This window comes from Taklimakanibacter deserti, from assembly GCA_003574785.1.
This window is the reverse complement of the sequence record QORU01000014.1, coordinates 113736-169783: the sequence shown is the minus strand read 5'-3', so window position 1 is coordinate 169783 and position 56048 is coordinate 113736. Positions and strand designations below refer to the sequence as shown.

Sequence of the window (56048 nt, the reverse complement as noted above, 5' to 3'; positions counted from 1 at the left end):
CTGAGCGGACTCCTGCTCTATCCGTTCGAGACATGGGTCACGCTCAGCTCCCGGCATCTCCTCCTCATTTTTTGCGGCGGTATCCTTCTCAGCATCGGCTATGTCTGCATGGTGTTGACGATCCGCATGGGCGACATCTCCCAAACCGCCATCTACCGCTATTCGGTGGTGCTCTTCGGTCTCCTCTCCGGCACGCTGGTTTTCGGCGAGTTCCCCGACCGGTGGGCGCTCCTCGGCATCGCGCTCATCGTCGTCTCCGGCATCTATGCGCTCTTGCGCGAGATGCGTGCCGCGCGCGAGAATCAGCTGTAGCGCCAGAAGGCGATACCGGTGAGCGTGACGCTCCAGACGAGAATGCCCCATCTGACCCAGTTCTGCGGCACACTGCGGACGAATTTGATCATGACATAGCCGCCGATGAAGGCGCCCAGCATCATGATGAGCGACGGCAGCCAGCGGATGACGCCGGCATGGGCGAAGAGGGCTATGCCGATGAGCGTGATCAAGGTGATGGTGGCATTGCGGATGGCATTGGCCTCATGCAGGTCGTCATGGCCGAACATGGCATAGAGGGCGAGAAGCACGACGCCCATGCCGAGACCGAAATAGCCGCCATAGACATAGACGATGAATTCGAGAAGGAAGGACAGCCAGATCCAGCTTCTGCCGTCAAAACCATGCTTGTGCTCGAGCCAGCGCTTGATCGTGGGCGCCAGCGCGAAGGCGACGGTCGAAAAGGTGAGCAGCCAGGGGATCGCCGAGCGGAAGGAGGCCTCGCCCAACCCCAGAAGGGCAAGGGAGCCGCAGGTTCCGCCAATGGCGGCGAGAGCCAGTCGTGGTCTCAACCTCAGATTGGGACGGCGTAACTCGTAACGGTAGCCGAAGAGGCTCGCGACATTGGCCGGCAGGAGGGCCACGAAATTCGAGGCATTGGCCTCGATTTCCGACATGCCGGCGGCAACCAGGAGCGGAAAGGTCATGAAACCGGCGCCACCGGCCACGACGTTGATGCAGCCGGCCAGAACGCCGCCGGCGAACAAAAGCGCTATCTCGTCCCAGCCCATGCTACCCGGGTCGCCCCTGAATTCCCTCAACTTTCTGCCAAAATGAAAGTTTGTGGAGAAGGAAACAAGCCATGCTCCGGGGGCGTAATAGGAATGTGGCGCAGGAAATAGTTTCCGCTAGAGTAGAGGCGGGAACCAATGGGGCGAATCCGTCCAAAACAGAGAGGCAACTCATGCGCAGCCAGCTGATGGCCGTAGCGACTGCAAGTCCACCTTTCGAATTGCGCACCGAGGATGTCATCGGTGAGGCGACCAGGATCTTCTCCGGCCGGCATCAGGATTTCGAGCGCCTCATGCCGGTTTTCGCCAATACCGGCATCAGGAAGCGGCAATCGGTAAGGCCTTATAGCTGGTTCCGCCAGGAACAGGGCTGGCCCGAGCGCACGGCCGCCTATATCGAGGGCGCCACCGATCTCTTCCGCAAGGCCGCCAAGGCGGCGCTCGAGCAGACCGATATCGATCCGGGCGAGATCGACACGATCGTGACCGTGAGCTCGACCGGCATCGCTACCCCCTCGATCGAGGCGCGGGTCATGCATGAATTGGGTTTCCCCCGGACCGTGAGCCGCATCCCGGTCTTCGGCCTTGGCTGTGCCGGCGGCGCCACCGGGCTTTCGCTCGCCGCGCGCCTCGCCCAGGCGCCGGCCTCGAATGTGCTCCTGGTGGTTATCGAATTGTGCACCCTGGCCTTCCGCCCGGACGAGATGACCAAGTCGAACATCATCGCGACCGCCCTTTTCGGCGATGGTGCCGCGGCTTGCGTCCTCTCCGGCAAGGCGAAGGACGGTCTCGGCGCCATCGAGTTCTCGGGCGAGCACAGCTGGCCCGACACGCTCGACATCATGGGCTGGCGCATGGACCCGCAAGGTTTCGGCGCCATCTTCTCGCAGCGCATCCCCGATTTCGTGACCCAGGAACTGCGTGGTGCTGCCGACACCTTCCTTGGCCGCAACGGCCTCGACGTCGAGGACATCGACCAGTTCGTCTTCCATCCGGGCGGCGCCAAGGTGATCGCGGCCCTCGAACAGGCTTTCCATCTCGACCAGGGAACGCTCGAGCTCGAGCGCCAGGTGCTCGCCGATCACGGCAACATGTCGGCGCCGACCTTGCTCTTCGTCCTCAATGAAGCGCTGAAGAAGCCCTTCACCGGCCGGCGCTTCCTGAGCGCCTTGGGCCCCGGCTTCACCTCGAGCTTCGCCACGATGGTCTGCTAATGCCTGATCATCGAGCGAGCAAGCCATCTCCGATCTTCCCCCCTCTCCCGTTGCGAAGCAATGGGAGAGGGTGCCCGAAGGGCGGGTGAGGGCTCTTTGTCTGTACAAGGAATACCCGTTGAAATCTGAGTGCATTGCGCGAAAGAGCCCTCATCCGGCCTTCGGCCACCTTCTCCCACGCTGCGCGCGGGAGAAGGGAAGTGAAGTGAGGCGCCTTACCTTTAGAGTTTCCTCCTGATGTGGCTCAATTTCACTATCCTCTCGCTCGTCACGCTGCAGCGCCTGGTCGAGCTCTATATCGCGCGGCGCAATACCCATCGCCTCCTCGCGCGCGGCGGCTATGAGGCGGGCAGCGGCCATTACTGGCTGATCGTCGTCCTCCACGCCGCCTGGATCATCGGCCTGTGGATCTATGCGCGCGACAATGAGGTGAACTGGACCTGGCTCTTCGTCTATCTGGCGATCGAAGCCCTGCGCGGCTGGGTGGTGGCGGCGCTCGGCGATCGCTGGACGACGCGCATCATCGTCATGCCGGGCGAGCCCCTCGTCGCCCGGGGCCCCTATCGCTATCTGCGCCATCCCAATTACATCGTCGTGGCGCTCGAGATCTTCGTGCTGCCCATGGTCTTCGGCATGTTGTGGTATGCGATCGGCTTCTCGATCGCCAATGCCGCCATCCTCTATTGGCGCATCCGCATCGAGGAAGAGACCTTCAAGGAAGCAACGCCGCCAGCGGAAAAGACCGAGCAGAGCTGACGTTTTAACCCTCTCCCCGCGGCGCTCTCGCCTTCGCGAAGCCGAGATTTCGCTTCGATGGAGCAAGGTGCTTCGCTTCGATGGAGCAAGGTGCTTCGCTTCGGCGGAGCAAGGTCGCTTGCGGGGAGAGGGTGGTAAGTCAAAACGGCCGCCTTGCCCGCATCGCCTGGGTGAGCGTGCCTTCGTCGAGATAGTCGAGCTCGCCGCCGACCGGCACGCCATGGGCGAGCCTCGATGTGGCGACGTTCAGATCCTTCAATCGGTCGATGATATAATGCGCCGTCGTCTGGCCCTCGACGGTCGCATTGACGGCGAGCACCACTTCCTTGACGCCTTCATGCCCTGCCCGCTCGACGAGCCGGGCAATGGAGAGATCCTCAGGGCGCACCCCCTCGACGGCCGAGAGCGTTCCGCCCAGCACATGATAGAGCCCGCTCCAGGCGCCCGCCCGCTCCAGCGCCCACAGGTCGCCCACTTCCTCGACGACGCAGATCACGGTTCGGTCGCGGCGCGGATCGCGGCACAGAGTGCAAGGATCGCTGGTGTCGACATTGCCGCATTCGGAGCAGACGGTGACCTTGTCCAGCGCTTCCTCGAGCGCCGAGGTCAAGGGCACCAGGAGCTTCTCGCGGTTCTTGATGAGATGGAGGGCGGCGCGGCGGGCCGAGCGCGGCCCGAGCCCCGGCAGCTTGGCCAGGACCTGGATGAGCCGCTCGATCTCGGGGCCGGTGGTGCGCCGCATATGGATCCCTGGGTCAGAACGGCAGCTGGAATCCGGGCGGCAAGGGCAACCCGCCGGTGATCGATTTCATCTCCTCGGCCAAAAGCTGCTCGAGCCTGCCCTTGGCGTCGGCATGGGCGGCGACGATCAGGTCCTCGAGGATCTCCTTCTCCTCCGCCTTGAGCAGGCTCTGGTCGATCTCGGTCCCGGTCAGCGTGCCCTTGCCGTTGAGCGTCACCTTCACCAGACCGCCGCCCGATTGCCCGGTGACCGTCATCTGGCCGAGCTTCGCCTGCATGTCCTGCATGCGGGCCTGCATCTCCTGCACCTGCTTCATCATGGCGCCAAGATTCTTCATCTCTCGTCTCAATCCTTCTCAGCTGCTGGGTCATCGGCCAGGGGTGCGGCCGCATCAAAATCGCGCACATCGACGATCTCGGCGCCGGGGAAGCGCTTGAGGATCGCCTGCACATCGGGATGCTCGCGGGTCTCGCGGAAGATCGTGTCGCGCTGGTCCTTGTTCTGCTGGGCGAGCGGCTTCTCGCCGCCGTCCTTCGTCACCAGCACCATCCAGCGCATCTGCGTCCAGGCTTCGAGCTTGCGCGCGAGCTCGCCCGGGAGACCAGGCGGTGCGGAAGCCTCGAGCGCCACCTCGATCTGGCCGGGGCTCACCCTTATGGGCCGCATCAGCGTCTCGACCTGGTTCTTGAGCTTGATGTCGCGCTTCTCGCCGATATAGGCCACGACGTCGCGCAAATGAGCGAAGGGACGGGTCTCTCGGGGGCGCTCCGCCGGCTGGCGCTCTTGCGGCTCTGACGCCACTGCGAGCTGGCCATCCTCGACAGTGGGTGGCGGGATGTCCCGCTCGGGCCGCGGCGACGGGCGCTCGTCGCGCGAGGGCGGCGCCGTCTCGCGTGCGAGCCGCACCAGGTCCTCACCCGTTGGCAGGCTTGCCGCGTAACTCAGGCGAATGAGCACCATCTCGGCCGCCATCAGTTGATCGGAATGGAGCTCGATCTCCTTCAGGCCTTTCAGCAGCATCTGCCAGGCGCGGGTCAGATGCGGCATGGAAATCTTCTCGGCATGCTCGCGCCCGCGCACCCGCTCGGCCTCGCTGCGCGAGGCATCGGCCGCGGCACTGGGCGCCACCTTGAGGCGCGTCACCCAATGGACGAAATCGGCGAGGTCGCTCAGCATCGTGTGCGGGTCGCCGCCCGCCTCATGCTGCGCTTCGATCTCCTTGATCGCGGCCGCGGCGTCGCCCCGCATCACCGCATCGAACAAATCGATGACCCGCGCCCGGTCGATGAGGCCCAGCATGGCGCCGACCTCGGCCGCCTTCACTTCTTCGCTGCCATAGGCGATCGCCTGGTCGAGGAGCGACAGGCCGTCGCGGGCCGAGCCCTCGGCGGCACGGGCGATCATGCGCAAGGCCTCGTCCTCGATCGCCACCTTCTCGGCTTTGGCGACCTTGGCGAAGAGCTGCATCAGCACTTGCGTCTCCATGCGCCGCAAGTCGAAGCGCTGGCAGCGCGACAGGATGGTGACCGGCACTTTGCGGATTTCGGTGGTGGCGAAGATGAATTTCACATGCGGCGGCGGCTCTTCCAGCGTCTTCAAGAGCGCGTTGAAGGCGTTCTTCGACAGCATGTGCACTTCGTCGATGATATAGACCTTGTAGCGCGCCTGGACCGGGGCATAGCGCACGCCCTCGATGATCTCGCGCACGTCATCGACGCCGGTATTGGAAGCGGCGTCCATCTCGATCACGTCGATATGGCGGGATTCGAGGATGGCTTCGCAGTCGGGCGTCACTTCCGGCATGTCGATCGAGGGACCGCCCGGGTAATTGAGGGCGCGGGCGATGAGGCGGGCGGTCGTCGTCTTGCCCACCCCCCTGACCCCGGTCAGCATATAGGCCTGGGCGATGCGGCCGGTGGCGAAGGCGTTGGACAAGGTGCGCACGACCGCTTCCTGGCCGATCAGGTCGGCAAAGGTCTGGGGGCGGTATTTGCGGGCGAGAACGCGATAACCGTGGGCGCTCGCGCCGCTTGTCTCTTCGGTCACTGGCGAGCCTGCCGGTTATGGTTAGGCGGGAGGCTGGACGGGCAACCCGTACCAAACTCGTTAGGGCTGCTTCCTTCCGGACCTGACCCGGTTGGCGAGCGACACGTCCGCCGCCAACCTCCCGCCGCCTATATCGGGCCTTGACCGGCAAAAGGCAAGTCGGTTGGACCCAGAGGCTCAGATAGCCGTTGACTCCCCATCGCACCGCCTCGCTGCCCCAGGGTAAGCGCGGTGTCCATGTGCTCATAAAGGAGGAAAAAACATGAAACTCTCATTCTTAGGCTCATTCTTAGGAATGTGTCTCGCCGGAGCGGCGACAGCCCTGCTTTACACCGGCGCAAGCGCTCAGTTTTCGGGCGCATCCGCGCAGGAAGGCTGCATCGTCACATTGGTGCAATTCCATGAGAAACGGTGTCCGGAAGGCGTCACCCTTGAAACCACCGCTGCTCCCGAAGCCAGCGCGCCTGAAGCCAGCGCGCCGGAGGCCGTCGAACCGGCGGTCACGCCGACCGCCGCCGCACCCGAAGACTGCATCAAGACCGATATACTCCTTCATGAGAAGCGCTGCCCGCCCGGGGTCTGATCGCTCGATAGGCTGAACCGACCTGCAGCCCTTTCCGGCAACGGAGAGGGTTCCTTCGCTCTTGCCTTGACCGCGCCTTTGGGCTGTCATGATGACGCCACGGCAAGGATGGCCAATAGCCGCTCCTCTGATGGCGGATCGGTCCATGACGGCAAGACCCAAGATCCCGGCCCTCCTCTGCGCAGCCCTGCTGTGGTTCGGCCTCGCCTTTTCGCTCGCGCTGGCCGAGGAGGCGCCGCGGCTGAACGGCGTCGCCCTGGTAATCGGGCAATCGGGGTATCGCCATCTGCCACCGCTCGCCAATACCGGTAATGATGCGCGCGCTTTGACCCAACTTCTGACCGGTCTCGGTTTCGAGGCGAGGACTGTGGCCGACCGGGATGCGGTGAAACTGAAGCGCGATCTCGAGCGCTTCGCCGAGGATGCCGAAGGTGCCGACGTCGCGCTCATCTATTATTCCGGCCATGGCATCGAGGCTGGCGGCGAGAACTACCTGCTCCCCGTCGATGCCGATCTTGCAGCACTCGAGGATGCCGGCGAGCGCCTGGCCCCCTTGTCGGCGACGATCGAGAAGATCAGGCAGAGCGTGCCGGTCACCATCCTCCTCATCGATGCCTGCCGCACCAATCCGTTCCCGCCGGGCACGCTGGTCAAGACGGAAGCTGCCTCGCCGGGCGTGCCCATCGGCGCGACCGGCCTCGGCGCGCCCAAGGGCGCCGTGCCGGTTGAAGCGACAGCCGCGACGGATACGCTTGGCATCGTCATCGGCTATGCCGCCGAGCCCGGCCATGCGGCGCTCGACGGCGCGGAAGGGGCCAACAGCCCCTATGCCGCGGCCCTCATCCGCCACCTCTCGGCGATGAAGGGGGCCGAATTCGGCACCGTCATGCGCATGGTGACGGAAGAGGTCTATCTCAAGACGCAAGGCCGGCAGCGGCCCTGGGTGAATGAGAGCCTGAGGCGACTCCTCTATTTCGGCGCAACGCCTGAGGAACCCAAAGGCGAAGAAGCGCTGATCACCGGCGAGCGCCGCCAGCTGCTGCTCACCATCGCCGCCTTGCCCGATGCCGGCCGGCTGCAGGTCGAGACCATCGCCAAGGACGGCGGTGTGCCGCTCGATGCGCTCTATGGCGTGCTCAGGGCTCTCGGCGAGAAGCAGATGCCGCAAGATCCGGAAGCTTTGGAGAAGCTCCTGCGCGATCAGGCCCATAAGCTCAAGACGATGATGGCGGAGCGCAAGGCACTCGAAGCCGATGACCCCGAGATCACCCGTCTCGCCGCCGCGGCGGACCGCGCCATTGCCGAAGGCGCCATCGCGACGGCAAGGCAGTTCCTCGACCAGGCGGTGACTCGCGTCGCCGCCACGCAAGGCGCCGTCGACCGGGCGGAAGCGAAGCTCAAGGCAAAGCGCCTCGCCGATGCCGCCGTCTATGCGCGGCGCGCCAGTGCAGGTGGCCTTGCTTTCGATTATTTCGCAGCCTCCCAGGACTATGAAGCCGCATTCGACTTGGCCCAGAAATGGGATGTCGACAAGGCCTGGGAGTACAAGATGAACGCCGCCTCGATGCTGCAACATCAGGGCTATGAAACAGGCGACAAACAAACCCTGCAAAAGTCGATCGAGGTCTATCGACAAGCCTTCGCGCTCACAAGCCGCGCTGGCGATCCGCAGGGCCAGTGGGCGGCAACACAATATGATCTCGGCAACGCGCTGCTGGAGCTCGCCATCCTCGAGGACAGCGCGACAAGATATGAAGAGGCTGCTCAGGCCTTTCGCGCGACGCTTTCCGTGTACGATCACAAAACGAAGCCGCAAGACTGGGCGGCCGTGCAACACGGCCTCGGCACCGTGCTGCATACGCTGGGCAGGAAAGAGCAAGGGACCGCCAAGTTGCACCAGGCGGTTGCCGCCTATCGCGCGGCGTTGACGGAGCGCACCCGTGAAGGTTTCCCCGAAGGCTGGGGACAGACCATGCAAAATCTGGGTGGAGCGCTCTATGCGATCGGGACGCGCGAGAACAGCGAAGTCTTCCTGAACGAGGCGGCAGCCGCCTTGCGGGCGGCACTCGAGGTGCGCCGATCCGACCTCGCCCCGATTGATTGGGCTGTCACCCAATATAATCTCGGGCTGGTGCTCAAGTCCCTGGGCAAGCTCAAGAGCGATCCCGCTCTGTTCGATGACGCGGCCTCCGTGTTCCGTTCGGCGCTCGATGCAACCCCGCAGACACGATTCCCCGTATATTGGACCAAGATCGACAAGGCGCTGCGCGAGGCGTCGCGACTTTCCGACGACGCGAGGCGGAAGCAGGCAGCCTCTCGCAATGCGCTCAGCGGGGATTTGCGCGCGCGTGACCCCGATGCCTGGGCGAGTGCAAAATATAAAGTCGGGACCGGCCTTCTTGCGCTTGGCGGGAATGACCTGACAGCGGAAAGGCTCGAAGAAGCCATCGCCGCCTTCCACGTCGTGCTGGAGATCCGTTCGCGCGAAACCGATCCAGAGGGCTGGGCCGAGGCGCAATACAATCTGGGCCGCGCGCTTTACAAGCTCGGCCGGCGTGAGAGCGGAACGGCCCGTCTGGAAGAAGCCGTCAAGGCTTTCCGAGAGTCCCTCAGCGTGCAGCGGCAGGAATCGACCACGCTGGCCTGGGCCAAGACCCAGGACGAGCTTGGTCGGGTGTTGCAGATCATCGGCTACCGGAAGAACAGCACCGCCGATCTCGAGGAAGCCATAAGGAGCACGCAGAGCGCCATCGAAGGCTTCCAGATCGCCGGTACGCCGGTGGACCTCCAGGGGGCCGAGCGTCAGCTCGGGCTTACCCGCTCCTTGCTCGATCTCGCCCGTAAACCCTGAAATCAGGGCATCCAAGCCCCCGCATTGACCCCTTCCCGGCCATCGCCTATCTCAAGCACCATGGCCAAACGCGAGATCATCGTCCTGCCCGATCCCTTGCTCCGGACCGTGTCGAAACCGGTGAAAACGGTCGATTCGGCGACCCGCAAGCTCATGGATGACATGCTGGAGACCATGTATGACGCCCCTGGAATCGGCCTCGCGGCCGTCCAGATCGGCGAGCCCAAGCGCCTGGTCGTGATCGACATCTCCAAGGAGGGCGAGGAAAAGCAGCCCTTGTTCCTCGTCAACCCCGAGATCACCTGGTCGAGCCCGGAGGAGTCGGACTACGAAGAAGGCTGCCTGTCGATCCCGGAATTCTTCGACATGGTGACGCGTCCCAAGGAGATCAAAGTGCGCTATCTCGACCGCCAGGGCGAGCCTAAGGAGCAGCATTGCGCGGGCGTCCTCGCCACCTGCGTCCAGCACGAGATCGACCATCTCAACGGCGTCCTGTTCATCGACTATATCTCCAAGCTGAAGCGCGACCGGGTGGTCAAGAAATTCGTCAAGGCGCAGAAGCTTCAGCGCAGCGAGACCTGACGCTTGCGCCTCATCTTCATGGGCACGCCCGATTTCGCCGTGCCCACGCTGGCCGCCCTCATCGAGGCGGGCCATGAGATCGCGGCCGTCTATTCGCAGCCGCCAAGGCCCGCGGGCCGCGGCATGGCCGAGCGGCTGACACCCGTCCATCATTATGCCCTGACCCACAATCTCGAAGTCCACACGCCGCTGAGCCTGAAATCAGCAGAAGAGCAGAAGGCTTTCGCGGGTCTCGCGGCCGATGCCGCCATCGTCGTCGCCTATGGGCTCATTCTGCCGAAGCCCATTCTCGATGCGCCGCGCAAAGGCTGCTTCAATGTCCATGCCTCGCTGCTGCCGCGCTGGCGCGGAGCTGCCCCCATCCAGCGCGCCATCATGGCCGGCGATGCGGAGACCGGCATTACCATCATGCGCATGGCGGAAGGCCTCGATACGGGACCGATCTGCCTTCAGGGCCGCGGGCCCATCCTGCCGTCGACGACAGCGGGCCAGTTGCATGACAGCCTCATGCATATGGGAGCTGCACTCATGGTCGAGGCGCTGAAGAAGCTCAAGCGCGGCGGTCTCGACTGCTCAGCCCAGCCCGATCAAGGCGTCACCTATGCCCAGAAGATCGACAAGGCCGAAAGCGAGATCGACTTCGCGCGGCCCGCCATCGCGGTGCGCAACCATATTCATGCTCTGTCGCCCTTCCCCGGCGCCTGGTTCCTGCTCGCCCAGGAGGGCCGTACCTTCCGCATCAAGGTGCATCGGTGCGAAGTGGTGGAAGGCCAAGGCGAGCCCGGCGAGGTGATCGACGGCGAGCTCACCATCGCGTGCGGCGATCAGGCGGTGCGGTTCCTCAGCCTGCAACGGGAAGGCAAGAGCGCCATGGGCGTCAAGGAATTCCTGCGCGGCTTCTCGGTGCCCAAGGGTGTCGTGGTCGGATAGCAGAATCCTGTTGCAATCGCGGGCCAAGCCGTGGGATTTGGGAAATACCAGTGTGAGAATTGCGTCTGTGGGCTAGCGCCGCCCGGAACGGTGAATTCCCTGCTCGGAAGTCTAACCCCTTGATATCACTAAAGCCGGGCAATTTTTTCGAAAATTCCCTGATAATCCCTGATAATCCCTGATATTCGGCCGTCCGAAATCGCCCCGCTTGAGCCGTCGCGTCCTGCTGTTTCTACTCCACCGCATTGGCGGCGACACTGCCCACGGGCACATCGACCTTGACCTGGCCGGCTTTCTCGAAAGTCAAGGTGAGCGAAATATGCTGGCCCTTCTTGAGCGGTGCCTTCAGTCCCATCAGCATCACATGCAGCTTGGTCGGGCTGAGCGTCACCGTCTCCTTGGGCGCGATCGCAAGCGCTTCGAGGTGACGCATGCTCACCACGCCGTTCTCCTCGACATTCTCATGCAGCATCGCCGACTGCGCGGCGTCGGTCGCGACACTGGTGAGCGTATCGGCGGCAGCACCCTCGTTGCGGATGGTGAAATAGACCGCGCCCGCTTTCGCCGCCGGTGTGGCGGAGGCACGCGCAAAGGCGCCCGACACCATGACTTCGCCGGCATGCGCCGCCACCACGACGGCGACGACGGCCGCCACGGTAAGGCCGGTGGCGATGGCAAGCTCGAGGATGATGCGACGCATGTGCATGTGGTGCGCGTCGATATGGGCATGATTATGAAGGGAAACCAGCGGCTAAGGGTCGCGGCGATCTCGGCGCTTTGATTCGGAATGGCTCGCAACGCGGCGCGTAGTCACTCCCGCCCCAGAGCTCGGTCTTCCGCCGTCGCCGGTATCCACCATTCGCGTCCGCGCGGCGTTTCGACATAGTCGGGCCATGGGAAATCGAGCGGCGGCGCATAGTCGCACCACGGCTTCACGTCATCGCCCGCCGCGGCGAGACGGTCGGCAAACTCCGCCTTGGCTCGCGCCAGCGCCGGTCCGTCGGTCATGAGATCGAGCATCGTCCCGGCAATCGTGCGGGCGGCGGTCGCAACCGTCGGATCGATGGTCGCAGGGATGCCGCCCAGCGCGTTCATCACCCAGTCGGGATAGGCGAAGCCCTGGGGCGCCTTCAGCGTGGCGCGGCCGACATAGAAGCGCACCGAGGGCGCATGCCAGGTCATGTCGGTATAGTCGTCGGACGTATAATGCGTCTGCCAGGAGGGAATGGTGGCGCGCACCTTTCGCTCGGCCTCTTGCGGCGAGATGAGCTCTTCGATCTCGGGAATGAAGGGACGCGCCATCGGCTCGAGCTCGAGCTCCTTCTGGATCGCCTGCGCCACCTCGATGGCCTCGGCGCCGAAGCGCGGCGGGCCAGCACGCTCGAAATTGCGGTAGGTGATCTCGGCCAGCGCATGATTGGCGAGGCCGGGGCGCGATTTCGACACCCAATGCCGGCGCCAGCGGCAATGCGCGGCGAGCGCCGCGCTCTCGGCATTGCGGTCGAGCACGGCGTAGATGCTGTCGAGCATCGCGCGGTCGGGCGTGCGTGCTGCGAACATGATCTGCGCCATCTGGGCGGCAAGATTGTCGGCCGTCGCCTGGCCGCTGGCGAGAATGGTTTCGTTCAGCGTCCAGGTGCCGGTATGCGGCAGCATGTGGTCGCGCATCATCTTGGAGAGCGTGTACATGGCGACGACCGCGTCATTGGCGCCAGGGGCCCGCGCCGAGGTGTGGGCGGCGGGGATCGGTCCCTTGGCCGCATGCTTGAGCCAGGTCTCAGGAGCATCGCACAGGAACTCGTAGATCGCCGCATAATAGGGCCCGCAATGCGTATCCCACCGGCAGGTATTGCAATAGGGCAGCATGTAGAAAGGATGGAAGGAGATGATGGCATCGAGCCCGTCATAATAGCCCTTGGCCGCGTGAATAGGCTTCGAGCCCCTCACCTTCTCGGCGGGCTCGCCCATGAAACGGATGGTGCCCTCGATGCCGTGCGTCTCCATGGCCGCTTTCGCCGCCAAGGCGCCGACGAGCGCGCCCATGCCCAGGGCCGAATGCGGATCGGTATGGCCGCCGGCGAAGCGCGACAATCCCTTGCGCGGCGCGCGATAGGGTAAGGCTGCCTGGCAGTTGCCGGGCACCGCGTCATATTCGGCATAGGCCATGATCCGAGGGCCCTTGCCGTTCGACCAGGTCGCCGAGAAAGCCGTCGGCATGCCGCCCGAGCCCGCCTCGACGGTAAAGCCTTCCGCCCGCAAGCGCGCCACATACCATTCGGCCGAGCGATATTCGCGCCAAGCGGTTTCGGCGAGCGCCCAGATATGGGCGTTCCATTGCGACCAGTCGCCATGACGCTTGTCGACAAAATCAAAGGCGGTGTCATGTGCAGGTGAGAGCATATCGTGTTCCGTTCAACGCAAGGCTTCGGCGAGTTTCCTGATCGATCCGTCGATCACGGCTTCATCGAAGCCGGCATAGCCGAGAACCAATCCCTGCCGGAAGGGCTCGCCGGCGAAATAGTCGGAAAGTGCCGGCGCCAGCAATCCGACGCTGCCTGCGCGTTTCGATGCGTCGCGGTCGCTCATGCCGTTCTTCAGGCTGCAGATCAGATGCATGCCGGCCGGTTCCGGCGTCGTCGCCAGCACATCATCGGCATGGCGCGCGATCGCCTCGCGCAGCGCCAGCTGGCGTCTGGTGTAGAGCCGGCGCATGCGCCTTATGTGGACGGCATAGTGGCCGTGGCGCATGAACTCGGCGAGCACCGGCTGCAGGAAGAGCGAGACGCGGGCACCCCTCTCGCGCATCACAGCGGAGAGGCCCGGCAGGAGATCATGCGGGACCACGAGATAGCCGATGCGCAGGCCCGGCAGCATGGTCTTGGAGAAGGAGCCGAGCGAGATCACCACGCCCGCGTCGTCGACGCCCATCAGCGCCGGCAGCGGCTTGCCGTGATAGCGATACTCGCTGTCGTAATCGTCCTCGATGATCCAGCTGCGGCGCGCGCGCGCCCAGTCGAGCAGCGCCAGGCGGCGGGCGAGCGGCATGGTCATGCCGAGGGGATAGTGGCGGGCGGGCGTCACCACCGCGGCGCGTGCGTCCTTGGGTCCCTTGGCGATGTCGAGGCCGCCCTCATCGACCGGGATCGAGACGGTCTTGAGACCGAGCTCGGAGAAGGTGCGGCGGATCAGGACATAGCCCGGCTCCTCGATCAGGACCTTGTCGCCGCGCTTCAGGATGCTCTGGGCCAGAAGCTCGAGCCCCTCGCCGGCCCCGCTGGTGATCACCACTTGCTCCGGCGCGCAGCGCATGCCGCGAAAGGCGCGCAAGTGGTCCGCGATCGCCAGGCGCAACGGCGCCCAGCCCAAGGGATCGGGTGAGGCCAGGAGCTCGCGGATCGGGTTGCGCCAGGTCTTGAGCATGAGCTTGGCCCATTGCTCGTGCGGGAAGAGCGCCAGCTCCGGCGCTGCCGGCTGGAAAGGCCTGACCTCGTCGGGGCGCGGCAGCCCCGTCTCGGCCAAGGGCGCGACCTGCTCCGCCGCCCGCAGGACGTGGTCCGGCAAATCGGGCGCCACGAAGACGCCGGAGCCATGCCGGCCTTCGGCATAGCCCTCGGCAATGAGCTCATCCACGGCGGCGACGACGGTCGCGCGCGACACGCCGAGCTCCTCGGCATAGAGGCGGCTCGACGGCAGGCGGGCACCTGGGGCGATGGCCTGGGCCAGGATGAGGCGTTTCAGCTCGCTGGCGAGCTGGCGGTGCAGCGGCTCGCGGTCGACCCGGTCGAGACTGATGCCGGCGAGCGCCGCCTCGCCGAAAGTGGACTGTCCCTCTCTGTGTGATGTGGCTCTTTTCATCAGTCCACTTCTGCCACAAGCATCGGGCGCTGAACAGAGGCCTCAAGATCGGATAGGATCCGCGCATGCTCACCGACGACATGAAATCGCTCATCACGACCTACCCTCTGGGCTTCGTCGCCAGCGTCAACCAGGACGGGACGCCCAATCTCTCGCCCAAAGGCACCTTCGTCGTGCTCAACGACCGGCAGCTCGCCTTCGGCCATATCCGCTCGCCCAAAACCATGGGCAATATCGCCGAGCGTCCGACGGTCGAGATCAATTTCCTCGACGTGCTGGCGCGCAAGGCGGTCAGGGTACGCGGCCGCGCTCACATGTTCGCCAGGAGTGCCCCCGAATTCGCGCCCCTCTTCGCCGTCTTCAGCAGCTGGAAGGGCTACACCGACATCATGAAGGCCGTGGTGCGTGTCGATATCGAAACGGCGAGCCTCATTTTGTCGCCGGCCTACGACATCGGCCATACGGAAGCCCAATTGCGTGAGCAGTACAGAGCGAAATTCACCTCGCTCTGAGAGTCTCGCATGCGGAAATGGCTGCGCGGCGCGCTTGTCGCCGTTGCCGGGCTTGCCGGCTTTGTCTTCATGGCCAATACGAATCTCCTGACGGGCCTGCGAAGCGGCAAGCCGACGCTTCTCGCCCATCGCGGCATGGCGCAGCGTTTCGATTCGGCCGGGCTTCAGAACGACACCTGCACGGCGACGCGGATATTCCCGCCGCGGCACGAATTCCTCGAGAATACCATCGCCTCGATGAAGGCCGCCTTCGATGCTGGCGCCGACATCGTCGAATTCGACGTCCATCCGACGACCGACGGCCAGTTCGCGGTCTTCCACGATTGGACGCTCGATTGCCGCACCAACGGCAAAGGCGTCACGCGCGAGCACAGCATGACGGAACTCAAGGCGCTCGATATCGGCTATGGCTATACCGCCGATGGCGGCAAGACCTATCCGTTCCGCGGCAAGGGCTTGGGCCTTATGCCGACGCTCACCGAGGTTCTCGGCACGTTTCCCACGCAGCGCTTCATCATCAATGTGAAGAGCAACGATCCTGACGAAGGCAGAAAGCTCGCCGAGACACTCACAACTTTGACGCCGGAAAGACGCAAGGCGCTCATCGTCTATGGCGGGCATAGGCCGCTGACCGAAGTGAAGCAACGCCTGCCCGACATCACGATCCTGTCGCGCCAGACTCTGCAAGACTGCGTCTTTCGCTATTGGTCCTATGGCTGGACGGGGTTGCTACCCGCCGCCTGCCGCGACACGGCGCTTCTCGTACCGGTCAACATCGCGCCATGGTTGTGGGGCTGGCCCGACCGCTTCCTCGACCGCATGGAAGAAGCCGGCACGCAGGTCTTCCTTCTCGGCCCCTATCATGGCGGCGAATTCTCCACCGGCATTGATTCGACCGAAGAGCTCAAGCGCCTGCCATCGAATTATTCCGGCGGCATCTGGACGAATGAGATCGCAGCCATTGCCGAAGAGCTGCACGCGCAGGGCCGGCACTGACTCGCTATTTCGTGATCAGCAGGGCGAAAGGCTCTTCCAGCGCCCGGGTCACGAAGCCCCGGTATTTGCCATAGGCCTGGTGGCCCTTCTCGATCCGCCCGAAGGCCGGATCGCCACCGATGGTCTTGACCGGCACATAGACGATGGGAGTCGAGACCGGCATCAGGCTCATGCCGCGGCCGGACTGCAAGGTCGTGAGGATGCCGAACATCTCGCCGGCGATCGTCGGGCGCGAAATGATGATGAAGCGATACTGCCCGGACTTGTTGGTGATGAGATAGATGTAGCCCGACTGATGCGGGATCGACACGCTGCCGTTCTGGGTGAAGGCGGCATCGACGCGCTCGCTCTCGCGGAAGACGAGATGTGATCTCTCGTCATGCCAGGCGATCGAGGTGCGGTAGGCATAGATCGAATCGGGATTGGAGAAGGACGGCCTCACCGTCACATAGTCGTCCTCGATCCAGGACACCGCGCGCCTGGCATAGGAGCCGAGTTCTTCCGGCGCGATGCCGGCGTGGCGTGCGGCGGCGGCCTGCTTGGCGGATGACGGCTTCCTGAGGGTGAGACCGAGCGCCGCCTCGAGGCGCACGATGCTCGCCAAGGTGAAGGGGCGCTGGCCGGACAACGCCTTTTCCAAGGTCGAGAGGCTGATCTTCGCCTGGTCGGCGAGATACTGGCGGGTGATGCGCCGCCGCGCCAACGCCTCGCGCACGATGTCCGCCACGGCGTCGTTGTCTTCAACCGAGAGGGTCTGGTCGGTCATGGAGGGATCAACTCTGAAACAGCATGGCTATGAGAAGGTGAGGATCCAGGCCGTACAAAACCGTACATTTCCACATCGCCCTGTCTAAAACAAGGCAAGGACCGCTCCATAGCGGCAACCGGCGGCCAAAGAATGGCGGATTGCCCGCTCGCGACGCATGGGCAGGCAATCCCACATGATGAAGCCACGGCCTCCCGATTGCGGACAGGCCGTTATGGAGCGGAATCCCATGTACCGAATATTGCTCACACTGCTGGGCGTCATCGCCATGACGCTCAGTGCCTCCGCCGGCTTTGTATCCCCATCGCAAATGGGCACCGGCGCCCTGCTGCTCAAAACCAACGAGCCCGGGAAGTATGTCGAAGCGCCCCGGGTCGCCACCGACTTCGACATCACCATAACCGGGCCCATCGCCCGCACCCGCTTGACCCAGCACTTCAGGAATCCGACCAATGGCTGGATCGAGGGGACCTATGTATTCCCCCTACCCGAGAATGCCGCCGTCGACACGCTGAAGATGGTGATCGGCGAGCGCATCATCATGGGCGACATCAAGGAGCGCCGGGAAGCCAAGCAGATCTATGAGGAGGCGAAGGCCAAGGGCCAGAAGGTCGCCCTCCTCGACCAGGAGCGTCCCAATATCTTCACCAACCAAGTGGCCAATATCGGCCCCAACGAGACCATCGTCATCCAGATCGAATATCAGGAAGCAATCCGCCAGTCGGGCGGGTTGTTCGCGCTGCGCGTCCCGACCGTGGTGGCGCCGCGCTATGTGCCGGACCCCAGGATCGTCGTCTCCGAGAACGCGCAATTCTATACCGTCAAGGACAGCGTGCTCGATCGCGACAGGATTATGCCCCCGGTGCTCGACCCGCGTAAATCCGCGCCGGTCAATCCGCTGACGCTCACCGTCCATCTCAATCCCGGCTTCGCGCTGGGCGACGTGCAGAGCTCCTTCCATGATGTCACGGCCGAGGCGCTGGCGAATGGCGCGAAACGCATCGCCCTGTCGAACCCCGAATTCGCGGACCGCGATTTCGAGCTCACCTGGAAACCCTTGCCGGGTGCCGAGCCGCAGATCGGCCTCTTTGCCGAGAGCATCAATGGCAGCGACTATGCCCTGGCCTATGTGACGCCGCAGGTGCAGCCCGCGACCGAGAAGCGCCAGCCGCGCGATGTCGTCTTCGTCATCGACAATTCAGGATCGATGGGCGGGCCCTCCATGTCGCAGGCCAAGGCGAGCCTCATCTATGCACTCGACCGCCTCGATCCCATGGACCGCTTCAATGTCGTGCGCTTCGACGACACGATGGACATCCTGTTCCCGGACACGGTCGAGGCGAGCCGCGACAATGTGCAGACCGCCAAGAGCTTCGTTGGACGGCTCGAGGCCTCGGGCGGCACCGAGATGATCCCACCTCTGCGCGCCGCCTTGCGCGACGCGCGGCCGGACGATCGGACGACGCTGCGCCAGGTCGTCTTCATCACCGACGGCGCCATCGCCAACGAACAGGAGATGTTCGACGTGCTGTCGATGATGCGCGGGCGGTCACGCGTCTTCATGGTCGGCATCGGCTCGGCGCCGAATTCCTTCCTCATGACGCGCGCCGCCGAGCTCGGCCGCGGCGCCTATGCCATGATCGGCGAAGGCGGCCAGGTCGAGGACCGCATGCGCGAGCTCTTCGCCAAGCTCGAAAATCCGGCGGTGACCAATCTCAAAGCCGAGTTCGACCAGGCTCAGGCGGAAGTGACGCCATCGCCGCTGCCCGATGTCTATCAGGGCGAGCCGGTGATGGTCCTGATGAAAATGCCGGACCGCAAAGGCATGCTCAAGCTCAGGGCCGAGGTTGCGGGGCGTGACTGGACGCTGGCACTGCCGCTCGACAAAGCGGAGAAAGGCGAAGGAATCGCCAAGCTGTGGGCCAGGCGCAAGATCGATGACGCCGAAGTGGCGCAGACCATGGGCACGATCACGCCTGAGGAAGCCGACAAGCGCATCCTCGCTCTGGCACTCGAGCATCATCTGGTCAGCCGCGTCTCGAGCCTCGTCGCGGTCGACAAGACCCCGGCGCGCCAACCCGGCGAGAAGCTGACCCGCGCCGAGATCCCGCTCAATCTCCCGGCCGGCTGGGACTATGACAAGGTCTTCGGCACGGAGCAGAGCGCGCCCCCGGTGCTCGAACGCGACGCCAAGCTCGATGTCACGCTGATCGCCATGACCAAGAACCCGGTCAGCGCGCAGAAGGATGCGATCAAGACCGTCGATCTGCCGCCGACGGCGACGCCGTCCGAGCTCCTGATGCTCCTCGGTGCGCTGTTCACGCTCCTCGCGCTCATCTTCGCGTTGTTCGCCCGGCGTGCGAGGCTCGCATGACAGCGGAGCTCGACACGCTTCCCGCCTTCTGGATGCGGCGCTCGCGCCGCGCCCGGATGGGATTCCGGAAGTTCCAGGTGCAGACACAGGCCTCTTCTCCCCCGGAGGAGAGGCCGAAGCCGGCGAGTGTGTGGCTCCTGATGGCTTTCCTCAGCGCCGCCTTGGGCCTTGCCTTCCTCGGCGAAGGCCTGTGGATCAAGGCGAAGGCGGAGCTCGCGCAAATCCTGCTCGAACGCGCCTTCACCCAAAGCGTCGTCACAGGCAAGCCGGTCAAGCCCTGGCGCTGGGCCGACACCTGGCCCGTCGCACGCATCCGTGTGCCGCGCCTTGCCGCGTCATCGATCGTGCTTGCCGGCGGCAGCGGGCAAGCGCTTGCTTTCGGTCCCGGCCATCTCGATCAGACGGCTGAGCCGGGCGAGCGCGGCACGTCCGTCTTCGCCGCGCATCGTGACACGCATTTCCGCTTCCTCGGCGATCTCAAGCCCGGCGATGAAATCAAGGTCACCCGCAGTGACGGCCTCACCTTCACCTATGAGATGACGGCTGCGGAAATCGTGCGCTGGGACCGTTCGAATATCGACGCTCAGGCCGGCGGATACAATCTGGCGCTCGCCACCTGCTGGCCGCTCGATGGCACATTCAGAGGGCCATTACGCTACGTCGTCCATGCGCGGTTGAAGCCATCCGGCCTATAGACTATCTGTTGCCGCTTGATGTGCCGATCGAGCGTTGCAAAAATGAACGAGAAATTTCCGAGCCCGGCCGGTTTTCTTGAATATGCCGCCGCATGATCCTGCCGGTCACACCAGGGGAGAGGCGCGTCCTCGTTATCCTGCGCGCCGGCGACCAGTCGCTGCATCCGCGATGGTTCCTGAACGGACGCGCCGAAAGCCGCAATTGGGATCTGCATATCAGCTATTTCGGCGGGCTCACCCGGCCTTATCGCATCCGCAGCTCCGATATCACTTTGTCCTTCGAGAAGGGCACCAAGTCGATCGGTACCATGGCCTGTCTCGAGAAGCTCAGCCAAAGGATCGATGACTATGACTGGATATGGCTGCCGGATGACGATCTCGCGGCCGACCTGCCGACACTCAACCGCTTTTTCGAGATCGTCGCGAAATTTGGGCTTGACCTCGCGCAGCCGGCGCTTGGTGCTGGATCTTATGCCTCCCACAGGATCACACTTCAGCGGCCGCATATGAAGCTCAGATACACGACCTTCGTCGAGATCATGGCGGCCTGCTTCTCGCGGGAAGCGTTGCGGGTCTGCGCTCCCTATTTCGGCGCCACCGTCACATCATGGGGACCCGACATACTGTTTCCGAAGCTGTTGGGCTATCCGCAACGCTCGATCGCCATCGTCGATGCAACGCCGGTCATTCACACGCGCCCTTCCGGGCGTGGCCCCAATATCCGCCTGGCGCGGGAATTGGGTTTCGACCCCAATGAAGAAGCGGAGGACTTCAAGCGCCGGCACCAAGTGGAGCACCGTCTGGAGACCTGGGGAGGCCTCGATCTCGACGGAAACCATGTCGACGACGTCGCGGATATCGATCGCCATATCGTGACAGCGCAGTCGTTTGCGTCAGCCTCTTCTCATGGATAGACTGCTTCACCGAGCCAACATGGATGAGTGCCTATGAAACTCCTCGTCTTTCAGCATCTCGCCTGCGAGCATCCCGCCGTCTTCCGCAGCTTCCTCACGGAGGATGGCATCTCATGGGACAAGGTCGAGCTCGATGAGGGTGAAGCCATCCCTCCGCTCGAGTCCTACGACATGCTGTGGGTCATGGGCGGGCCCATGGATGTGTGGGAGGTCGAGGAACACCCTTGGCTCATCCCCGAGAAGCGCGCCATCCGCCGCTGGGTGCGCGACCTGAAGCGGCCGTTCCTCGGCGTATGCCTTGGGCATCAGCTCCTCGCCGATGCGCTCAATGGCACCTGCGGGCCGCAGCGCCCGCCCGAGGTCGGCATTCTCGATATCGAGCTCACCAAGGAAGGGCAGAACGATCCGGTCTTCGCTGGCCTTCCCCACCGGATGAAAGCCCTGCAGTGGCATGGCGTGAAAGTGGCGCAGGCGCCCGATGATGCGGTGGTGTTGGCGCGCTCGGATGTCTGCGCCATACAGGCGATGCGCATCGGCCGGCATGCCTATTCGATGCAGTATCACGTCGAGCTCGAGGCCAATACCATACCCGATTGGGGCAAGGTGCCGGCCTATGAGGCCGCCCTCGCCAAGGTGCGGGGCCCCAACGCGCTGCAGGCCCTGGCGAAGGAAGCCGAGCCCTTGATGCCCGGCTTCATCGCCAATGCAAGGCGGCTCTATCGCAACTTCATGGCGGTCACGGCGCCGGCCGCGGCGAAGTGAGATCGAGCAGCCGCAGCAGGTCGTAAGCGAGGCCGCCCCGTCGGATTCTGCGTCTGGAAAGAGATTTGTGCAGGGCTCGATTGCTGCGTCTATAGATGGCTATCGATGTCCATCCTCTGGTGCAAGACGCGGACTACATCGATGCCGGTATCTGAGAGTTTATAAAAGACGAGATGCGATCCAACAGAATATTTGAAGTACCCCTCGCGAATGCTGACTGTTCGGCCCCGCTTCGTGCCAGCTGCCAATCCCTCGAAGGCCGACACTATGGCAGCATGATAGCTATCGGCTTGTTCCAACGACCATCGCTGGAAGGTGTAGAGCCAAATATTTTCAAGATCCGCTTCGGCTAGCGGTGAGAGTTTGTAAACACGGCCCTTAACGGCCATGCTTCGCCCGCATCTTTTTCAGAAAGGCTCCGCTGTCAAAAGCACGCGGAGGCCCAGACTCCTCCCCAGCGATGAGGGCGTCCTGCAACGCTTTAACCTTGGCTTCATGCTCTTCGAGCAGACGAAGACCTGCACGCACCACGTCACTGGCCGAACCATAGCGGCCCGTCTGTACTTGGGCGTCGATGAATTCGGCGAAATGGTCACCAAGAGAAATCGATGTGTTTTTTGACATCGGGGCCTCCAATCGCTGATACCAATATATGCTACTTTTAGGTATTTTTCAAATTCCTGCCGGACCGCGCCTAGCGTCCGGACTCAAGTCTGGATGCCGTACGGGGGCGAAGTGATCAGGCCCAGCCGATGAGCCCGAGCAGCCACAGCAGGCCATAAGCGAGGCCGCCCGCCGCCGGGAAGGTCAGCAGCCACGCCCAGACGATGCGCTCGATCACCGTCCATTTGAGCGCCCGCGACGACTTGGCGAAGCCGACACCCATGATGGCGGTCGATATGCTGTGGGTGGTCGATACCGGCATGCCGAAATGCGCGGCAATCGTCAGGATCGTCGCCGAGCTCGTCTCGGCGGCAAAGCCGTGGATCGGATGCAGCCGCACCATCTTGTGGCCGAGCGTCTTGATGATGCGCCAGCCGCCGGCAGCGGTGCCGGCCGCCATCACCAGAGCGCAGGCGACGATGATCCAGGCATCTATGTCTTCACCGCCGCCATCCGGGCGCAGGAACTCGGCCCAGGCCGGCAGGCCATCGAGGGCACCCGAGCTCTCAGCACCGAACAGCGCCAGGGCAATGATGCCCATGGTCTTCTGTGCGTCATTGCGGCCGTGGGCGAGGCCCATATAGGTCGCGGACGCGAGCTGCGCCTTGCCGAAAATGGCGTTGACCCAGAGCGGGCGCGCCAGGCGGCCCAAGGCTCCGCCGGCTCGAGCCATGCCGGAGATGATCGCCCACAAAAAGACCATCATGAAGACGCCGAGCGTGAAGCCCGCCACCGGCGAGGACACCATGGGAAGCAAGACTTTCCACAACAGGCCCTCGTTCTTGGTCCAGTCGCCGACCGTTTCGGACCAGATCAGGGCGCCCCAGTTATTGTCGGCCGCGGCAAGGGCGGCACCGCACAGTCCGCCGATCAAAGCGTGCGAGGAAGACGACGGCAGGCCACGCCACCAGGTGATCAGGTTCCACACCGTCCCGCCGAGCAGTGCACACAGGATCACCTGGAGTGTGACATCGACGACGCCCGTATCCACCAGGCCCGACGCTATGGTCTTGGCCACCGCCGTGCCCCAGAAGGCGCCGATCAGGTTGGTGCTTGCCGCGAGCGCGATCGCTTGGCCCGGCGACAGCACCCTGGTGGCCACCACGGTGGCGATGGAATTGGCCGTGTCGTGAAAGCCGTTGATGAACTCGAAGGTAAGCGCCACGAGCACGACGATCAGGACAAGGAGCAGCATGGGCTAGCTGTTCTTCAGGGCGACCTGGTAGACCACGGCGCCGGCGTCGCGGCACCGGTCGATCGCCTTTTCCAGGATCTCGAAGAATTCCTTGAGCAGGAACATGCGGACGGCGTCCAGATCGCCGGCATAGAACTCGCGGTACAATTCGAGCAGCAGGCGGTCGGCCTCGGTCTCGATGGCATGGAGCTGATCCTCGAGCGATTTGATCGTCTCGAGCCGGAGCCGCGGCAGCTCGCGCACCATGTCGAGGACGATGCCCGTCGCCTTCACCAGCATGGCGGCGCGCGGGGCGAAATCGACGCCTTCGAGCTTGGGGGCGGCGAAAGCGTAACGGTCGGCGAAGCGCTCGGCCTGCTTGGATATCTTGTAGAGCGCCACCCGCAATTCCTCGATGTCCTCGCGCTCGATCGGGGTGATGAAGCTGTCGACCAGCGCCTGGCTGATCTTGCCCGTCGCCTCTCTCTGGCGCTGCCGCGCGAGCTTGATCGCCTCGAGCCCGGTCGCTTCCGCCTTCGGGCTCAAGATCTCGTGCAGCGCCTCGGCACTCTCATGCGCCGCAACCGCGGCGTCCTCCAGCAAAGCGTAGAACTGCTTGCCCGAGCCGAAGATCGTCTGAAGAGAAAACATGACCAGCCCTTGTCAGGGAGCCTCCATCACCACCCGTGAGGGATGGAGAATCCCTGACCAGGAGCCGTAGCATTCACCGCCCGACCGCGTCCAGCACCCGGACCCAGCTGCGGATGCCTTTGTGGAAGCTCGAGAGGTTGTATTTCTCGTTCGGGCTGTGCAGCGCATCGTCATTGAGGCCGAAGCCGATCAGCACGCTGTCCATGCCGAGAACGTCCTTGAAATAGCGCACGATCGGGATCGAGCCGCCGGAACCGACGAGCGCCGTCTCGCGGCCGAACTCGTCCTTCAGAGCCTTGGCGCTCTTGCGGATCAAGGGCGAGGTCTCGGCAATCTCGCTCGCCGGGCTTCCCGAGCCATAGGATGCGAACTCGATTCGGCAGTCCTTCGGCACTTCCGCCTTGGCGAAAGCGCGGAAGGCCTTCAGGATCTTTTCCGGCTTCTGCTTGCCGACCAACCGGAAGGTGAGCTTGGCATGGGCCTGGGACGGGATCACGGTCTTGGTGCCGGCACCCGTATAGCCGCCCCATATGCCGTTCACCTCGGCGGTCGGACGGGCCCAGATCTGTTCCAGCACGCCCTTGCCCTTCTCACCCGCGGGGACCGAGAGACCGACCTCCTTCAGGAACTTCCTGTCGGAGAATTTGAGCTTCTGCCACTGCTGCTTGATCTCCTTGGGGACTTCGCCGACGCCTTCATAGAAGCCCGGAATGGTGACCTTGCCGTTCTTGTCGTGGAGCTTCGACAGGAGCTTGGAGAGGATGCGGATCGGATTGGCGGCGGGCCCGCCATAGGCGCCGGAATGGAGGTCGATGCGCGGCCCCGAGATGGTGATCTCGTCCTTGACCATGCCCCTGAGCCGCGTGGTGATCGCCGGCGTCTTCGCGTCCCACATGCTGGTGTCGCAGACGAAGGCGGCATCGCAAGTGAGCTCCGCCTTGTTCTCCTTGAGGAAGGGGACGAGGCTCGGCGAACCCGATTCCTCCTCGCCCTCGATCAGGATCGTGGCCTTGATCGGCAGCGTACCGGTCGCCTCGATCCAGGCCCGCATCGCCTCGACGAAGGTCATGAGCTGCCCCTTGTCGTCGGCGGTGCCGCGGCCATAGAGGCGCACGACGCCATCCTTGCCGGTGCGCTTCTCAGGTTCGAAGGGCGGTGTCGTCCATTTGTCGAGTGGATCGGGCGGCTGCACGTCATAGTGCCCATAGAACAGGAAATGCGGGACCTTGCCCTGGGCCGCCTTGGGCTCGAAATGCGCCACAACCATCGGGTGGCCGGGCGTGTCGCGCAAAGAGGCGGAAAAGCCCAGCCTTGTGAGATCGGCGACAATGCGCTCGGCGGTGCGCCGGCAATCGGCCTTGTAGGCGGGGTCGGTCGAGATCGAGGGAATGCGGACGAGATCGAACAGCCGGTCGAGGCTCTGCTCCAGTCCCTTGTCGGCCACATCGAGAACACGGCTTACATCGGTCATGACGTCATGGACTCCTGCTGATGGGCAAGCCCGCCGATGAGGCGGGCCCAGCTTCTGATGCCTTTGTGAAAGCTCTTGAGATTGTATTTCTCGTTGGGGCTGTGGACGCTGTCATCCTCGAGGCCGAAGCCGACCAGGAGACTGTCGACCTTGAGCAGCGACTTGAAGGTGCCGACGACCGGGATCGAGGCGCCATCCGCCATGAGCACCGGATCCCGGCCCCATTCCTGCTTGAGGGCGCCCTCGGCGAGCCGCACCCAGGGGCTCGATTCAGTAACGGTGACCGCCATCGCATCGCCCCCGTGCGACTTGAAACGGGCCTTGCAGTCGGCCGGCAGCCGCTCCTTGACGAATTGGCGCAGGCCCTTCCGAATCTGCGCCGGCGTCTGGCGCCCGACCAGGCGGAAAGTGAGCTTGGCCATCGCCTCGGCGGGCACCACCGTCTTGGAGCCGGTCCCGGTATAGCCGGCATAGATGCCGTTGATCTCGGCGGTGGGCCGGCTCCAGAGCTGCTCATATACGGCATAGGCCTTCTCGCCCGCCGGGATCGCCAGCCCCACATCCCCTAGATATTTCTTCGCCGGGAAGTTGAGTGATTTCCATTGCCGGCGGGTCGACAACGGCACCGGGTCGACGCCATCATAGAAACCCTTGAGCCTGACCCGGCCATTGCGGTCATGCAACTCGCCCAGGATCTTCGTCAGCACACGGATGGGGTTGCGGGCGGGCCCGCCATAATAGCCCGAATGCAGGTCCTTGGAGGGGCCGGAAATGGCGACCTCCTCGGCGATGCAGCCGCGCAACCTGGTGGTGATGGCCGGGGTCTTCGCGTTCCACATGCCGGTGTCGCAAATGAGCACCACATCGGGTTTGAGCTTGTCCCGGTTCCTCGCGACATAGCGGTCGAGATGGCTCGCATCACCTTCCTCATCGCCTTCGATCAGGACGGTGAGGCGGAAAGGCAGGCTGCCTCTGGCCCTGAGCCACGCCCGGCTGGCCTCCAGGAAGGTCATGAGTTGGCCCTTGTCGTCACAGGCACCGCGGGCAAAGATGCGTTCCTCACCATCCGCACCCTTGCGCAGTTGGGGCTCGAAAGGCGGGCTTTCCCACAAGTCCAGCGGGTCGGGTGGCTGAACATCGTAATGGCCGTAGAACAGGATGTGGGGCGCATGGGACGGCAGGCCCTTAGGCGCATATTCAGCCACGACCACCGGCTGGCCGGTGGTCTCGTCCATGCGCGCGGTGAAGCCCATTTCCGTAAGCAGCCGCTTCAGCCATGCCGCCGCGTCACGGCAGGCGCCATGGAAGGCGGGATCCGTGCCGACGCTCGGAAATCGCAGCAATTCGAACAGGCGCGCGACGCTTTCGTCCAGGGCGCCATCGATGCCCTGCAAAACATCGTCAAGACTTTTCATTTACAAAACCTGAAAGAGTTCCCCGGTGTGGTCGATGCAGTCTCTCATGTGCCATAATCATTCGGCAAGGGCCCCAGGATGACGCAAGCGGCAGCCACTTTTTCGCTCCCGCGCGACAGCCTGCAGGCGCATGAGATCAGCCAGCGGCTGACGCGTTTCCAGCGCCGCGGCTACCAGCGCTACCTCATTGTCAGGCAGAATGTCGACCTTAATTTCTTCTGGACCAGGCGCTGGTTCTTCATCGCCATGCTGGTCGGCTTCCTCTTGATCGTCGCGCCGACGCCCGACGGCCTCACCGATGAAGGCCAGATCGTGCTCGCCATGTCGGTGGTTGCGACCATCCTGTTCGTCACCGAGGCGGTGCCGCTGCCCACAGTGCCGCTGCTCATCATCATAGGCCAGGTCGTGCTCCTCAAGGTCGACCCCACGAAAGTGGCACAGAGCCTGATGACCGATTCGGTGCTGTTCATCATGGGTTCGCTGATGCTCGCGGTCGCCATCGTGAAACAGCGCCTCGACCGGCGCATCGCCTGGTCGATCGTGCAGATGACCGGCACCAACGTCTATTGGATCAGCTTCGGGATTACCGCCGTGTGCGGCACGCTCGCCGCCTTCATCGGCGAGCATACCGTCGCCGCGATGATGCTGCCGGTCGGCGTGACACTCATCACGCTGACCTCGCAAGACCCCAAGAAGGTACACAATCTCGCGGCCGTCATTCTGTTCTCGATCTCCTATGGCTGCTCGATCGCCGGCGTCGCCACCCCCTCCGGCGGGGCGCGCAACGCCATCATCATCTCCTATTGGAAGGACCTGTTCTACGATCCCCTGGACGCGGAGAGCCGCCGCTATCTCATGGATTACCTCACCTGGGCGGTCTATGCCTTCCCGATGTTCCTGATCCGCCTGCCGATCGTGGCGGCGATCCTGGTCTTTACCTTCAAGCCCGAAACCACCGACATGTCGCGCGCGGTGTCGAAACTCAGGACCCAGGTCATCATGGACGGGCCGCTCAAGCCGTCGGGCTGGCTCACCATCTTCATCTTCGTCCTGACCATCCTGGGCTGGATCTTCCTGTCGCAGCATCTGGGCCTCGGCGTCATTGCCCTGATCGGCGTCGCCGCCTTCCTGGTCTTCGGCCTGGTACGCTGGGAGGACATCAATTCGGGCGTCAACTGGGGTGTGGTGCTCCTCTATGCGGCGGCGATATCGCTCGGCGTCGAGATGACCGAAACCGGGGCGGCGGCCTGGGTCGCGTCGAGCTTCCTGTCGCTCCTCGACAATATCGGCGCCGGCTCAGGCCTCGGCTTCAATGCCGCCATCTCGCTCCTCACCATTGCCGTCTCCAATACGATGACGGCCGGCGCCGCGGTCGCGGTCCTGGCGCCGATCCTGCTCAACACCGCCTATGCCGCGCACCAGGATCCGCTCATCGCCGGCTTCGTCACCGCGATCTCGTCCGCCTTCGGCTACCTGACGCCGGCGGCGCAGCCCGCCTTCACCATCATCTATGCGTCGGGCTATCTGAAGGGCCGCGACTTCTTCAAGGTCGGCATGCGCATGATGATCGTGTCGGTGATCATCCTCTTGGCCCTCGCCAGCCTTTATTGGCCCTTCATCGCGAGCTAGACTCCGAATCGCAGAAGAGGAGTGACCCCGCGAGTGCTGGAGAACCTGTTCAAGCGCACCAAGCTCAGCGACCGGCAGGAACGCGCGGTGCAAAAGACGCTGCACAATCTGCGCCAGCAGCGCCGCAACCGTTTCCGCATCCTCGCCTGCATCGACGGCTCGGAGGAATCCTTCATCACCGTCCAGTTCGCCGCCCGCCTCGCGATCAATGACGAATGCGACATCATCGTGCTCTATGTGCGCCCGATCGACCAGGCGCTGTGGTCGGGAGGCCTGCAACTGCGGATCGCCCGCCAGAACATGATGGATTCGGGCTTCGAGCTGCCCGGCGTGCGCGACCTGAAGCGTTCCCTCGCCATCCTCAAGGAAGAGGGCATCGACGTCGAAAGCTGGTCCAATGAGGCGAGCCACCAGGATGCCTGGGGCGACCCCGCCGGCGACACCAAGGTGGAATATCGCAGCGACAAGGGCAGGAGCGTCGTGCTCAAGCTCAAGACCGCGCCCGATGCCGCCAACGGCATCCTCGATCAATATGAGCTCGGCCCCTACAATCTGATGATCCTGGGACAGCCGTCGCGCTGGCGCAGCGAATTCAAGGCCTGGTTCGGCACCGGCGTCGTCCAGGAAGTGGTGACGCATGCGCCCTGCTCGGTGCTGGTGGCGCGGCCCAGCCTCGACAAGGAAGGTTTCTTCATCTGCACCGACGGCTCATCGCGCTCGATGCAGGCGGTGCGCCGGGCCGCCGTCCTCGCCCATATGAGCGGCGCCTCGATCACGCTGTTCTCGGTGGCGCCGGACGAAGCGGCGAGGCCCGCGGCGGAAGAAGCCGTCGCCAATGCCAAGGCGCTGCTCAAGGCGATGAAGATCACCGTCTCCGACACCCGCACCGCCATCGGCGATACGGCCGAGGAGATCATCGAGACCGGCTCGAGCTACCGCTTCATCGTGGTGACGGATGAGGGCCGCTCGCGGCTGCAGCGCATCTTCAAGGGTTCGACCGCGAGCCAGGTCGTGCACAACGCCAGGACCAGCGTCCTCGACGTGCGCTAAGCTTGCCCGGGCGACATGGCGTCGAGATATTCCTCGAGATGCTCGAGATTCTCGAACCGCATCCAGCCGTCATCGGTCTCCGCTTCGACGGTGCCATCGGAAAGGACCCGCGCCGGGCGCCCTCTGATCAGGCGCTCCTCGACGACGAAGAGCTGAGTGTCCTCGCCCTCTTCGGCGGTCTCGATGACGTCGCCCGCTTCGGCCACGACCTCGGTCGTCTCGGCTACTTCCACCGTCTCGGCGGCTGGCTCGGCCACGGTCTCGACGGCCGGCGGAGGTGACAGCGGCGGAGGTGACAGCGGCGGCGGTTCCGGTTGGCGCGGGCTCAACACCTCTTCGAGCCGCTCCTTGGCCTTGTCGATCGCCGAGATCGTCTCCTTGCTCTCGGCTACCACGCGGCTCGTCTCGGCCTTCGATTCCCTGAGCAGGGCATCGAGTTTGCTGGTGGGCGACGGCGGCGGCTCGACGGGCGGTGTGGGAACCGGGAAAGGCGGCGGCGCGATGGTGGCGGTCGAGAAATCCGACACGACGGCGGGCGATGTCACCGGCGCCATCTGGCCGCTGTCCTGGCCGGCCACCAGCCAGTCGCGCAATCCACGCGTGGCGGCAGTGGTCTTGTCCAAGGCGCCAATGACGCCGCCGAGGCCAATAAGGCCCAAGCCGCCGACCAGCGCCACCGCGGCAACTTCGGGGGTCAGCCCCAGAACCTGCATCTGGCCTGGTGAAACATAGATGAGGGCACCGATCACCGCGCCCGCTGCGGCGACGATGATGCCCAGAATGATCATCAGTTTCGACATGACAGACCCCTTCCCCGACTGCACGATTCGCCGATTAAAGCGAACATATGGTAAATCTTGCGTTACCGGCCTGTAAGATCAAGCATTTACGGCCGTTTCCCCCTAATCTTCGATCACGATCCGAGGCGACTTCCGGACACCTCCAGCTTCGACCGCGGACCACACCTCAGCGGCGATCTTCCTGAAAATCGCCGCATGCGCCCCCTCCGGCAGAGACGCTACAATGGGCTCGCCAGCATCGGAGCGGGCGCGGACCTCCATGTCAAGCGGCACCTCGCCCAGGAACGGGACGCCCAGGCGCCGGGCTTCCTCGCGCGCCCCGCCATGGCCGAATATCTCATGACGCTCGCCGCATTTGCCACAGATGAAATAGCTCATATTCTCGATGATGCCGAGAACCGGCACGCTCACCTTGCGAAACATGTTGAGTCCCTTGCGGGCATCGAGCAACGCCAGATCCTGCGGCGTCGAGACGATCACGGCGCCCGAGAGCGGCGTCTGCTGCGCCAGCGTCAGCTGCGCATCGCCGGTGCCCGGCGGCATGTCGACGATCATGATGTCGATCTCGCCCCAGGTCACATCGCGCAGCATCTGCATGAGAGCCGACATCACCATCGGGCCCCGCCAGATCATCGGCGTGTCCTCGGGAACGAGGAAGCCCATCGACATGACCTTGAGCCCATACGCTTCCATGGGCTGCATGAGCTTGCCTTCGGCATCGGCGGCTCTGGGCTTGCCCGTGATGCCGAGCAGCCGCGGCATGGAAGGCCCATAGACATCGGCATCGAGCACCGCCACGCGCAACCCGTTGGCCTTGAGTGCCAGCGCGAGATTGACCGCCATGGTCGACTTGCCGACACCGCCCTTGCCGGACGCCACCGCAACGATATGGCGCAGGCCCGGGATGCCGCTCTTGAGATTGGCCGTCTTGGGCGGCGCCTGCTTGCGCTCGGCGGTCAGCGCCACCATCACCTTCTCGACACCCGGCATGCTCGCGACGATACGCTCGGCCTCGCGGCGCACGGGCTCCACCGCAGCCGTGTTTCCCTGATCGGCGGTGATCGCGAACATCACCCGGTTGTTGGCGATCACGATGTCGCTGATGAGCCCTGCCGAGACGATGTCCCGTGCAGAGCCCGGGAGCTTGAGCTTGCCGAGGGCGGCCAATATCTGTTCACGTGTGATCTTTTCCATGGGTCTCGCTTACTGCATGAACGGCAAAGGTCAAATGCTAAGTCGGCCCGTCCTATGCGCCGGGAAGAGGTCTCGCATCTCCTTGCGCAGCACCGGAAGCAGCTCGTCCGCAAACCACGGATTCTTCTTGAGCCAGGCATTGTTGCGCCAGGACGGATGCGGCAGCGCCAGAACCTTGGGATGCAATGCCAAACTCTTGCGCCAGTTCCTCACCGTCTCGGTCAAATCCGCTCCGGCGAGCTCGCCCAGATGCCAGTGCTGGGCCGGCCGGCCGAGACAGATGACGAAGCGCACGGCGTTCAAATGCGACAGGAGCTTCGCCCGCCAGGCCGGCGCGCATTCAGGGCGCGGCGGCAGATCGGCGCCCTTCGCGTTCTGGCCGGGAAAGCAGAACCCCATGGGCACGATGGCAACGTGGCGTTCATCATAAAACAGGGTTTCATCGATGCCGAGCCACTGCCTGAGCCTGACGCCGGAGGGATCGGTGAAGGGCCGGCCCGAGGCGTGGACGCGCGTTCCCGGCGCCTGCCCGACGATGAGGAGCTTCGCTGTTGAACTCACTTGGAAAACCGGCCGCGGCTCATGCGGCAAGGGTCGTCCTTTCGGGGCCTCCAGGCAGATGCGGCAGGCCTTTATTCTGGCGCTCAGGCGTTTCAGAGTTTCCGGCATGGTTAATACATAAGAGCATTTTTAGTGTTTTCGCGAACAGGGCTTTAAACCGCTTTTCCTATCCTCGCCATGGGACGACTAATGGGTGAATTGAGCGAACCGTCATGCTCACAACGGATGCCACGACAGTTCCTGCCGCCGGTGCAATTTCGCCCGCGGCTGCGGCCAATGGGGTAGTCATCGGCGACAGCGAGACCATTCCCTGGGAACGCGACCTCTTGACCATGTTCGTCAAGAACCAGTTGAAAGTCGTCTACGCTCTGCCCCTCTTCGCCGCCCTCTTCGCGCTCATGACGCTCCAATGGGCACCGTGGCAGCAATCGCTTGCATGGTTCGTCGCGGCCGTCGGCTGCCAAGCCATCCAGGTCTATCTCTGCCGGCAATATCTCCAGCTCTGCCATCAGCAGCACAAGAGCAAGCCGAAAAAGTCACAGTTCCACGATTGGCTCGGCATGATGACGGCATCCGAGTTCTTCATCGCCGCCTGCTGGTCTTCGCCATTGTTCCTTCTATGGGACAACGCCAGCGACCTGCAGCATATCTATATCGTGGCGAGTCTCATGGCCATCGTCGCGGTGCGCATCATGATCTCCGCCAACTTCATGCCGATCATCGTCGCCGGCACCGGCCTCATCACTTTGGCCCTGGCGCTGCGCTGCACCGCCGAACAGAGCTATCTCTATTCGGGCCTGGGCGCCCTCGCCATCGGCTGCCAGATCTTCTTCGCGCTCGTCGCCCGCAAGCTGCAGGAAACGGCGCGCGACATGTTCATCTTCAAGGCGCAGAAGGACGAGCTCTTCTCCCAGCTCGTCGTCGAGCGCGACAAGGCCGAGAGTGCCAGGGCCGAAGCCGAGCGCGAAAGGCTTCGCGCCGAAGAAGCGAGCAAGGCCAAGTCGCAATTTCTCGCCACCATGAGCCATGAGCTCAGGACTCCGCTCAACGCCATCCTGGGCTTCTCCGAGATCATCAGCCGCGAGATGTTCGGCCGCCACGAGATCTCGGCCTACAAGACCTATGCCAACGACATCCACAATTCGGGTAGCTATCTGCTCAGCCTCGTCAACGACATCCTCGATCTCACCCGCATCGAGGCGGGACGGCGCGACATGCGCGAAGAGCCTCTCGCCATCGCCGACTCGCTCGAGGATGTGCGGAACTTCGTCGCCTTCAAGCTCAGGGAAAAGTCGCAAGATCTCGTCTTCGATATTCCGGCGAACCTGCCCAAGGTCCTGGTCGATCACCGCTCGGTGCGGCAAATCTGGATCAATCTCCTGTCGAATGCCGCGAAATTCTCCCCCGTGGGCGGCGAGATCCTGGTCATGGCAAGCCAGCGCGAAGGCGGCGAGATCGCCGTCAGCTTCATCGACAATGGTCCCGGCATGCCGGAAGAGGAGATCGAGCTCGCCATGCAGGCCTTCGCCCGCGGATCGCTCGCGGTGAAGAAGGCGGTCGACGGCGCCGGCCTCGGCCTGCCGATCGTCAAAGGCCTCATCAACATGCATGGCGGTTCGTTCGAATTGCGCAGCAAGCCCGGTCACGGCACCGAGGCGACGGTGGTCTTCCCCTTCGCGCGCGTGCTCAGCGGGCCCAGGGCCGAGGTCATCGCCGAGGCCGCGACCTCGCCCAGCCAGCGCAAGCTCATCGCCATCACGAGCTGACGCGCTTCATTTCTTGCGCATGATCTTATCGGAAAACCGGGAGATGGCCGGGTCAAGCCCAGCCACAAGCTTTTCCGGATCATGCTTTGTCACTCACGCCGGCGCTCTCGAAGGTCGCCATGCCGTTATGGAGATCGGCCGCGGCCTTGACGATGGCGGCGGCGAGGGCTGCTCCCGAAGCCTCGCCCAGCCGCATGCCGAGATCGAGCAAGGGCTCCTGTCCGAGCTTCTCGAGAAGAAGGCGGTGCGCCGGCTCGGCAGAGCGGTGCGCGGCAAGGCAGTGATCGAGGGCGCGGGGGGCCAAAGCGTGCAGGGTCGCCGCCGCGGCACTCGCCACATAGCCGTCGATCAGCACTGGCACCTTGGCATGACGGGCGGCCAGGATCGCCCCTGCCATGGCGGCGAGCTCGCGGCCGCCGAGACGGCGCAGCACTTCGAGCGGGTCCTTGAGATGCGCTTTGTGGAAGGCGACGGCGCGGCCCACCGCATCGGCCTTGCGCCTGAGGCCCTCGGCGTCGACACCCGTCCCGGGCCCCACCCAGTCGGCCGGATCGCCGCCATAGAGCCCATGGCAAATGGCGGCGGCGATGGTCGTATTGCCGATGCCCATCTCGCCGATGCAGAGAAGATCGGCGCCGCCGGCGACCGCCTCCATGCCGTAGGCCATGGTCGCGGCGCATTCGGCCTCTTCCATGGCGGCGGCCTCGGTGATGTCTTTGGTCGGCGTTTCGAGCGCCAGCTCGAAGACCTTGAGGCCGAGGTCGAAGCTCTTGCAGATCTGGTTCACCGCGGCGCCGCCGGCCTGGAAATTGGCCACCATCTGGCGGGTGACGGCCTGGGGATAGGCGGCAACCCCTTGGTTCACCACCCCATGATTGCCGGCGAAGACGGCGACGACCGGACGCTCGACCCGGGGGGCATGGCGGCCCTGCCAACGCGCCAGCCATTCGGCGATATGCTCGAGCCGCCCTAGTGACCCTGGCGGCTTGGTCAACCGGCTGTCGCGAGCCCGGACGGCTGCCGCCGCTTCCTCATCGGGGGGCGGCAGGTCCGCGATGAGGCGGCGGATATCGTCAAAGGGCAGGCCGGTCGTCGCAGTCATCTTTTTTCCTGTATGGGGTTGTCGGGAAGGTTGCCCAGTCCATAGCCGCCGCATAATGACTACGCCATGGCCTCCCTGAATTCCGGAAACGACATGGCGAAGAGCTGGACCGCCGATCTCGCGGCGAGCTTCGGCTTCCTGACCCGGCTGCCGATACCGGGAGGAGTGCCTTCAGCCCCCTTGGCTGAGGCGATGCGGGCCTTCCCCGTTGCCGGGGCCGTCATCGGGGCGGCTTCGGGGCTCGTGCTGGCGGGCCTCGCTTCGACCGGCCTGCCGGGCCTTGCCGCCGCCGGCCTCACCCTTGCCGCCTTGGCGGTCCTGACCGGCGGCCTGCATGAGGACGGCCTCGCCGATACGGCCGACGGCTTCGGCGGCGGCCAAGACCGCGACGGCAAGCTCGCCATCATGCGCGACAGCCATATCGGCGCCTATGGGGTCATGGCCCTGGTTCTCGGGCTCCTCGTCAAGGCGGCCTGCCTCGGCGCGCTGGCTGAGGGACCGGCAACGGCGGTCGTAGCCCTCCTCGCCGCCACTGGCGCCCTCTCGCGCGCCTTGATCGTCTGGCTGATGGCCTCGACGCCCCCTGCCCGCAGCGACGGTCTGGCGCACGGGGCGGGCCAGCCCTCGGATTTCACGTCCAGGAAAGCTCTCCTGTTGGGCGGCATCATCGCCGCCCTCCTCATCCTCGCCACTTGGGGACTCGGTCCGGCGCTGGTGATCCTGGGGGCCGGCGCGCTGGTGGCCGGGCTCACCCGCTTCCTGGCGATGCGCCAGATCGGCGGCCATACCGGGGACATATGCGGCGCGCTGCAATTCCTGGTCGAGACGGCGATGATCGCCGCTGCCGCAAGCTTTTCTTAACCAAGAAACCGACGAGCCTTTCGCCTTTACCGCTCCTTGATCACAGGCTGTGAAAGACTTCTCCGTCCATTGGGTCGGGATGTTTCAGGATGATGATCTGGATTGCGAGCTTCGTACTGGTGGCCGCCCTGCTGATCGCCACGCGCCTGATCAGCCGGGTCAGCATCGCCCTGCCCGTGCTTGCCATGATCGTCATGGCAGCAGCTGTCAGCCTGCACCAGGAAGCCCGCCCGATCGCGGGCCTCAAGCCTTCCCTCGATGCGCCCTCCCTCTACAGCGCCACCGAGCTCAAGGCGGACAGCAACGGGCATTATTTCGCCAAGGCCGATATCAATGGCACGACCATTGCCGTCATGGTCGATACCGGAGCATCAGGCGTGGCGCTTTCCTATGAGGATGCCGAAAAAGTGGGCCTGAGGCCGCACGGCCTCGATTATGACACGCCGATCAACACGGCCAATGGTATCGTCAAGGCGGCCCGGGTGAAGCTGCGCCGCGTCGATGTCGACAATGTCCGGGTGCGTGATGTCGAGGGTGTGGTGCTGCCCGAAGGAGCGCTCAGGGGATCGCTTCTCGGCATGAGCTTCCTGAGCCGCCTGTCGAGTTTCCGGATCGAAAACGGCGTCCTTTATCTGAAGGATTAGGGCTGAAAAGCATTGCGGCGCATGGCGTTTTCCAGCACAACGATGCCGTTTCCATGCCTGCTGCACCCCCAGACAAGCCTATCCTGCCGAACATGAATGCGCTCACGTCGCAAGAAATCGAAACACCCTGCATCAAGGTCTGCGTGATCGATCCGGACACCGGATTTTGCGTGGGCTGCGGCCGGACGCGGGGCGAAATCGGCAGCTGGCTCGGCCTGACGCCGGCCGAAAGGCGCGAGATCATATCGGCTTTGCCGGAACGGGTCTCGACCCTCACACTGCGCAAGCGCCGCAAAGGCGGCCGGCGCGGCCGGCTCGGCCTTTGACAATACCAATCCGGGTCAAAATCATATGCCCGGCAGCCTTAAATAGTATCAAGTTGCACTGTTCAAAAATTTCCTTATCTTAACGCGGTCGCAGCCTAGGGAGGCTGTCGAGGAGTGGAGGACGAATATGCCGGTTGGCACGGTTAAATGGTTCAACACCACCAAGGGCTTCGGCTTTATCCAGCCGGAGAGTGGGGGGGCTGACGTATTTGTACATATTTCGGCAGTGCAGCGCTCGGGTTTGACCGGGCTCAATGAGGGCCAGAAGATTTCCTTCGAGCTGCAACAGGATCCCAAGCGGGGCAAAAGCTCCGCCGTCAATCTCAAGCCGCTTTAAGTACCGATCGAACTGATGGGCAAAGTCTCGCACTTTGCCCGATCATTCTAGGCATGCCCAAGAGGCGCCTAATCACAATGCGAGACAGCAATCCAACCCGAAAGCCTGGCTTCTGCGGCAATGATGGCCTGCGTCTCATAGCAATCGGCTTTCCTGCCGCCGGGTGCCGCCAGCACCGCCTCGGGCGGGCGTGATCCCTGGACCGGAACGAAGATCGCCTCGGCCTCGCCCGGCCGGGCTGAACGGCTTTGCGCCGGCAGGAAGGATGAAACGGTGGCCTCGACTGCCGAACAATCATAGCGCCCGCGCGATCCCATCAGACGGATGATCTCGCCCGCATCGCCCGAAAACACATCGATGATGCGCAGATCGACATCCTCGTCGCGGCCGCGGTCGAAGCAGGCGCGGAAGCGCGGCGCATAAGCGAGGACGCGCTCCGACCAATGGGGCTTGCGGCCCAACAATTCCGCCAGGGTCGCGAGTTCTTTCCAGGTCAATTGAATCTGGCAAGCCAGGAGTCCGCCCGCCTCGCCCTGCTCGATCATCGGGCTCTGGCTCAGCGCCTTGCATTCGGCAGTGCGCCAGGTTCTGAACGCCTCCTCGGCGGAAGACGCCTCGCTGGCGGCATCGGGAGCGGTGGGCGTCTGGATGTTGACGGCGGCGAGCGATGTCTCGAAGGCGCGCGCCGCAATCGCATAGACGGTGTCGGCCGCCGCGAACAGGCCCTCATAGCAGGCGCTCGCGGGTTCACCGCGCGCGGTGCAGGCTTTCACGGCACTCACCGGCAGATGCGGGCCGGCGAACAGCCGCTTCAGGAGGTCGAGCACGGCGATGCGCTGCTCGAGGCGCCGACGGTAGCAGAAAGCGGCATTGGCGGCGGCGGCGCAATCATCGATCGCCGCCTCCCATTCGGTATTCGCCGCTTCGAGCTCGCTGCGGAAAGCCTGATGCATCGGCGCTTCGGCGATGAGATCGGCGCGCGCGTCGAGATCGTCCTTCAAGGCGCGCAATTGCGCATCGGTGCAGATCATGCTGGTCGGCGGATCGCAGCCTATCTCCGCCGCCGAAGGCTGCGAAGCGAGCCCGCCCAGCAGGAGTGCCGCGGCGAAGAGCTGTTTCATCTAGAACTGGATCGCGAGGTTGGCTTCGCCGGCATAGGTATCGGTCTCATCGAGAAGGAGGCCCGATGTCTCGCCCGTGAGCGCCAGCTGAACGTTGCTGGCGAGATTGAGATTGAGCCCGAGCTGCAGGCGCACGTCCTCCTGCTCGCCGTATGAATTGTCGTCCACGGCGCCATCGGTGTCGGTGTCATTGATGAACGTGTAGTCGAAGTAGGCGCCGACCCATGGCTCGACCGACATCGTATCCGTCAGCGCAATAGTGTGGCCGAGCACCGCTCCGGGCGAGAGAACGCCGGTTTCGAACCGTTGCTCCGGGGTCAGGCCGTCGGAATATTCATCCTGCCATTCCTTGGACCAGGCGAGGGTGAGCGAGGGGGAAAGACGCGTGGTGCCGAAATACCAGTAGCCGGTGAAGGCGCCGGAAAGCTGAACCCGGTCCGAATCGGTGTCGCCGTCGCTGGCGCCGCCGAGCTCGGTCTCGATCGCCGCATAGGTGGCCATGCCGCTGAAGATGATGTTGGGCGTGACCGTGATGCCGATATAGGCACCGCCGCCATAGCCTTCCGTCTTCTGCTCGATCGGAGAAACGCCTTGGGTTTCGAGGCGTGAATCCTCATAGGTGCCCAGGACGCCCAGGACGACATTGCTCATCAGCCGGTAGTCGATGCCGGCCATGACATTGGTGAGCGGGCCCTTGCTGTGGTCGACCTCGCTCTTGCCCTTGATCCAGCTGTATTTGCCGTCGACCCAGGCGTTCCACCGCCTCTGCTCCGTCACCATCGTGGCGGGAATGTCGGCCACGGGCTCGACGACGATGGCGCCGTTTCCCGCCAGGCGTGCGGCAATCTCCTCAGGGCTGTCCAAAGCGAGACCGGCGGGTTCGACCTCCTCGTCACTGCCCCCGGCCAGCCTTCCCGCAACCACTCTGCGCACCGCATCGGAAACAGCGATCAGCGCATGATAGTCGATGATGGGCTTTAGGCAGCCGCCCACTTCGGTCCGCGAGGGCTCGTTCACTCCGGATATGCTCTCACAATCCTCAGGCGCCGCCTGCGCCCATGCCGAGCCAGCGAGTGCGGGCGCCGCAAAGAGCGAAAGCCCGAGAAAAGCACCGCGGGAAAAGCGCCGTTTCATGCCGCTGGCCCAGTCAATCAGCCGTCTTGGATCCATTAACACCAAATCCGGGCCGTGTGGCAAGTAAGCGCGACCCTTAAGATCATTCCGCCGCTTGCAACCGGTTCACCTGCTCCGCCACGGCGGCGAGCGCTACGTCCAGGAGATCGGCGCCGGCGCCCGGGCGATGGGAATTCTCGGAAATGATCCGGCGCCAGGCGCGGCCGCCCGGCTCGCCGTGGAACAGCCCCAGCATGTGCCGGGTGATGCGCGCAAGCCCGGGCGCCTTTTCGAGCTCGGACGCGATATAGGGTTTCATGCGCGCAACAACATCGGCGCGGCTCAGGACGGCGGGGGCGTCGCCGAAAATGAGACGATCGACGTCGCAGAGGATCCAGGGCGTGTGATAGGCGGCGCGGCCCAGCATCACGCCGTCGACATGAGCGAGATGCGTGCTCGCTTCGGCGAGCGAGCCGATGCCGCCATTGACGACGACGGTGAGCTCGGGATGGGCCTCTTTGATGCGATAGACGCGCTCATAATTGAGCGGCGGGATCTCGCGGTTCTCCTTGGGCGAGAGGCCCTCGAGCCAGGCCTTGCGGGCATGGATGATGAAGGTCGAGCATCCTGTCTCAGCCACCTTGCGGATGAAGCGGTCGAGATCCTCATCCTCGTCCTGGTCGTCGATGCCGATGCGGCATTTGACCGTGACCGGGACGGCGACGGCACTGCGCATCGCCGCGACCCCTTCGGCGACGAGATCGGGCTCGGCCATGAGGCAGGCGCCGAAGCGGCCTTCCTGCACGCGGTCCGACGGGCAGCCGACATTGAGATTGATCTCCGCGTAGCCGAAATCCTCGCCCCAGCGGGCGGCCTCGGCAAGGAGCTTCGGATCGCTGCCGCCGATCTGCAAGGCGACGGGCTGCTCTCGGGGGTCGAAGCCGATCAGGCGCTCGCGGTCGCCATGACGGATCGCCTGCACCGTCACCATCTCCGTATAAAGCAGAGCGCGCTTCGTCATCTGGCGATGGAAGAACCGGCAATGCCGGTCGCTCCAGTCCATCATGGGGGCCACGGAAAACCGGTGCCCGGGAAGCGGCGTCTTCGCTTCCATCTCAATTCTTCCTAACATGCAAAGCGTTTTAACCCGCCTGCTCCATCCTCTCAATTGGAAAAGGCGGAATTGGCGGGAAGGCTGATCTATGGTCACAACAATTGTTGCTCCAATCCGCAACTGGATTGGCACTTATGGCAGAATGAGCATTTCGCCGTTACCCGACACTATTCTACTTTGATCCAAGGCCATCCGCGCAAAATTACAATCAGAAACAAGCCCGATCTTCTGCGACTACATACGTAGCGCAAACAACGACTGCGGCTTCTTTGATTCCCCGGACTGTTATCGAAATCCACAATACGAAAGCCAGTCAACATAGGATCTTTTGCGCTTCTGCGGATTCCGTCGCAAGTCGCCATTTATCGCCGAAAGCTTTGCACGATTTAGAACCGCGGATGGCGATGGTTGCTGCCTCATGACGCCTGTAACCATCAGGTTGCCCGCGTCGACGATGCAAAGGAAAGCGATGTCTAGATTTCCCAAAGTTTAGGCCATTACGAATGCTTATTGCACCGTTCACAAACATTCATTTGCCGCATGGTGGGAAAAGAAATAGATTCGGAAATGTCAATCTAATACAGAATGAGACGTACGAACGATGAGTGCTGCTAACGCTGAACATCTCGCTCGAGAGTTTTTCAGAAGGGTCTGGACTCCTCCCCACGATCTTACGGCGATCGACGAACTGATGGCGCCCGACTATCGAATTACCACCGCCGGCAAAGTCGTCGAAGGCCGGGACGCGTTCAAGGCATGGGTTGCCGATATGCAGAGGCTTGTGAGCGACGCAACGAATGAGCACCTTGAGCTCATCACCAACGCTACGGGAACCCGCGTAGTTTCGCGCTGGATCACGCGGGGATACAACAACGGCATGTTCGGCTTGTCGGCTAATCACCGACCTATCGCGTTCACCGGTATCGCAATCTGGCGGGTTGAAAAGGAGCGCCTGGCTGAATGCTGGGTCGAGCGCAGCGCACTCGAACTCTTCAATCACCTCCGCGAGCAGGACGGCGATTGATCGGGGAAGTGGTACTCGGCGTTGACGGCTTGAGTAGACCTTGCGAGCCACAGTCTTGAACATCGTCCAAGGCGGAAAGCTTGGGCACGGCGAAATTAAGAAACGCCCTGACTTTTGGTGTCATCAAACGTGCCGTCGGAAACACGAATTGCACAGGGAGCGGAGGTGGTTCATACGCTTCGAGCAACCGCACAAGCCGGCCCGCCGCGACATGCTCTGTCACCTGGTAGGACAAAGTCGCCAAGAGTCCTTTTCCCTCGACGGCCGCGGCAATCGCCGCCTCTGCCTGGTCAACATGAAAACGACCAACAAGCGGCTGTGTGATGATCACATCGCGATCTTGAAGTTGGACCTCGGGTCGAGTCCGCCCGCGCGAAAAGATGACAAAATGGTGATCGGCGAGATCGTCGGGAGCTATGGGTCGCCCCCTCCGTTCGAGGTAAGAAGGACTTCCAACCAGAACCATGCGCACGCTTCCGACTTTTCGCCGTATGTATGAGGAAACATCGAGATCGCCAATACGCAGAGCCAGATCGAACCCATCCTCCACGAGATCGACGATACGGTCGGCAAGAGAAAGCTCGGCAGTTACTTCAGGAAAGTCATCAAGGAATTTCATCAGTAATGGCGCAACGTGGCGCCTGCCAAAGACAAGTGGCGCTGAAATCCGCAAGCAACCGCGCGGAACCAGAGCCTCGCCGGACGCCTCTGCTTCAGCGTGACGAAGATCGCATAGCAACCTCCTGACATTCTCGGCCAGGCGTGAGCCCGCATCTGTCAATCCGAGACTACGCGTCGTCCGCTCGACCAGCCTAACGCCCAGACGGGTCTCCAGGTCACGCAGGATTCGTGTAACCGCAGGCGCCGATCGGCGTGTCCGCCGCGCGGCTCCGATCAGACTACCCAAGTCAGCGATCGCTGCAAAAACCTCGAGTTCCTCCAATCGACCCATCATTTCTTGCTATCCATCCTACGTGGCCGCGGTTAAAAGCTCTCGACCAAGGACGCCAAATTCGCGCAGCACTGCCTCACGGTGCTGGTCGATCTCGGGCGCCGCAGTTCGCGTCGGCGGATCGACGACACCATCGAACTTGATTGGATTGCCGACCACTCGTATCGGCCCCATCCGCGAGTCATCGACGGTTACCAGCATGTTACGCGCGCTGATCTGCGGATGGTCGAGCACGGCGTCGATCCGGTTGATCGGCCCTGCCGGGATTCCCGCCTTGTCGAGCCGTTCCAGCCACCGGGATACCGGATGGCGGCCCAGCACAGCCTCCATGGTACATTGCAATTCCGCCACATGCTGACATCGCAGTGCATTGGTCGCAAACCGCGGGTCGCCGGATAGGTGGCTGACTTCCATTACATCGCACAATTTGACGAAAAGGTCGTCATTGCCGGCCGCGATGATGAGCTGTCCGTCACCAGCGCGAAATGACTGGAACGGAGCGATCGAGGAATGGCGGGAACCGAGCGCATGGGGAATCTCAGAGGTCGTTAGATAGCGAACTACGGCGTTTTCAAGCAGAGCGACTTGGCAGTCGAACATCGCCACATCGATACGCGCGCCCTCACCCGTTCGTGCCCGACGGTAGAGCGCCGCATTGATGGCGATAGCCGTATAAAGCCCGGCGCCAAGGTCACCAATAGAGACACCGACCCGCGCCGGCTCGCCATTCGGATGGCCCGTGACGCTCATCATACCGCTCAGGCCCTGAACGACCATGTCATAGGCGGGTCGCGGGGAGTGCGGTCCGGTCTGACCAAAGCCGGACGCACTGGCATAGACGATTGCCGGATTGAGATCGCGGATGCGTTCGACCCCGAAACCCAGTTTTTCCATTGTGCCGGGGCGGAAATTCTCTACCAGCACATCGACTTTGCCTATCAGCAAAGCAAGCACGGCGGCGTCCGCCGGGTCCTTGAGATCAAGCGCAATCGATTCCTTTCCGCGATTGATCGATGTGAAGTAGGCCGACTTGCCCTTGACAAAAGGACCATAGGCCCGGGCGTCATCGCCCGTTCCCGGCTGCTCCACCTTGATCACGCGCGCGCCGAGCTCAGCCAGAAGCATCGTGCAGTATGGGCCGGCCAGGACGCGCGAGAGATCGAGGACGGTGACGCCGCGCAGAGGTGGTGAAACGCTGGTTTGCATCGAGGCCACCTAGTAGATTCCGGGCATCGGCACGTAGTTCGGCAGGTCCTTGATTCGATCCATCCAGCGCATCACCGATTTATACCGATCCAGGGCGACGCCACCTTCAGGCACCAGCCCGAGATAAGGATAGCAGGCGATGTCGGCGACCGTCGGATGCCCCATCTCCAGCCAGTCACGCTGCGAGAGATGCTCATCCATGATGCCGAGAACTCGATTGGACAGGTCTCGCGCCTTGTCTATGTCGAGCTTGTAGCCGAACTTGACGTAGGCGCGTGCGGCGCTTGCGCCATTCTGTATTTCATTGGCGGCGGTCGAGAGCCATTGGCCTACTCGCGCCAGCGCGACGGGCTCTGTCGGAAGCCATTTCTCCGAGCCGTATTTTCTCGCGAGGTAGAGCAAGATGGCCTGGGAATCGCGCAGCACGACGTCGCCATCTTCGAGGACCGGAATCTCGCCCAGCGGATTGAGCTTCAGGAAGGCTGTAGATTTGTGCTGCCCTCCGGCAAAGTCAATCGGAACGATCTGGTGTTTGAGGCCCAGAAGCGACAGCAGGAGCCGAACCTTGTAGGCGTTCCCTGAAACCTCGACATCATGAAGTCGTATCATCGTCTTTTCCTTTCATTGCATCCGCGTTTTCAACAAAGCTTCTCCGATCCAGAGACCATGCGGTCCCGGCTGGATAGCGTTTGCTGGGGGTTGAGGTGACTACCGGCTCCAGCCGGATCCAGGATCGATTGACTTCAGAGCGTCCTCCAATCTCCGCTCGCCTCAAACGCGGCGGCTGCGGCATAGAGGGTTGGCTCGTCGTAGTTCCTGGCGGTTAGCATCATGCCGACCGGCAGACCGTCGCTCATGCCGCACGGTGCCGAAATCGATGGATGACCTGTCAAGTTGAATGGCGCCGTGTTGGGCAGAAGCTCGAGGGCACGCTGTACATACAATGCAAGTGAAGCATCGGGCGGCGGGATCGGCGTCGCCTTCATCGGAACCGTAGGCATGAGCAGGAGGTCGTGTTCGGCCAGCACGGCGTCGTAAGCGTCGCGCAGCACGCGCGCAAGATTCTGCGCCTTGGCGTAGTAATGGCCGCGATAGTGGGTGAGCGAATACTCCGCCACCAGCATGGAAAGCTTCAGGCTGTCGGAAAGATCATCGGCACGGCTCTTCCAGCCCGAATGGGCATTGAGGAGAGCGGTGGAATACAACCCCTTCCAGTTGAAGCCCATGCTGTTGCCATGCATCATCTGCATCTGCAGCCCTTCAAGAGCCACGGGTATCCAGATCGAAGTGCCCAAAGTGTGCATGGTAATGGAAACTTCGCTCACGGTCGCGCCCATCTTCGCGAAGCGCTTCGCCGCCTCGCGCACCTTGGCGTCGACATCGGCTTCGCTGCTTGGCAGGCCGAACCCTTCCTTAACGACGGCGATGCGAAGCCCCTTGACTCCACGGCCAAGCGCTTCGGTGTAAGGTTTGATCTCCGGCGCATATTGGCGGGGATCGAGTCCGTCCTCACCCGCCATGGCCTCGAGCATCAAGGCATTGTCGGCAACTGTCGCCGTCATCGGGCCGATATGATCGATGGTGGACTCGATCGGCATCACCCCGGTGTAGGGAACCAGGCCGTGGGTTGGCTTCAGGCCGTAAATCCCCGAGAAGGCGGCCGGGATGCGAATAGAACCTCCCTGGTCTCCGCCGATGGCCATATCGACCTCGCCGGCTGCGACCAATGCAGCGCTCCCTGACGACGAGCCGCCTGTTGAATAGCCCATGCGCAACGGGTTATGGACCGGGCCCGCCGCACTGGTATGACTGGCGCCGGACAGGCAGAAATACTCGCAATGCGCCTTGCCGAGTATGGTGGCTCCGGCGTCGAGGAGACGCGGCACCACTGTAGCGTCGAGATCAGGAACGAAACCCTCGAGCGTCGAGGCGCCCACCATCATCGGTACGCCGGCGAGCGAAACATTGTCCTTCAACGCCACTGTCTTTCCGGTGAGCTTGCCGCCGGGAGTCCCCTCGATCCGCGTCTTGACGTACCAAGCATTATATCTATTCTCCTCGCCCACCGGACGATAGCCCGGCGAGCGCGGATACTTTACGCGCGGGACATTGTCGGGCATGGCATCGACAACGTCATAAGCAGCGAAACTCGAATGCATCAGCGTCATGAATTCGTCGATGCGCGCCGGTTCCATGTGCATGCCAAGCCTTCTTGCGATGTCTGCGATCTGTCCGTGCGTTGGCCTCTTGACCGTCATGTGAGCACTCTCCTTTACCCCCTGGCCACTGGCACCACTATGCGTTCATGCTGACGAGTTGGGCAACGGCGTTTGGATCCCGCAGCTCGGCCTTCCCCAGCTGCCTCGTAAATCGACCCTTCCGGATCACGAGGACCCTGTCGGACACTGCCGAGATGAAGTCCAATTGCTGCTCCACCACGACGACAGCGACGCCGCGATCCCGGCTGATCACGACGAGCGACTCGGCGATTTCCTCCACGATCGAGGGCTGAACACCTTCCGTTGGCTCGTCGAGGAGAAGCAACGAAGGATGGCCGCACAGGCATCTGGCGAGTGCCAGCAGCTGCTGCTCGCCGCCGGAAAGACGGCCTCCTGCCCGCTCGAGCAGCGTCTTCAGGCGAGGAAAATAGGTCAGCACCTCCTCAACGCTGTCCGCCCGCGCGCGCGGCGACGACAACTCACCCATGCGCAGGTTTTCCAGGACCGTCAGGTCCGGGAAGATCTCCCTGCCCTGGGGCACGAGTCTCAACCCCAGCCGGGCCCGCCGATGCACCGGCAGGGTCGTGATGTCCTGGCCATCGAAGACGACCGATCCACCCACGGCGCGAACGAAGCCCATCAGCGACCTGAGAAACGTCGTCTTCCCCATGCCGTTGTGGCCCAGTATGCCGAGCCGTTCACCTTTGCCGAGCGACAGGCTGAGATCGGTCAGGACGGGTATGTCGCCGTATCCAGCGCACAATCCAAGCACCTTCAGCATCATGCCACAGCCCTTTTGCCCAGATAGACGTCGCGCACGCGCTGGTCACGCATCACCTCATCGGCAGAACCCTCAACAAGTACGCTGCCGCGATTGAAGACCGTTACCGTCCGGGCGATCATCCTGATGAACTGCATGTCATGCTCGACAACGATCAATGATTTCGTCCGGTTGACAGTGCGGATGATTTCCGCGGTACGGGCAATCTCGTCATGCGTCATGCCAGCCGCGGGTTCATCGAGCAGAATCAGCTCCGGCTCGGCGGCCAGCACGGTGCCGATCTCCACCCACTGCCGCTGACCGTGTGACAGTTCGCCAACGAGCCGCGACGATCGGCCGGAAAAGCCGATTAGGTCGAGCATCTCGGCGACGATCTCCTTGGCGCGCCGGTCCGGATTGAGACGGCGGGCCGCCAGCCAAAGATTTTCCCCGACAGTCAGGCCGTTGAAGACGCTCGGCGTCTGAGTCTTGATGCCAATACCGCGCCGCGCAATCTGATGCGGCAGCGCCGATGCGATCGGGCGCCCGCGGAAGAGGATCGCGCCCGCGCTCGGCTGCAGCTGACCCGTCAGCATCTTGAAGAACGTGCTCTTGCCGGCGCCATTCGGGCCGATAAGGCAGCGCAGCTCGCCTTCGGCCAGAGTGAAATCAACACTGTCCACGGCGACGACGCCGCCGAACCGCCTCGAGACACAACGCGCATCAAGCAACGGTACTTGTGTCATCGCCGGCCCTCCCGCGGCATCGCGTGACCACGCATGCGAGTGGCAAGCGAAAACGGCAGCTTCCGCATGAGTCCGGCGAATACCGGGAGCACACCAAGCGGCAGCAGCAGCACCGATACAAGCAGAACAATTCCGAGCACCAGGTTCACATTGACGGTCTGCTGTGTGCCAAGATTCGTGACGACATACTGCATGGCGATGCAACCCAAGACCGGACCAGCCAGTGTTCCGCGGCCACCGACAATGATCCAGACGATGATCTGCGCCGACATCCCCAAACCGAAGACCGTGGGGCTGACGAACGCTCCCCAGGCGGTATAGAGAGCCCCGCCGAGACCGGCGACGGCGCCCCCGATTACAAAGACGAGCAACTTGTAGAAACGCGTGTCATAGCCGAGCAGGGCGGCCCTCCCCTCGTTCTCGCGCGTCGCGACCACGACACGCCCGACATGCGTGCGCAAGAAATAGCGCATCCCGAAGAAGATCGCCGCCAGGCAGCCGGCCGAGAGATACCAGTTGCCGGTCACATCGAGCGGCATGTCAGGAAAAAGCGGAATGTTGATGCCAGGCACCGCAGGTATGCCGTTGAAGCCACCCAGGGGTGCGAGACCGATGCGATACCGGTCACCTGCGGTGCTGTTCATGACATTGTACAGGATGAGCGTGACCGTGAGGGTGATAACGCCGACATAGACATCGCTGACCCGCCCGTAGAACATCAGATAACCGAGCAGGGCCGCAAACGCCGCAGGCAGAATGAGGGCAAGGACCAATGGCAGCGTGCTATCGCCGATGTTGATCACGGCTACGGCATAAGCATAGCCGCCAATGCCGAAGAAAGCGGCCTGGCCGAAGGACAGGATCCCTCCGAAGCCCCAGATGAAGCCAAGGCTGAGCGACAGGATCGCCAGGCACACAAAGGCGGTGAGCTGGAGCAGGCTGAACATATCCAGCAGAGCCGGCAATGCCGCTACCGCCGCGACCGCGATCGCTGCGAATGAAATGTCCCTGATAGCGGGTGTCCTGTCCATGGTCACCGAGCACCTCGCAGAGATTTGCCGGTAATGCCGGCGGGCATAAGCCGGATGAGCACGATGGCAGCAAGAAAAAGCGCAACCTCACCGAATACCGGCGTGCTGAGGTAGGTCGCGGTCTGATTGATGAAGCCAAAGAGAATGGCGGCAGCACCGGTGCCGGTGAGGATCGCTGGACCGCCGCCGACGACCGTTATGAATGCCTTGGCGATAAACGCCGCCCCGATCGTTGGCCCGACCCCCGTCACAGGAGCGAGGAGACCACCGGAAAGCCCGGTGATAGCCGCACCAATGCCAAATGTGATCATGTAGGTTCGTGGCGGGCTGGCGCCCAGGGCGGCAGCCATATTGGCGTTTTGCATCATGGCGCGCGCCACCAGGCCGAACCGGGTGCAGCGCAGCAGCAGATAGAGCCCGATCAGCATCGCGCCCGCCATCGCCGCCAGGAACAGCGTATATAGGCTCGACGTGTAGGCGCCGACGGTAAAACCGCCGAGCGGGGTCGGCACGCCTTTGATGTTGTTGCCGAAGACCGTGGTGACCAGCCCGGAGATCAAGAGGCTCAACCCCCAAGTCGCCAGCATCGTGTCGATTAGTCGCCCGTAGAGGAAGCGCATGACGGTACGCTCGACCAGGATGCCTATTGCACCGACGACGAGCGGCGAGATGAGCAACATGGCGATCCATATGTTCACGCCAGCATTGGTTGCCACGACGGTTGCATAGGCCCCAAGCATAAGGAACTCGCCATGCGCCAGGTTGATGATGCGCATCATTCCATAGATCACGGCGAGGCCGAGGCTGATCAAAATGAGGGACGTTATGCCCCCTAGAATGTCGACTGCGATGATGATGGCGTAGTCCATCGTGGTCTCCCGCCAGCCTTCAAAGGCCGATCACGTACTGCTGGTTGTCGTTCGGATTCTTGACCAAGTCACAGACGGCCGCCGTATCGGAGGGTGATTGGTTTTCATAGCGCTCCGCAACCACCCAGCGCTTTTCCTGAACTTCCGCCAGATAGGCGTTGCGCGTCGTGTGGTGGGTCTGCTTGTCCACCACGACCTTGCCACTTGGCCCATCAAAGGCAATTCCGGTCTCGAGCGCCTCGATGACTTTCTCACGTTCGACCGTGCCGGCCTGTTTCACGGCCATGGCCCAGAGATGCATGGCTTCATAGGTGGCTGCGCCGATCTCGCTTATATAGGGAATGTCGTCACCGAACTTCGCCTTCAGGGCGCTGACAAATGCCGCGTTGCGCGGCGTGTCGAGCTCTTCGAAATAGCCATAGGAGCCGAGCAGGCCGTTGCTCTCATGGGCTTCCAGGGTCTTGGGCTCGTTGACGAGGCCGAACGTGGTCGAGGCAATCGGAATACGCCCGTTCATGCCGGCCGCCGCCCATTGGCGATAGAAACCCACATGATTCGCACCAACAAGAGCCGAAAGGACGATGTCGGGCTTTCGCTCCTGGATCTTCGAGATCGTCGGTCCGAAATTGGTGACGTCGAGTGGGAAGAACTCGGTAGTCAGAATTTCTCCGCCGCTGTCCTGGCAATACTTGGCCATCCATTTCGCGGTGATCTGACCGTAATTGTAGTCGGCCGCGATAATGTAGGCCTTACCGCCGCCAGCCCGCTTGAGGGCGCTCGGCACCAGCTTCTGCACCGTCTGCCCCGGCGTGGTTCCGGTGCAGAATGTATTGCGGTCACACACCCCACCTTCATACAGCGTATTGTAGAAATAAAGGGTCCGATACCTGTCAAAGACAGGACGAACCGCTTCGCGCGAAGCGGACGTGATGCCGCCATGGACGACCGCGACCTTATCGCTGAGGGCCAGCTGCTGCGCGTATTGCGAATAGAGCTGGATCGAGGATTGGGTGTCGTAGTGCACAAGCTTGAGAGGCCGACCCAGCAACCCGCCCGCCGCGTTCAACTCGTCGATCGCGATGGTGAGCGCAGCTACGCCCTGTTGCCCTGAGCTCGCGATCGGCCCCGAATAATCATGCAGGCTTCCCACAAGTATGGACTGCTCTTCTGCAAAGGACGAACGTCCGAGAAATCCGCGTGACAGAGCGATGCCGCCCGTAACCCGAGCCGTGGCGCTCAGAAAATTGCGACGTGTAAAGATCATTTTCATTCTCCCAGTTCACCAGATTATCTGCTCTTCTACTCGCTGCAGTTCATCTCCGAGCATGGCTTTGAGCAAGGGACGAAAAACGCAAACCCCAATGCAAAATTCCACAAGACGGAACGAGATCGATCCAAGGCGATGAATTCTTGCGCGCGACGGCAGGCACGCCGAGCGCGAAGCGCGACCCCCATGCCTCTGAAGGAGTACGAATTGGACGCCTGCCGCCACTATCCGTTGGCCGGCCAGCGGGTCATTTCGCGCGACGTCCGCCGCGCTTCGCTGACCACCGCCAGGACGCGCCTCGCCGCCTCCAAGATCTGCGTCCCTGGACCGAAAATGAGCGAGACACCGGCCTTGTAAAGTTCATCGTAGTCCTTGGGCGGTATGACGCCGCCGCACACGACAACGATATCCTTCCCGTCGAGATCCTTTAGCGCCGCAATCAGCTGCGGCACCAGAGTCCGGTGACCGGCCGCATGACTGGACACACCGATCACGTGAACGGCATTGTCCACGGCTCGTCGCGCGGCTTCCACCGGCGTCAGAAACAAAGGCCCGACCTCAATATCGAAGCCAAAATCGGCGAAGGTCGAGGCAATGACCTTGGCGCCGCGATCGTGACCGTCCTGGCCGAGCTTAACCACCAGCATCTTCGGCCGGCGCCCTTCCTCGAAGGTGAAGGAACGTATGTCCTCTTCGACCTCGCGAAAGGCGGCCGCATCGCCGAAGGCCGCGCGGTAGACTCCGGCAACCGATCTAATCACGGCCTTATGCCGTGTGAATGCGTTCTCGAGAGCTGCCGAAATCTCGCCGACCGTCGCACGGGCGCGAACCGCATCAACGGCAAGGCCGAGCAGATTACCGCGGCCGCTGGCAGCGGCCTCACTCAGACGGGTGAGGCATTCGTCTACCCGAGCCTGATCACGCGAAGCCTTCAGCGCGATCAGTCGTTCGACCTGCCTTTGCCGCACCACGGCATTGTCGATATCGAGGACAGCGATGGGTTCTTGGTGCTCGAGCCGGTACTTGTTGACCCCGATAACGGCAATCGCTCCCTTATCGATCAGCGCCTGGCGTCTGGCTGCCGCTTCCTCGATTCGCAGTTTCGGAATGCCCGCTTCGATCGCCTTTGTCATGCCTCCGGCTTTCACGACCTCGGCGATGAGCTTTCTCGCCGATCGGACGAGCTGATCCGTAAGGCTTTCCACATAGTAGGAGCCGGCAAGCGGATCGACGGTGCGTGTTACGCCGGTCTCCTCGGCCAGGATGAGTTGGGTGTTGCGCGCGATATGGGCCGAGAACTGCGTCGGCAACGCCAACGCTTCATCGAAGGCATTGGTGTGGAGCGATTGCGTGCCGCCAAGCACGGCCGCCATGGCCTCGAAAGCGGTGCGCACGATGTTGTTGTAAGGATCCTGCTCGGTCAGGCTGACACCTGAGGTCTGGCAATGGGTCCGCAGCGCGAGGCTCTCCGGTCTCGCGGGCCCGAAAGGCCGGATGAGCTCCGCCCACAGCAGTCGAGCGGCACGCAGCTTCGCGATCTCGGTGAAGAAATCCATGCCAATGGCAAAGAAGAAAGACAGCCGTCCGGCAAAATCGTCAATGGCGAGGCCTCGCGACAAGGCCAGCTTCACATATTCGAGGCCGTCCGCGAGCGTGTAGGCCAGCTCCTGCACCGCGGTCGCGCCGGCTTCCTGCATATGATAGCCGGATATGGAGATTGCGTTGAACCGCGGCATATTCGCAGCGGTGAACTCGATGATGTCGGCAACGATCCGCATCGAAGGTTCGGGCGGATAGATATAGGTGTTGCGCACCATGAACTCTTTGAGAATGTCGTTCTGGATGGTGCCCGACAGTTTTTGCGCCGGCACTCCTTGCTCTTCGGCGGCGACGATGAAGCTCGCAAGCACCGGCAGCACCGCACCGTTCATGGTCATGCTGACGCTGATCCGGTCGAGAGGAATTCCTGCAAACAGGATGGTCATGTCCTCGACGGAATCGATCGCTACCCCGGCTTTGCCAACATCGCCAACTACATGCGGATGGTCGCTGTCATAGCCACGATGGGTGGCGAGATCGAATGCCACCGACAGGCCAGCCTGGCCGGCAGCGAGGGCCTTCCGATAGAAAGCGTTTGACTCCTCCGCGGTACTGAAGCCGGCATATTGCCGGACCGTCCATGGCCGGTTGGTGTACATGGTGGCGCGTGGACCGCGGACAAATGGCGGCAGGCCCGGAAGTGTATCGATATGGTCGATGTCGCTCAGATCATCCGCCGTGTAGAGGGGCTTGATCTGCAATCCGTCGACTGTCTCGCGCATCAGAGCGGCGAACGGATCGGCTCCTTTCAGTTCGGCGCGGGCTCGCGCCAGCCAGCCATCGAGACCACTATCACTCATTCGAGTCGGGACCCTTCAAAATAAGGCAGCAAGCCGGTTCGAGGATGGCAATTGACGTATTCGAATCGCTGCCCGCCTTCCGGCAGGACATACACTTCATGCCAGGTCCGCAATTCGCGCTTCTCGCCATAGGCCTTCATCATCTCGATCGCATGCCGCCAGATGGCGAGGTGAGTCCGGTGCGACGCGGACCATTCCTCGAGATGGGCGAGCGACAGGAAATAGGCATGATTGAACGACTCGTCGCGTTCTCGACCGCCCGCCTCGACGCAGCGGCTCAGCCGCATGCTCAGGCAACCCGTTTCTTCGGGATATTGGCCGAGATGCGCTGTGCCCTTTTCCAGCAGCGGCCGCATTTTGACCAGATAGTCCGTGCGCTGCTCACCCCCGCACTTGGCCCAGTATTGTCCCGATCTGATTACCGTGAGATTTTTCGGCACATGAACCAGCCAGCGGGTGCCCGCGCTGTGGCGCTTTACCGGCTGCGGAAAGGCCATCGCTGTCGCAAGGCTATCCACGGCGCTCGCCGGAATCCGGTCGCGCATCGCGCCGAAATAGCCGCTATTCCGGGTAAGCGTGAAAGTGGACGGAGGGCAGCGGGCAATGCCGACCTTGTAATCTGGATAAGCGTAGAGCGTTTCCATCCGTTCGATCGGGACGCGGAGCACTTCGCGCCACAGGCCGATAGTTCCGGCAAGCCGGATCGGGTCGTTCCACCAGGCGTGCAATTGTGAGTCCGCCTCCCAGCGCTCATGGCGCAGAGGATCAAGCCAGTAGGCGACAAAGACGAAATTGTACTGGCCGGCGGCATCGACGAAAAAGCCCTGCTCTACCGATGCAGGCCCGCAGTCGCTGGCAAACGCCGCCAGCATCACTTGCTTGAAATCGGCCTGCTCGACCGCCTCCTTCGTCGGCGCCTGAGCTCCGTAGTAGGCGGTGATCGCCAGATCCACACTCCGCTCCCAGCGGATCGAATACCGCTTGACCGGAGGCTCGAACGAAGCTGGTCGCCGCTCGCGGATGATGCGCAGTTCCTCGTAGTCGATCATCGGACCCGTCCTGCTGTTAATCGACGATCACTCCACGCGGCTGTCCTCGGGCACGAGCGCCGGCGCGCCGGACACGGCGTCCGAATGGCCCTGCGCTCCATTCGTCTTTCCATTCACTGTAGGGGCGACGGTGGAGGCCTTCGGCGTCGTCAGGAAAGCGGGGGGCTTGTCGTCCTCGAAGAGAACCGGATGGTTGGAGGTTCGATCGACGGTTAGCTTGAACACGTCGAAACGATTGTAGTAACCGACGACATCGTGGAGACGCTTTGGCTCGACACAGCGGGCGATATCGACATCGGCATAAGCAAGCCCTTCCTCGGCCGACAGCGTCGGGCTGATCACGACGCCGGTCGGGTCGATGATCATTGAGACCGCCTTGGGACTCGCTTCCAGCAGCGCCAGCGCCTCATTCCCCAGCCGTTCCACCGCTTTCCTCGCGGTCCGGTCGTAAGGGGCAGAGGCTACGATGTTGAAGACTTTTGCCTCGAAGGAATGGGCACCGGCCCGAATGCGGATGGCGTTCTCCAGGTCGTAGTTGCCATCTTCCTCCAGAGGCCGGGTCGGATAAACCGACGGATAGGTCGAGATGTGGACCTGCTCGCCTTGCGCCATGAGCGTGTAGCGGGCGAGCGGGTTGGTGTTCTCGCCGCAGATCAACGCACCCAGGCGGCCGAGCCTGGTATCGACGACGCGTAAGCCTGCACCATCGCCACTCGCCCAAACAAGCTTTTCATAGAAGGTCGGGACCAGCTTGCGATGATGATTGAGGATCGTCCCATCTTCTCCGATGAGGACATTCGCGTTCCACAGGCAGCCGACGCTCGCTTTCGTGGCCTCGGTGAAGCCTATCGAAACGAAGACGCCGCATTTGCGTGCGGCGGAGCGAATGCGGTCGAGCTCCGGCCCATCGATTTCGATGGCCGCCGCGGCAAGCTCCTTGAAATGGTCGTGCGTGCGGATCGGTGCCACGACACCTGACCAGATCGGAAATCCGGGAATGAAGCCTTCCGGGAAGACGATCAGGCTGGCACCATGGGCGGCTGCTTCGGAGATCGTCGCGCACGCCTTTAGGACGCTGCGGTCGGTGTCATGGAAAATCGGAGCAACATGGGCCGCTGCGACCTTATAGCTTGGATATGAGATCATTCGCGTGCAACTCCTGCATGGTTTTCCGAAGGTCCTGTCGTCTTCGCCCGACATAAACTGCATCCAAGGACGGCGCTTCTTGAACACCCCAAATATGCAACGCCCCTTGCAGCTTCGTTCGCAGCGCCGGCGCGCCAGCGTCAAGCGTCGAGTATCAATTGGGACTGCCCGGCGAGACCGGAAGGCGCCGGGCGTGCGCAGCACAGCAGCGCCGTGCCCGGTACGGGAGAAATGGCCGGTGCCTGGACATATTTCACGGTGCCAGACAAAACCCGGACCGCACAGGTGCCGCAGGCGCCACGTCGGCAGCCGGAGTCCAGGGGCACATCCCGGTCGATGCCAAAATCGAGCAAGTTGCTGCTTGCTGCATTCCAGGCGACGCGCAGCCCATGACGGGCAAATACGACCTCGGTATCTCCTGCCCCGGTCTCTTCGGACTCGGACACCGCCTCTCCGCCGCGTCGCAATGACGAGGGACCGAATGCCTCGGCATGGATGCGATCATCGCCGATTCCCAGTGCACGAAAGCCGTCGTAGAGATCCTGCATGAAGCCCGGAGGGCCACAGAGATATATTTCGCGGTCCGGACCGGGAAGGAGCGGATACAGTGTCTCAGCCGTCAGCCGGCCGGTTTGATGGAAGCGCTGTGCCGCTGCCGCGCCCGAGCGCGCCCGGCTCAGTGTGAAATGGAGCTGAAGCTTACCGCCGGCACTGCGTGCCGAGTCCTCGAGTTGGGTGCGAAACGG

At 62.9% G+C, this 56048-nt stretch carries 55 protein-coding genes and 1 other RNA gene (2 of these 56 cut by a window edge); 21 read left to right on the top strand and 35 right to left on the bottom strand.

Annotated elements, in window-relative coordinates:
• Window positions 1-312, top strand: partial view of a DMT family transporter gene (locus DS839_RS27180; RefSeq protein ID WP_119273643.1) — the final stretch only. It extends 579 nt beyond the left edge of the window; only the last 312 of its 891 coding nucleotides appear in the window; its start codon lies beyond the left edge, outside the window; it ends in the stop codon at window positions 310-312.
• On the opposite strand, the gene DS839_RS27175 is transcribed toward DS839_RS27180, so the two are convergent.
• Window positions 303-1064: a sulfite exporter TauE/SafE family protein gene (locus DS839_RS27175; RefSeq protein ID WP_119273642.1), complete on the bottom strand. Its 762-nt coding sequence runs from the start codon at window positions 1062-1064 to the stop codon at window positions 303-305. The two genes, DS839_RS27180 and DS839_RS27175, sit on opposite strands and share 10 nt — an antisense overlap.
• Before the next feature lie 173 nt (window positions 1065-1237).
• Here DS839_RS27175 and DS839_RS27170 point away from each other — a divergent pair, with 173 nt between their 5' ends.
• Complete coding sequence (locus DS839_RS27170) at window positions 1238-2278, top strand: type III polyketide synthase (RefSeq protein ID WP_119273641.1); 1041 nt, start codon at window positions 1238-1240, stop codon at window positions 2276-2278.
• 234 nt (window positions 2279-2512) lie between these two features.
• Complete coding sequence (locus DS839_RS27165; RefSeq protein ID WP_368911951.1) at window positions 2513-3034, top strand: isoprenylcysteine carboxyl methyltransferase family protein; 522 nt, start codon at window positions 2513-2515, stop codon at window positions 3032-3034.
• Window positions 3035-3173: 139 nt separating this feature from the next.
• On the opposite strand, the gene recR is transcribed toward DS839_RS27165, so the two are convergent.
• From recR to ffs, 4 genes are all read right to left on the bottom strand, one after another.
• Entirely contained in the window at window positions 3174-3776 is a 603-nt protein-coding gene (gene recR, locus DS839_RS27160; RefSeq protein ID WP_119273639.1) for a recombination mediator RecR, read from the bottom strand.
• Window positions 3777-3789: 13 nt separating this feature from the next.
• Window positions 3790-4113, bottom strand: a complete 324-nt coding sequence (locus DS839_RS27155) for a YbaB/EbfC family nucleoid-associated protein (protein WP_119273638.1) — start codon at window positions 4111-4113, stop codon at window positions 3790-3792.
• An 8-nt stretch (window positions 4114-4121) separates the two neighbouring features.
• Entirely contained in the window at window positions 4122-5822 is a 1701-nt protein-coding gene (locus DS839_RS27150) for a DNA polymerase III subunit gamma/tau (RefSeq protein WP_119273637.1), read from the bottom strand.
• Window positions 5823-5847: 25 nt separating this feature from the next.
• Window positions 5848-5944, bottom strand: an RNA gene (gene ffs, locus DS839_RS27145) — signal recognition particle sRNA small type.
• A gap of 140 nt (window positions 5945-6084) precedes the next feature.
• Between ffs and DS839_RS27140 the strand changes: the two genes are divergently transcribed.
• The 4 genes from DS839_RS27140 (at window position 6085) to fmt (ending at window position 10768) form a co-directional block, all read left to right on the top strand.
• Window positions 6085-6405 (top strand): hypothetical protein, encoded by a 321-nt coding sequence (locus DS839_RS27140; RefSeq protein WP_162918834.1) that lies wholly within the window; start codon window positions 6085-6087, stop codon window positions 6403-6405.
• 145 nt (window positions 6406-6550) lie between these two features.
• A complete protein-coding gene (locus DS839_RS27135; RefSeq protein ID WP_162918833.1) occupies window positions 6551-9256 on the top strand; it encodes a caspase family protein in 2706 nt (901 codons plus the stop codon).
• A 60-nt stretch (window positions 9257-9316) separates the two neighbouring features.
• Window positions 9317-9838, top strand: a complete 522-nt coding sequence (gene def, locus DS839_RS27130; RefSeq protein ID WP_119273634.1) for a peptide deformylase — start codon at window positions 9317-9319, stop codon at window positions 9836-9838.
• A gap of 18 nt (window positions 9839-9856) precedes the next feature.
• Complete coding sequence (gene fmt, locus DS839_RS27125) at window positions 9857-10768, top strand: methionyl-tRNA formyltransferase (RefSeq protein ID WP_368911950.1); 912 nt, start codon at window positions 9857-9859, stop codon at window positions 10766-10768.
• Between the two features lie 232 nt (window positions 10769-11000).
• On the opposite strand, the gene DS839_RS27120 is transcribed toward fmt, so the two are convergent.
• The 3 genes from DS839_RS27120 to pdxR form a co-directional block, all read right to left on the bottom strand.
• Window positions 11001-11474, bottom strand: coding sequence for a copper chaperone PCu(A)C (locus tag DS839_RS27120; RefSeq protein ID WP_119273632.1), 474 nt, complete (start codon window positions 11472-11474; stop codon window positions 11001-11003).
• A 104-nt stretch (window positions 11475-11578) separates the two neighbouring features.
• The gene (locus DS839_RS27115) at window positions 11579-13168 is read right to left on the bottom strand and encodes a M20/M25/M40 family metallo-hydrolase (protein ID WP_119273631.1); all 1590 of its coding nucleotides are present in this window, start codon (window positions 13166-13168) and stop codon (window positions 11579-11581) included.
• A gap of 12 nt (window positions 13169-13180) precedes the next feature.
• Window positions 13181-14623, bottom strand: coding sequence for a MocR-like pyridoxine biosynthesis transcription factor PdxR (gene pdxR / locus DS839_RS27110; protein WP_119273630.1), 1443 nt, complete (start codon window positions 14621-14623; stop codon window positions 13181-13183).
• Between the two features lie 65 nt (window positions 14624-14688).
• Here pdxR and DS839_RS27105 point away from each other — a divergent pair, with 65 nt between their 5' ends.
• Both DS839_RS27105 and DS839_RS27100 read left to right on the top strand, forming a co-directional pair.
• Window positions 14689-15135, top strand: a complete 447-nt coding sequence (locus tag DS839_RS27105; protein WP_119273629.1) for a pyridoxamine 5'-phosphate oxidase family protein — start codon at window positions 14689-14691, stop codon at window positions 15133-15135.
• 9 nt (window positions 15136-15144) lie between these two features.
• On the top strand, window positions 15145-16131 hold the full coding sequence (locus tag DS839_RS27100; RefSeq protein ID WP_119273628.1) for a glycerophosphodiester phosphodiesterase family protein: 987 nt from the start codon (window positions 15145-15147) through the stop codon (window positions 16129-16131).
• 4 nt (window positions 16132-16135) lie between these two features.
• Here DS839_RS27100 and DS839_RS27095 read toward each other — a convergent pair whose 3' ends face one another.
• On the bottom strand, window positions 16136-16897 hold the full coding sequence (locus tag DS839_RS27095; protein ID WP_119273627.1) for a helix-turn-helix domain-containing protein: 762 nt from the start codon (window positions 16895-16897) through the stop codon (window positions 16136-16138).
• Between the two features lie 229 nt (window positions 16898-17126).
• On the opposite strand from DS839_RS27095, the gene DS839_RS27090 reads away from it, so the two are divergent.
• The 4 genes from DS839_RS27090 to DS839_RS27075 all read left to right on the top strand — a co-directional run bounded on the left by DS839_RS27090 (window position 17127) and on the right by DS839_RS27075 (window position 21642).
• On the top strand, window positions 17127-19271 hold the full coding sequence (locus DS839_RS27090) for a marine proteobacterial sortase target protein (protein WP_162918832.1): 2145 nt from the start codon (window positions 17127-17129) through the stop codon (window positions 19269-19271).
• A gap of 140 nt (window positions 19272-19411) precedes the next feature.
• Window positions 19412-19966: a class GN sortase gene (locus tag DS839_RS27085; RefSeq protein WP_119273690.1), complete on the top strand. Its 555-nt coding sequence runs from the start codon at window positions 19412-19414 to the stop codon at window positions 19964-19966.
• Between the two features lie 92 nt (window positions 19967-20058).
• Window positions 20059-20880, top strand: a complete 822-nt coding sequence (locus DS839_RS27080) for a DUF707 domain-containing protein (RefSeq protein WP_119273625.1) — start codon at window positions 20059-20061, stop codon at window positions 20878-20880.
• Window positions 20881-20913: 33 nt separating this feature from the next.
• Complete coding sequence (locus DS839_RS27075; RefSeq protein WP_119273624.1) at window positions 20914-21642, top strand: type 1 glutamine amidotransferase; 729 nt, start codon at window positions 20914-20916, stop codon at window positions 21640-21642.
• 89 nt (window positions 21643-21731) lie between these two features.
• Here DS839_RS27075 and DS839_RS27070 read toward each other — a convergent pair whose 3' ends face one another.
• From DS839_RS27070 to DS839_RS27045, 6 genes are all read right to left on the bottom strand, one after another.
• Complete coding sequence (locus tag DS839_RS27070) at window positions 21732-22031, bottom strand: type II toxin-antitoxin system RelE/ParE family toxin (RefSeq protein ID WP_119273623.1); 300 nt, start codon at window positions 22029-22031, stop codon at window positions 21732-21734.
• Window positions 22021-22266: a type II toxin-antitoxin system ParD family antitoxin gene (locus tag DS839_RS27065; protein ID WP_119273622.1), complete on the bottom strand. Its 246-nt coding sequence runs from the start codon at window positions 22264-22266 to the stop codon at window positions 22021-22023. Before DS839_RS27065 ends, DS839_RS27070 begins: the two co-directional genes overlap by 11 nt.
• Window positions 22267-22381: 115 nt before the next feature.
• On the bottom strand, window positions 22382-23500 hold the full coding sequence (locus DS839_RS27060; protein WP_119273621.1) for an inorganic phosphate transporter: 1119 nt from the start codon (window positions 23498-23500) through the stop codon (window positions 22382-22384).
• Window positions 23501-23503: 3 nt separating this feature from the next.
• Window positions 23504-24130 carry a DUF47 domain-containing protein gene (locus DS839_RS27055; RefSeq protein WP_119273620.1) on the bottom strand — a complete coding sequence of 209 codons (627 nt, stop codon included), beginning with the start codon at window positions 24128-24130 and terminating at the stop codon, window positions 23504-23506.
• 73 nt (window positions 24131-24203) lie between these two features.
• A complete protein-coding gene (locus DS839_RS27050) occupies window positions 24204-25601 on the bottom strand; it encodes a M20/M25/M40 family metallo-hydrolase (RefSeq protein WP_119273619.1) in 1398 nt (465 codons plus the stop codon).
• Window positions 25598-27016 carry a M20/M25/M40 family metallo-hydrolase gene (locus DS839_RS27045; protein ID WP_119273618.1) on the bottom strand — a complete coding sequence of 473 codons (1419 nt, stop codon included), beginning with the start codon at window positions 27014-27016 and terminating at the stop codon, window positions 25598-25600. Before DS839_RS27045 ends, DS839_RS27050 begins: the two co-directional genes overlap by 4 nt.
• A gap of 78 nt (window positions 27017-27094) precedes the next feature.
• Between DS839_RS27045 and DS839_RS27040 the strand changes: the two genes are divergently transcribed.
• Complete coding sequence (locus tag DS839_RS27040; RefSeq protein WP_368911946.1) at window positions 27095-28645, top strand: SLC13 family permease; 1551 nt, start codon at window positions 27095-27097, stop codon at window positions 28643-28645.
• A 21-nt stretch (window positions 28646-28666) separates the two neighbouring features.
• The gene (locus tag DS839_RS27035) at window positions 28667-29695 is read left to right on the top strand and encodes a universal stress protein (protein WP_119273617.1); all 1029 of its coding nucleotides are present in this window, start codon (window positions 28667-28669) and stop codon (window positions 29693-29695) included.
• On the opposite strand, the gene DS839_RS27030 is transcribed toward DS839_RS27035, so the two are convergent.
• From DS839_RS27030 to DS839_RS27020, 3 genes are all read right to left on the bottom strand, one after another.
• Window positions 29692-30495: a hypothetical protein gene (locus DS839_RS27030; RefSeq protein WP_119273616.1), complete on the bottom strand. Its 804-nt coding sequence runs from the start codon at window positions 30493-30495 to the stop codon at window positions 29692-29694. The genes DS839_RS27035 and DS839_RS27030 overlap by 4 nt on opposite strands.
• A 102-nt stretch (window positions 30496-30597) precedes the next feature.
• Window positions 30598-31689: an iron-sulfur cluster carrier protein ApbC gene (gene apbC / locus DS839_RS27025; RefSeq protein WP_119273615.1), complete on the bottom strand. Its 1092-nt coding sequence runs from the start codon at window positions 31687-31689 to the stop codon at window positions 30598-30600.
• Between the two features lie 30 nt (window positions 31690-31719).
• Window positions 31720-32250: a uracil-DNA glycosylase family protein gene (locus DS839_RS27020; RefSeq protein WP_368911945.1), complete on the bottom strand. Its 531-nt coding sequence runs from the start codon at window positions 32248-32250 to the stop codon at window positions 31720-31722.
• A gap of 212 nt (window positions 32251-32462) precedes the next feature.
• Here DS839_RS27020 and DS839_RS27015 point away from each other — a divergent pair, with 212 nt between their 5' ends.
• Window positions 32463-34016: a sensor histidine kinase gene (locus DS839_RS27015; RefSeq protein ID WP_119273613.1), complete on the top strand. Its 1554-nt coding sequence runs from the start codon at window positions 32463-32465 to the stop codon at window positions 34014-34016.
• Window positions 34017-34095: 79 nt separating this feature from the next.
• Here DS839_RS27015 and cobT read toward each other — a convergent pair whose 3' ends face one another.
• The gene (gene cobT / locus DS839_RS27010; RefSeq protein WP_119273612.1) at window positions 34096-35118 is read right to left on the bottom strand and encodes a nicotinate-nucleotide--dimethylbenzimidazole phosphoribosyltransferase; all 1023 of its coding nucleotides are present in this window, start codon (window positions 35116-35118) and stop codon (window positions 34096-34098) included.
• Window positions 35119-35211: 93 nt separating this feature from the next.
• Between cobT and DS839_RS27005 the strand changes: the two genes are divergently transcribed.
• The 4 genes from DS839_RS27005 (at window position 35212) to DS839_RS26990 (ending at window position 37286) form a co-directional block, all read left to right on the top strand.
• Window positions 35212-35979, top strand: a complete 768-nt coding sequence (locus DS839_RS27005) for an adenosylcobinamide-GDP ribazoletransferase (protein WP_119273611.1) — start codon at window positions 35212-35214, stop codon at window positions 35977-35979.
• 89 nt (window positions 35980-36068) lie between these two features.
• On the top strand, window positions 36069-36623 hold the full coding sequence (locus tag DS839_RS27000) for a retropepsin-like aspartic protease family protein (protein ID WP_119273610.1): 555 nt from the start codon (window positions 36069-36071) through the stop codon (window positions 36621-36623).
• 92 nt (window positions 36624-36715) lie between these two features.
• Window positions 36716-36949 (top strand): DUF1289 domain-containing protein, encoded by a 234-nt coding sequence (locus tag DS839_RS26995; RefSeq protein ID WP_119273609.1) that lies wholly within the window; start codon window positions 36716-36718, stop codon window positions 36947-36949.
• Between the two features lie 127 nt (window positions 36950-37076).
• A complete protein-coding gene (locus DS839_RS26990; protein WP_119273608.1) occupies window positions 37077-37286 on the top strand; it encodes a cold-shock protein in 210 nt (69 codons plus the stop codon).
• A 68-nt stretch (window positions 37287-37354) separates the two neighbouring features.
• On the opposite strand, the gene DS839_RS26985 is transcribed toward DS839_RS26990, so the two are convergent.
• The 3 genes from DS839_RS26985 to dusA form a co-directional block, all read right to left on the bottom strand.
• Complete coding sequence (locus tag DS839_RS26985) at window positions 37355-38407, bottom strand: hypothetical protein (protein ID WP_119273607.1); 1053 nt, start codon at window positions 38405-38407, stop codon at window positions 37355-37357.
• Window positions 38408-39424, bottom strand: coding sequence for an autotransporter outer membrane beta-barrel domain-containing protein (locus DS839_RS26980; protein ID WP_162918831.1), 1017 nt, complete (start codon window positions 39422-39424; stop codon window positions 38408-38410).
• A 199-nt stretch (window positions 39425-39623) separates the two neighbouring features.
• On the bottom strand, window positions 39624-40634 hold the full coding sequence (gene dusA, locus DS839_RS26975) for a tRNA dihydrouridine(20/20a) synthase DusA (RefSeq protein WP_119273605.1): 1011 nt from the start codon (window positions 40632-40634) through the stop codon (window positions 39624-39626).
• A gap of 601 nt (window positions 40635-41235) precedes the next feature.
• Here dusA and DS839_RS26970 point away from each other — a divergent pair.
• On the top strand, window positions 41236-41658 hold the full coding sequence (locus tag DS839_RS26970; protein ID WP_119273604.1) for an ester cyclase: 423 nt from the start codon (window positions 41236-41238) through the stop codon (window positions 41656-41658).
• On the opposite strand, the gene DS839_RS26965 is transcribed toward DS839_RS26970, so the two are convergent.
• The 13 genes from DS839_RS26965 to DS839_RS26905 form a co-directional block, all read right to left on the bottom strand.
• On the bottom strand, window positions 41627-42610 hold the full coding sequence (locus DS839_RS26965; RefSeq protein WP_119273688.1) for a LysR family transcriptional regulator: 984 nt from the start codon (window positions 42608-42610) through the stop codon (window positions 41627-41629). The genes DS839_RS26970 and DS839_RS26965 overlap by 32 nt on opposite strands.
• A gap of 18 nt (window positions 42611-42628) precedes the next feature.
• Window positions 42629-43816 (bottom strand): CaiB/BaiF CoA transferase family protein, encoded by a 1188-nt coding sequence (locus DS839_RS26960; protein WP_119273687.1) that lies wholly within the window; start codon window positions 43814-43816, stop codon window positions 42629-42631.
• 9 nt (window positions 43817-43825) lie between these two features.
• Window positions 43826-44425: a glutathione S-transferase family protein gene (locus DS839_RS26955; RefSeq protein ID WP_119273603.1), complete on the bottom strand. Its 600-nt coding sequence runs from the start codon at window positions 44423-44425 to the stop codon at window positions 43826-43828.
• Between the two features lie 134 nt (window positions 44426-44559).
• Window positions 44560-46074: an amidase gene (locus tag DS839_RS26950; protein WP_119273602.1), complete on the bottom strand. Its 1515-nt coding sequence runs from the start codon at window positions 46072-46074 to the stop codon at window positions 44560-44562.
• A gap of 37 nt (window positions 46075-46111) precedes the next feature.
• Window positions 46112-46819, bottom strand: a complete 708-nt coding sequence (locus DS839_RS26945) for an ABC transporter ATP-binding protein (protein ID WP_368911944.1) — start codon at window positions 46817-46819, stop codon at window positions 46112-46114.
• Window positions 46816-47541, bottom strand: coding sequence for an ATP-binding cassette domain-containing protein (locus DS839_RS26940; RefSeq protein ID WP_119273601.1), 726 nt, complete (start codon window positions 47539-47541; stop codon window positions 46816-46818). Before DS839_RS26940 ends, DS839_RS26945 begins: the two co-directional genes overlap by 4 nt.
• The gene (locus tag DS839_RS26935; protein WP_119273600.1) at window positions 47538-48572 is read right to left on the bottom strand and encodes a branched-chain amino acid ABC transporter permease; all 1035 of its coding nucleotides are present in this window, start codon (window positions 48570-48572) and stop codon (window positions 47538-47540) included. Before DS839_RS26935 ends, DS839_RS26940 begins: the two co-directional genes overlap by 4 nt.
• A 2-nt stretch (window positions 48573-48574) precedes the next feature.
• Window positions 48575-49441 carry a branched-chain amino acid ABC transporter permease gene (locus DS839_RS26930; RefSeq protein ID WP_119273599.1) on the bottom strand — a complete coding sequence of 289 codons (867 nt, stop codon included), beginning with the start codon at window positions 49439-49441 and terminating at the stop codon, window positions 48575-48577.
• Between the two features lie 19 nt (window positions 49442-49460).
• Window positions 49461-50705 carry an urea ABC transporter substrate-binding protein gene (locus DS839_RS26925; RefSeq protein ID WP_119273598.1) on the bottom strand — a complete coding sequence of 415 codons (1245 nt, stop codon included), beginning with the start codon at window positions 50703-50705 and terminating at the stop codon, window positions 49461-49463.
• A 227-nt stretch (window positions 50706-50932) separates the two neighbouring features.
• Entirely contained in the window at window positions 50933-53107 is a 2175-nt protein-coding gene (scpA, locus tag DS839_RS26920) for a methylmalonyl-CoA mutase (RefSeq protein WP_119273597.1), read from the bottom strand.
• A complete protein-coding gene (locus DS839_RS26915; RefSeq protein WP_119273596.1) occupies window positions 53104-54156 on the bottom strand; it encodes a phenylacetaldoxime dehydratase family protein in 1053 nt (350 codons plus the stop codon). Before DS839_RS26915 ends, scpA begins: the two co-directional genes overlap by 4 nt.
• Before the next feature lie 27 nt (window positions 54157-54183).
• On the bottom strand, window positions 54184-55302 hold the full coding sequence (locus DS839_RS26910) for a carbon-nitrogen hydrolase family protein (RefSeq protein ID WP_119273595.1): 1119 nt from the start codon (window positions 55300-55302) through the stop codon (window positions 54184-54186).
• 140 nt (window positions 55303-55442) lie between these two features.
• On the bottom strand, window positions 55443-56048 hold the final stretch of the coding sequence (locus tag DS839_RS26905) for a pyridoxamine 5'-phosphate oxidase family protein (RefSeq protein ID WP_119273594.1). Its footprint extends 1461 nt past the window's final position; only the last 606 of its 2067 coding nucleotides appear in the window; its start codon lies beyond the right edge, outside the window; it ends in the stop codon at window positions 55443-55445.

What these genes read in the sequence shown, in the direction of transcription:
- dusA (WP_119273605.1), bottom strand. Translation starts at nt 40,634, where the DNA reads ATGGAAGCGAAGACGCCGCTTCCCGGGCACCGGTTTTCCGTGGCCCCC.
- DS839_RS27135 (WP_162918833.1), top strand. Translation starts at nt 6,551, where the DNA reads ATGACGGCAAGACCCAAGATCCCGGCCCTCCTCTGCGCAGCCCTGCTG.
- def (WP_119273634.1), top strand. Translation starts at nt 9,317, where the DNA reads ATGGCCAAACGCGAGATCATCGTCCTGCCCGATCCCTTGCTCCGGACC.
- DS839_RS27080 (WP_119273625.1), top strand. Translation starts at nt 20,059, where the DNA reads ATGATCCTGCCGGTCACACCAGGGGAGAGGCGCGTCCTCGTTATCCTG.
- DS839_RS27015 (WP_119273613.1), top strand. Translation starts at nt 32,463, where the DNA reads ATGCTCACAACGGATGCCACGACAGTTCCTGCCGCCGGTGCAATTTCG.
- DS839_RS27120 (WP_119273632.1), bottom strand. Translation starts at nt 11,474, where the DNA reads ATGCACATGCGTCGCATCATCCTCGAGCTTGCCATCGCCACCGGCCTT.
- DS839_RS27090 (WP_162918832.1), top strand. Translation starts at nt 17,127, where the DNA reads ATGTACCGAATATTGCTCACACTGCTGGGCGTCATCGCCATGACGCTC.
- DS839_RS27030 (WP_119273616.1), bottom strand. Translation starts at nt 30,495, where the DNA reads ATGTCGAAACTGATGATCATTCTGGGCATCATCGTCGCCGCAGCGGGC.
- DS839_RS27055 (WP_119273620.1), bottom strand. Translation starts at nt 24,130, where the DNA reads ATGTTTTCTCTTCAGACGATCTTCGGCTCGGGCAAGCAGTTCTACGCT.
- DS839_RS26950 (WP_119273602.1), bottom strand. Translation starts at nt 46,074, where the DNA reads ATGACGGTCAAGAGGCCAACGCACGGACAGATCGCAGACATCGCAAGA.
- DS839_RS27005 (WP_119273611.1), top strand. Translation starts at nt 35,212, where the DNA reads ATGGCGAAGAGCTGGACCGCCGATCTCGCGGCGAGCTTCGGCTTCCTG.
- DS839_RS26925 (WP_119273598.1), bottom strand. Translation starts at nt 50,705, where the DNA reads ATGATCTTTACACGTCGCAATTTTCTGAGCGCCACGGCTCGGGTTACG.
- DS839_RS27115 (WP_119273631.1), bottom strand. Translation starts at nt 13,168, where the DNA reads ATGCTCTCACCTGCACATGACACCGCCTTTGATTTTGTCGACAAGCGT.
- recR (WP_119273639.1), bottom strand. Translation starts at nt 3,776, where the DNA reads ATGCGGCGCACCACCGGCCCCGAGATCGAGCGGCTCATCCAGGTCCTG.
- DS839_RS27155 (WP_119273638.1), bottom strand. Translation starts at nt 4,113, where the DNA reads ATGAAGAATCTTGGCGCCATGATGAAGCAGGTGCAGGAGATGCAGGCC.
- DS839_RS26930 (WP_119273599.1), bottom strand. Translation starts at nt 49,441, where the DNA reads ATGGACTACGCCATCATCATCGCAGTCGACATTCTAGGGGGCATAACG.
- DS839_RS27175 (WP_119273642.1), bottom strand. Translation starts at nt 1,064, where the DNA reads ATGGGCTGGGACGAGATAGCGCTTTTGTTCGCCGGCGGCGTTCTGGCC.
- DS839_RS27085 (WP_119273690.1), top strand. Translation starts at nt 19,412, where the DNA reads ATGGCTTTCCTCAGCGCCGCCTTGGGCCTTGCCTTCCTCGGCGAAGGC.
- DS839_RS27000 (WP_119273610.1), top strand. Translation starts at nt 36,069, where the DNA reads ATGATGATCTGGATTGCGAGCTTCGTACTGGTGGCCGCCCTGCTGATC.
- DS839_RS26935 (WP_119273600.1), bottom strand. Translation starts at nt 48,572, where the DNA reads ATGGACAGGACACCCGCTATCAGGGACATTTCATTCGCAGCGATCGCG.
- DS839_RS27105 (WP_119273629.1), top strand. Translation starts at nt 14,689, where the DNA reads ATGCTCACCGACGACATGAAATCGCTCATCACGACCTACCCTCTGGGC.
- scpA (WP_119273597.1), bottom strand. Translation starts at nt 53,107, where the DNA reads ATGAGTGATAGTGGTCTCGATGGCTGGCTGGCGCGAGCCCGCGCCGAA.
- DS839_RS27170 (WP_119273641.1), top strand. Translation starts at nt 1,238, where the DNA reads ATGCGCAGCCAGCTGATGGCCGTAGCGACTGCAAGTCCACCTTTCGAA.
- DS839_RS26995 (WP_119273609.1), top strand. Translation starts at nt 36,716, where the DNA reads ATGAATGCGCTCACGTCGCAAGAAATCGAAACACCCTGCATCAAGGTC.
- DS839_RS27075 (WP_119273624.1), top strand. Translation starts at nt 20,914, where the DNA reads ATGAAACTCCTCGTCTTTCAGCATCTCGCCTGCGAGCATCCCGCCGTC.
- DS839_RS27095 (WP_119273627.1), bottom strand. Translation starts at nt 16,897, where the DNA reads ATGACCGACCAGACCCTCTCGGTTGAAGACAACGACGCCGTGGCGGAC.
- apbC (WP_119273615.1), bottom strand. Translation starts at nt 31,689, where the DNA reads ATGGAAAAGATCACACGTGAACAGATATTGGCCGCCCTCGGCAAGCTC.
- pdxR (WP_119273630.1), bottom strand. Translation starts at nt 14,623, where the DNA reads ATGAAAAGAGCCACATCACACAGAGAGGGACAGTCCACTTTCGGCGAG.
- DS839_RS26965 (WP_119273688.1), bottom strand. Translation starts at nt 42,610, where the DNA reads ATGGGTCGATTGGAGGAACTCGAGGTTTTTGCAGCGATCGCTGACTTG.
- fmt (WP_368911950.1), top strand. Translation starts at nt 9,857, where the DNA reads ATGGGCACGCCCGATTTCGCCGTGCCCACGCTGGCCGCCCTCATCGAG.
- DS839_RS26940 (WP_119273601.1), bottom strand. Translation starts at nt 47,541, where the DNA reads ATGACACAAGTACCGTTGCTTGATGCGCGTTGTGTCTCGAGGCGGTTC.
- DS839_RS27045 (WP_119273618.1), bottom strand. Translation starts at nt 27,016, where the DNA reads ATGAAAAGTCTTGACGATGTTTTGCAGGGCATCGATGGCGCCCTGGAC.
- DS839_RS26990 (WP_119273608.1), top strand. Translation starts at nt 37,077, where the DNA reads ATGCCGGTTGGCACGGTTAAATGGTTCAACACCACCAAGGGCTTCGGC.
- DS839_RS26970 (WP_119273604.1), top strand. Translation starts at nt 41,236, where the DNA reads ATGAGTGCTGCTAACGCTGAACATCTCGCTCGAGAGTTTTTCAGAAGG.
- DS839_RS26960 (WP_119273687.1), bottom strand. Translation starts at nt 43,816, where the DNA reads ATGCAAACCAGCGTTTCACCACCTCTGCGCGGCGTCACCGTCCTCGAT.
- DS839_RS26955 (WP_119273603.1), bottom strand. Translation starts at nt 44,425, where the DNA reads ATGATACGACTTCATGATGTCGAGGTTTCAGGGAACGCCTACAAGGTT.
- DS839_RS27070 (WP_119273623.1), bottom strand. Translation starts at nt 22,031, where the DNA reads ATGGCCGTTAAGGGCCGTGTTTACAAACTCTCACCGCTAGCCGAAGCG.
- DS839_RS26985 (WP_119273607.1), bottom strand. Translation starts at nt 38,407, where the DNA reads ATGAAACAGCTCTTCGCCGCGGCACTCCTGCTGGGCGGGCTCGCTTCG.
- DS839_RS27060 (WP_119273621.1), bottom strand. Translation starts at nt 23,500, where the DNA reads ATGCTGCTCCTTGTCCTGATCGTCGTGCTCGTGGCGCTTACCTTCGAG.
- DS839_RS27100 (WP_119273628.1), top strand. Translation starts at nt 15,145, where the DNA reads ATGCGGAAATGGCTGCGCGGCGCGCTTGTCGCCGTTGCCGGGCTTGCC.
- DS839_RS27050 (WP_119273619.1), bottom strand. Translation starts at nt 25,601, where the DNA reads ATGACCGATGTAAGCCGTGTTCTCGATGTGGCCGACAAGGGACTGGAG.
- DS839_RS26945 (WP_368911944.1), bottom strand. Translation starts at nt 46,819, where the DNA reads ATGATGCTGAAGGTGCTTGGATTGTGCGCTGGATACGGCGACATACCC.
- DS839_RS27040 (WP_368911946.1), top strand. Translation starts at nt 27,095, where the DNA reads ATGACGCAAGCGGCAGCCACTTTTTCGCTCCCGCGCGACAGCCTGCAG.
- cobT (WP_119273612.1), bottom strand. Translation starts at nt 35,118, where the DNA reads ATGACTGCGACGACCGGCCTGCCCTTTGACGATATCCGCCGCCTCATC.
- DS839_RS26915 (WP_119273596.1), bottom strand. Translation starts at nt 54,156, where the DNA reads ATGATCGACTACGAGGAACTGCGCATCATCCGCGAGCGGCGACCAGCT.
- DS839_RS27140 (WP_162918834.1), top strand. Translation starts at nt 6,085, where the DNA reads ATGAAACTCTCATTCTTAGGCTCATTCTTAGGAATGTGTCTCGCCGGA.
- DS839_RS26910 (WP_119273595.1), bottom strand. Translation starts at nt 55,302, where the DNA reads ATGATCTCATATCCAAGCTATAAGGTCGCAGCGGCCCATGTTGCTCCG.
- DS839_RS27065 (WP_119273622.1), bottom strand. Translation starts at nt 22,266, where the DNA reads ATGTCAAAAAACACATCGATTTCTCTTGGTGACCATTTCGCCGAATTC.